The sequence below is a fragment of the Shimazuella sp. NTD248 genome (genome assembly GCF_059510395.1).
Window position 1 is genome coordinate 346,029 of sequence record NZ_JCAJZT010000003.1, and the last position, 57,671, is coordinate 403,699.

Below are 57,671 nucleotides of genomic sequence, written 5' to 3' on the forward strand. Positions count from 1 at the left end.
ATTAACGAGAGAGGAACTAATCCTCCGATTGGAGTCAAAGTATCATGCATGTTATTTACTGTACCTGTCGTAGCAGCAGTCGTTACAGCAGTAAACAAGCTAGTTTGAGCAATCCCAAACCGTACTTCTTTTCCTTCCATACTGCCTTCTGTATGAGAAAACCCCAATTTGTTAAGTGCAGGATTTCCTGCTTGTTCCGCTTGATAAGCTATTCCTAACATCACAATGAAAATAGCAAACATTGTCCCAAAAATAACTCTGCCTTGTTTTTTGTTTTTTACCATACGACCATACATCAGTGGGAGTGCTGCCGAAACAACCCACATCGATAAGATCTCAATTACATTAGTAAGTGCATTGGGATTTTCAAAAGGATGTGCAGAGTTTACTCCAAAAAAACCGCCACCATTGGTTCCAATATGTTTGATTGATTCCAGAGACGCAACGGGACCTAAAGCGATGTTTTGTACTTTTCCTGCTAATGTCGTAACTGTTGTGCTAGCATCTAATGTTTGTGGAACTCCAAGAGCCACTAAGAGCAAGGTTACAATTACCGATAGTGGTAAAAGCACCCGTACATTTGCCCGAACAAAGTCTTGATAAAAGTTTCCAATCAACTTCCCTTTGGTAGATAAGGCACGCATAATGGCAATCCCAACAGCCAAACCAGTTGCCGCTGAGGTAAACATCATCATCGTGACGAAAATCATCTGCGATAAAATAGAAAGTCCTGTCTCTCCGCTATAATCTTGTAAGTTAGTATTGGTCATAAAACTTATAACCGTATTAAAAGTAAGGGTTTGCTCCATATTGCCAATCTTGGCTGGATTCAGCGGTAAAAACTGCTGAAATCGCAAAATCAAATAGGAAATTCCGAGCAGAGCTATATTTGATACAATCAAAGTCAACACATATTTTTTCCAATTTGTTTCTTCTACATTTTTTATCCCAGCTATTCGATAAATAATTTTTTCAAATGGCAAAAAGAACTTATCCAGCTTTGTTTTTTCTTTTGCAAAAACTAGGTAAAGGTATTTGCTTAAAGGTATAGCGATGTTAATGAGTAAAAAGATTATAATGAGAAACTGTAGGAAAGCATTACCCATTTTTCAAAACCTCCATCATTCTTGTTTCCCTTAAAATTTTTCAGGATAAAGTAAAGCATAGATAAGATATACAAAAACAAGGAAAGTAACTGCACCAATAAACCAAATCATGAGGATTCCCCTCCATCTTCTATCTTGCTGCACCAGTGAGTAAATCCAATCAATAGAGCAAAACCTATGATCAATAATAAAATCATCGTGATATCTAGCATGTTCACCCTCCTAATCAAAAGCATTATTTCTCCCAGTGGAATGGAATCGAATAGATCACTCTAATAGGTTTTTCAAATGGACCAAAAATCAACCAAAAAATAAAGAAAGAGCTTTTTTTGAACGCAAAAAACCAACAGATGGTTATCCTGCTGGTTTTTAGGCACAACAAATAACCCTCCTCTCTGAACGCTTACGAGGTTAGCTGTCGGATTCGGATGCTGAGAGTCACCCTACTCTTTTAAAGTTTTATATACGATAAAAGAGATTCACCCCAATTAACACTTAGTGGTTCCCCCGTTCCCTAAGGATTCAGCGACTATAGGGAAAAGATTGTTTTTATGAAATTGAAGTAATCATACTCCTGAGGTATGGGAGTGTAAACATGCATTTAAGACATAAAACTGGCAAAAAGGAATGGTCTCACCTGATGTAAGCGCTTTAAACAGGGGATCTCTCTTCCGTGCTTTCGTTTTTGAATTTTTACTGTTTGTAATTAAATTATATTATATAGGAAGAAGCACAGGGAAATGGAACTGCATCGAGTTGGAAATTTTTTTATTTGGGATTTGCGCGATGTAATATTGAAATACAATATATGAAGAAAAAAAATCTAAGCCAAATAGAAAATGACTTAGGATCACAAGGACACCTAAGCCATTTGGTTTCATTTTTTAATCTTCCAGCTGATAAGGGACAATAGTAATGATAATTTTTTTTACTCGAAGCAAATTTGCCAAGATAAGAAATCCTGTTTGACCATGTAAGAAACTTTGCCACCACTTTTTCGCTATAAATTGAGGCATCATCACCGTTACTTGTGAATGAGATTTGTCTGCTTTCTTTTTCACCTTATCAATAAATCGAGTAAGCGGCAGTAAGACAGTTCGGTAAGGCGAATGAATCGTTACTAACTCTACATCTGTCTCCCATTCAACCCAATTCTTTTCCAGCGTATTGATGGACTCCTGACTTGAGCCTACATACACCGCTATTACATGATTAGAAATTGATTTAGCATAAACAAGCGATTGTTTCACTACTTTCGTTATATCCGCAACTGGAACAATAACCACGTTGTCAGCGCTGTTGATTTCTCTTAATTTAAGTGACAAATTAATTTGTAACTGGTCTGCTACTCGATCATAATGGCGGTGTATTCGATAGAAAATAAAAACGGACAAAGGGAGAAAAATAAGACTCATCCAAATTTGTTCAAACTTGGTGATAAAAAAGATGATTACAATCAAATAACAGATCAAGGCTCCTATAAGATTTATAGAAAACTTAATCACCCAATCTTTCGGCTTGGATCTTATCCACTTCACAACCATTCCCGTTTGAGACAACGAAAATGGAATAAACACTCCGATTGCATAGAGGGGAATTAGGTTTTCTGTGTTTCCTTTGAAAAGAATAATTAAGATAATAGATGCCAACCCAAGTGTCAAAATTCCATTGGAGTACCCTAGTCGATCCCCTCTTACCTTAAATGCTTTTGGCATATATTTATCTCTAGCGAGATTAAACGCAAGTAAAGGAAATGCCGCGAAGCCTGTATTTGCAGCTAACACCAAAATCAGGGCAGTTGTGGCCTGAATAAAATAATATAATATATCCCGTCCAAAGATAGATGAACTCAGTTTGGACAAAACAGTCTCTTTGTCCATCGGAGCAATCCCATACCAATAGGACAAGAAAACTATCCCTGAAAAAAGTATTCCTAAAATAATACCCATAATCCCTAACGTGAACGCTGCATTTTTGGAAGTAGGATCTTTGAAATTTGGTATCGCATTGGAAATCGCTTCTACTCCAGTAAGGGCTGAACAACCTGAGGAAAAAGCTTTTAATATAAGAAACAAACCAACTCCCATCACTGGTGTTCCGATTGAAGATTGGGCTTGTAAATTCACTTGGCCACTTACTATTTGATAGACACCAGCACCAATAAGCAAGATAAGCGCAATGACAAAGGCATAAACTGGATATGCGAGAATAGAAGCAGATTCGGTAAGACCTCTTAAGTTTAGCAAGGTTATTAAAGCTACGAGACATACAGCAATCGTTATTTGATATGGATGAAGAAAAGGAAAAGCAGAAGTAATGGCATCCGTACCCGCTGAGACACTCACAGCAACGGTTAAAATGTAATCAATTAATAATGATCCGCCAGCTATCAAACCAAAAGGTGTCCCTAGATTTTCTTTGGACACCATATAAGCTCCTCCGCCATTGGGATAAGCATGGATAATTTGCCGATAGGACAAAACCAAAGCCGTTAATAATACAAGTACACCTACTGCAATAGGCAAAGAATACCAAAATGCCAAGAACCCAACTGTAGCCAAGACGATAAGAATTTGTTCTGGACCATATGCAACCGAAGATAATGCATCCGAGGACAGAATGGCTAAGGCTTTTACATTGTTCAATCTTTCGTTTTGAGCTTCATTGGATTTCATCGGTCTTCCAATCAAAATTCGCTTCAATTTACGAAACATGAATGTAATTTCCCCTTTATCATAATGATGAAATTCAAATAACTTCCACAAGAAATTTCCAACCATGTTTCCTCAAACTCACCACATAAAAATATCACCTAGGAGATACATATAAAAAATTTATAAATGTATTTAATAACCCCTCTCCCTTATTAAAATTCTATCAATTTCAAAACTCCAATTGTATTAAGTTACTATTAAGATTCTATTTATTTAGACTAATTAAATAAAATTGGAGATTCATACTAATGAATAAAGGAAATAAACGCTCAAGGAAGAAGAACCTGCACAGCACCCTAGAAAATCCAAAACGCTGCAAACCATAAAATGTAATGGTTACAGCGCTTTTTTTAGTAGGAACATTAATTATTCCTCTTAATTATTTTCTTAAGGTTTTAATGCAAATTGTTTCTTTCTCCTGTTAGTCTTTTAAATTCTCTAAACTCTGTGCACCCATTCCAATTCTCTTTAATAAATCAATGAGCTGCTCTTTTTCATCATTTGAGATAAAGGATAAATTATAAGAAATGGTTGCAACGTGTTTGGGGAAAATCTCGTCAAATAGTGATCTTCCTTGTTTTGTCAGGACGACATTAGAAGTCCTTCTGTCATTGGGGTTTGGCCGTCTTTCTACAAACTCTTTTTTTTCTAACTTATCGACAACATATGTGATGCTCCCACTAGGAATTAAAAGTATCTCACTAATTTTTTGGACTGGCTGAGGTCCTTTACTATAAAGAAATTCAAGAATCATAAAATTTTCATCACTAATGTTATGACTTTCAATATCTTTCCGGATATTTTCAGCAACAGCTTTGGAAGCCTTCATCCAAACACGAAACAACCTCAAATCCAGATTACTTTGATCTTGCATTCACCCAGCCTCCATTCAATTTCCATTTTAATCCTTCCTTCATGCTCATAAACTTAAAGCAATGACCCAAAATTGATAAGGAATACAATTAACCCAAGAATCAATAAAACAATCGGCATCATCATTTTGCTAACAGGATCTTTCACTTTGAAATGTGTGAAAATTGCCCCAAGCATTGTCCCAACAATAAATAAACCACCCCATGCCGCTACTTTATCATTCCAAATACCCGAGATAACGAATACTGCTGCAATAACTTCGACCAGACCTGTAAATATTCTAAAGCCTTTTGGATATCCATAACGCTCAAATTCATCCGCCATTTGCTTGGAACTGAACTTCATAAATCCAAACATTAGGAATCCTAATCCTAATAAAATTTGCAGAATAATGGATAAAATGCCCATTAATAATCTCTCCCTTTTATCCTAATGATATTTATCTTAAAAAAAGATATCCTAATAATAGGATAAATATACCCTAACATTAGGATATGTGTTATGTCAACAAAAAAACAACCCAATTTAGGTTTTGGATTGTTGTGTATTATCTACTATCCTTCAGATGCTCTCTCCAATAATTACTTCCACCAATCCTAAAACTTTAGATGAGTAGAACGGATAAATGGAGCGATTCTCCACTTTTGAGAGCGAGTAAATCTTATGTAGTCAAATGTGGGATCAAACAAAATAGAAAGACAAAATTCCTTATATTAAGGAATTTTGTCTTTTGTTACTCTACTCTTTAAAAAGATATTGTAAGTATGCTCGAATTACATCCTTAGATTTCCCTTGAAAAGGAAGTACATGGTCTATCATATCTGGTAAAACATTGATCTCAAGAATTCCTTCATATATTTTATTTATTGGAACACTTATATCCTGACATCTAATATCAACTCCTGCAATATCAATTCGTAATGCTTTTGCTGCCTCTATTGCAATATTAGCGTTAGCAGTACAAATATCGTCAGTGCGATCTATACTTACACCTCCATTCAAAACATTACCACTTAGAGATAAATATACCTGTTCTCCTTTTTCTGGGATATCTTTAAGCGTTTTACCCTGTTTTTCTAAGTGAAAGAGCAAGTTATTTGACTCGATATTTATCTTTTTTAATGGTTTAAATTCTTCAGTGTTACTGCGTCGAAATGGATCTTCATTCAATTTAGCAATGAGCTGCTCTATCGTTGAATAACTATCGCCTTCAATAAATCCAGGTTGATGTTCTAACACACCTACTACTTTTCCATCTATCACTAATACTCGATAATCATAGCCTTCAATATATCTTTGAATAATTATTTTCTCACTATAAGAACTTGCTAACTTAATGGCATGATCGAGTTCATCTTCGTTTTCAATACCTAGTGTAATTCCAATACTACGATTAGTATCGAATGGTTTTACAACTACTTTTTTATATTTGTTTAAAAAATCAACTGCTTCTTCACTTATTTTAGATACCAATATATAATCTGGTATAGGCAATCCAGCTCTTTTCAAGATAAGATTAGAAGCATCTTTATTTTTAGATATAAACCCTGCCATAAATGGTAGCTTGTGCGACCTTGTCTTGTTTATTATAATTTTTTTATTTTTATAAGATAACTCTAAGAAGTCTTCACAATCTGGTATTAACTGCTCACATTTTATTCCCATTTCTCTTGCCTTATCCATTATTAGTTTATTATGTAAATTTTGAACGTTATTTCGGCTCATACAAATCTCTCACTCCTGATTAAAAATCCTACAATTGTCCAGAATTGCGATCAGAAATACCTCGTCATGGCTGAGCACGAGACACTTGATCTGAAGTCTGGTTTGATTCGTCTGGGGATCAGTCAGCGCAGTCTCCATTGAGAAAATGGCTATGTCTTTTCCTCTATCGTACAAAACACCTATAAAAATAGCAAAATCCTGATTAATTCAAATTATTCTCTCCAATGTCCGCTCTAAAACAATCACTTCCTATACTCTTGCTGTTAACTCTTCTGCTAACTCTTTTCCGATGATGGATTCTAAATCATGTACCATTACTGCAAAAGAAATGAGTAGCTCCAACCTACTCATGATACAAATAAACTATTATTTTTGGCTAAAGGCAATTTTTAATCCTATAAGTACGAACAGAAACCCTTGAATAAAGCTGATTTTTTTAGAAAATGTCGGATTTTCACGTAGAAAATAACCTACTTTTCCAGCAAAAAAACTTATTAAAGTGAAAATTACTAGAGCTTGGATTAGAAATAGAAAGCCATAGACGAGCATTTGAAAGGAGACATTACCATTCTCATAGTTAATAAACTGTGGGAAGAAGGCTAAGAAAAACAAAGAAACTTTTGGTTTTAATAAGTTCATTATGACCCCTTTTTTGTATAAAGATTTATAGTCTAAAGAGTCCTCGGTTTCTAGGTTTAAACTTGAACCTTTTTCTTTAAATGACTTATATGCTAAGAATAACAAGTATGCTGCTCCTGCATATTTTACTATGGTGAAAGCTAAAGCTGAATGATAAATTACTGCTGATATTCCGATAGTCGCAGCTGTAATATGTACTAATATTCCTGTACAAAGCCCAAACGTAGTATAGATACCTGCATTTTTTCCTTTTGTTATACTCTGTGCCAAAGTAAATAAGTTATCTGGTCCTGGCATAAGGGTAAGAACTATTGCTGCACCTAGAAAAGATATTACAGATAGAAAATCCACGTTTATCCCTCCAATTTATTTAACATAACCTCTTTGGACTAATTCTTCCGCTTTCTCTGGATTTCGAATGGTATACAAAAATATTCTTCTCGCGAAAAAGGGCTGGAATTCTCCGACTCTTTTTTTGTATATACCATCGCCTTTCATCTTTGTTACCACGCGATTTTACAAAATGTTGGTGGAATCCCATTCGATAATAACAGATTGTTCTCATCCTATCACGGATGATCAAAAGACAAAAAATATTAATCAATGAAAATGAACTTTTTCACATGCCGTTAGTCCTTCTTATATGTAACACATGAACGAAACTTTAAAACAGCAAGAAGGAAGATTTTAATTAGATTATCAACTTTTTCAGTAGATCAATCATTTTACAGGACAATATTTTTGGTAGGATCATTTTTTTGAAAGTTAAACTTCTTTTGGTCCTTATCTATATATTGTGGTTCTTCTTATTCTAGCATATCGCTCATCTAGCAGATTAGTGCTATAAATGGTTTTTTAACAGCGTCTTTAGCCATAGGAGTATAGATGAGTTTCTAAATAGTTATCTGCTTATATGGAGATGCTGATAAATAAAAGGTTTTTCTTTACTATTTTCATTTTCACTCAAAGAAGGGATAGAAATTATGATCATGCTCTTTCGTAAATCTTCTATACTTTTGCTCTTATCGGGGTTAATCGGAGGGTATATAGGATCATGTAGCGGGCTATCCATTGGTTGGCTTATCGGGGCTTTTTCTTGTACCATGGCATTATCTTTATGGAATCCAAAATGGTCTGATATTGAAAATAAAAAAACGATGTCTCCAGATTTTCGAAAAATGGGACAATTTTTATTAGGTGTGCAATTGGGACAGCAAGTTACTTTTGCTATATTAGATACAATTGAAGATAATTCCTATGTTATTGCCCCCATGTTTCTTTTCTCTATTTTTCTAGCTTTGTTATCTGGTTGGGTTTTAAAACGATACAGTAACGTTAATTTAATAACTAGTTTGTTTGCAACAACTCCAGGAGGTACAACTGCAATGTCGTCGATAGCAGATGAAGCTGGTGCTAACATCATGATTGTAAGTATCATCCAACTTATGCGTATGCTATGTGTCATTGTTGTTATCCCTGTTGTACTGCATTTTGTCCATCCAGCCAAATCCATCATTTCTCATCCTGAAACAAGCACTTTGTCCTATCTATCACTATCTTTCAGCATATTTCTATTTGGATGTGCTTGGTTTGGAGGGAAATTAGGAAAATACCTTCGTTTTCCTGCACCGTGGCTGTTTGGAAGCATGTTAATTGTCGCAATAATAGTTTCCTTGAGTTCACTTATTCATTTTCATGTACATATCTGGTTTCCTTTATGGTTTCCTATTCTTGCCCAAGTTTTAATTGGAATCAGTATAGGATCAAAAATAAGAAAAAATATGTTCCATGGAGTTCGAAAACCGGCAATGATAGGAACCATTTTATCTTTTTGCTTTGTTTGTATCATGTGTTTTTGTTCCATTATTCTGTCTAATCTCACTGGAATACCATTTACTACTACTCTTCTAGCTTTTGCACCAGGAGGTGTTGCTGAAATGGCTACTACATCTCTAGCAGTAAATGCTAATGTTGCATTTGTAGTTGCTGTTCAACTTATGCGTCTTATTATTTCTCTCTTGCTCTTACCACTAGTATTTAAAATATTAGTCAAGACATATATGAAAGGATGAACGCATCGAAGCCATTGACTCGATGCGTTCGTTTTATAATTTTTATATCATTCATCATCGACAGGTTCTAACCAATCTGTTTCTACTGTTGTAATGGCTAAATGTACAAACCAACTATCTTTTGTCGACAGACTGATAGATATTAAACTTCGTTCAAACATCTCAAAAACAGATTTTCCAAGTAAGCTAACGACTGTTGTGCATATTTAACAGGTGGATAAACAAGTGGATCCTGTTCTCCTTCAATCATCAACCAACCTGAATACTTATCTGCGATCAATTGTCGCATCAGTGGTTCAAAATCAAATGCTCCTGTTCCTGGTACCGTGAACACTCCACGACGAATACTTGTAAGGAAATCAGCTTCATCTTGTTGGGATTGCAACAATAATTCATGACGGATATCTTTCAAATGAATATAAGTGATCCTATCATGGTATTTTTGATATAAACCCATCGGATCTATTCCACCGTAAATAGCATGTCCGGTATCAAAGAGAAGCGTAACAAGCTCTGGATCGGTCAGCTCCATTAACTGATCTACTTCTGCTTCCTTCTCTATGACAGTACCACCATGATGATGATAAGCTAACTGTAATCCAAATTCTCGTGCAATCTCTCCAGCTTGATTTAATCCTGTTGCCAGTGCTTCCCATTTTTCTTCTGTAAGAGTTTCTACTTCCTTCTCTTGTTTACTGCGAGTTGGGTCCCAATGAAGAGATCCGCCTATTTCTGCTGTACTGATCACTTTGCTTCCCATTTGTTGCAGAAACTGAGCATGTTCCCGATAAGCTTGGAGCTCTTGTTTACGAACTTCTGGATCAGGATTGGAGAACCATACTGATTTCCATTGACTGACCAATTGTATATTACGCTTCTGCAATTCTTTACGGAGTAAAAGCGGATCTACTGGAAATTTGCGACTCATTTCCGTGCCTTTTAAGCCCAAAGCGTTCATCTCATCTAGTACTTGTTCATAGAGATAATGATCTCCATGTTCACGAACATCCTCGCCAATCCAATTGATAGGATGTATCCCAATCTGAAAAGGATATTCTTGTTGTCCCATGTTTTCACCTTCAGTTGTTAGACTCTATCTGCACACCCAAATTGACGCATTTTCTGCATCACATTATGCTGGATTGCTTCACGAGCTGGAATGAGATATTTTCTTGGGTCATAAACTTCTGTATTATTTTGTAACGTTTTTCGAATGGAGTTTGTCCACGCAATTTGATTATCAGCATTTACATTTATTTTTGCGGTTCCATAGGAAATGGCTCTTTGTATATCTGAATCTGGTATCCCCGTACCTCCATGCAAAACCAATGGGATTCCTGTTAATTGCTGGATTTTCTGCATCTGAGTAAATCCTAGTTTTGGCGCCCCTTTGTAAGGACCATGAACCGAACCTAATGCAGGGGCAAGGCAATCGATGTTCGTTGCCTGTACCAATTGTTCACAATGAGTGGGAATTGCATAGGATGCCTCTGCTTCTGAAAGGACGGTATCATCTTCTTGACCACCGATTCTTCCAAGTTCTGCCTCTACTGTCACTCCTACTGCATGAGCAGCTTTCACTACTTGAGACGTAATCGTTATATTTTCTTCTAGTGAATGCGAGGAAGCATCAATCATGACAGAAGTAAAACCAGCTTGAATCGCTTGTATACACGCATCATATGATGTCCCATGATCCAAGTGTAAAGCTACTGGGACGGTTATTTTCAGCTCCGTAACCAATGTAGAAATAAGGGATGAAATTACTCGATAACCGCCGAAATAAGGAATATAAGGCTCACTTACCCCTAGAATAACAGGAGCTCGTTCTTCCTCAGCAGCTCGAAGAATAGCCTGTGTAAATTCCAAATTAGTCAAATTAAAATGACCAACTGCATACTGATGGCTTTTTGCATCTTCCAGCATTTCTTTCATCGAAGTTAGTAATCCATTATGTTGTGATATATGAATTACCATCTGGCTGTCACCATCTTTTTCCTTGTATAAAACTCTACACCATCGGTTCCATTTGCATGGAGATCTCCATAAAACGAATCTTTCCAACCTGAGAACGGGAAGAATGCCATTGGTGCAGGGACACCTAAGTTTACTCCAAGCATTCCAGCATCGATGGTGTCTCGAAATTGGCGAACTGCTTGTCCGCTATCAGTGAAAATACAAGCACCATTTGCGAATGGCGACTTATTTGCTAAGGAAATCGCTTCCTCCAATGTATCTACTTCTATTACAGAAAGAACAGGCGCAAAGATTTCCTCTTTCCAGATTGTCATCTCTGGCGTCACATCGGTAAAAATCGTTGGACCTACAAAATAACCGTCTAAATCCGATGCAGCATCTTTTCTGCCATCGCGTAATAGAAAAGCACCTTCTTTTTCTCCTGATTCGATATAAGAAATGGTTCTTTCTTTGTGTGCATCACGAATTACAGGACCTAAGAAAACATGTTCATCTAAACCATTTCCAATCTCTATTTTCCCTGTTGCTTCTACTAGTTTTTCTTTGAAAGCAGAACCAATCCCGCCAACTGTAACGACAACAGCACATGCCATACAACGCTCTCCAGCAGAACCAAATGCAGCACCTATAATCTGTGAAACAGCTCGCTCCAAATCAGCATCTGGCATTACGATTGTATGATTTTTTGCCCCTGCGAGTGCTTGCACTCGTTTTCCATGCATGGTACCTGTTTGGTAAACATATTTGGCAACCGGTTGCGAACCAACAAAGGAAATCGCCGTTATATGTGGATGCTCGAGCAGCCCATTTACGACATCACGGGCACCATGCACCACATTCAAGACCCCTGCTGGCAGCCCTGCTTCGTGAAACAATTCAGCTAAGCGATTTGCCAGCAATGGAGTTCTCTCGGATGGTTTGAGTACAAATGTGTTCCCACAAGCAATCGCCAAAGGAAACATCCAACAAGGGACCATCATTGGAAAGTTAAACGGAGTGATTCCACCAACTACTCCAACGGGATATCGATACATCCCCGACTCTATACCTGTTGCAATATCGGGCAATTGTTTCCCCATCATCAACGAAGGAGCACCTGCTGCAAACTCGACACACTCCATACCACGTTGTACTTCTCCATAAGCTTCTTTGTAACTTTTTCCATTTTCTTGAGTAATCAATCGTGCTAATTCATCCCAATGATCAATCAACAACTGTTGATAGCGAAATAAAATCCGAGCTCGTCTTGGAACTGGTACCTGGCTCCAACTCACAAAAGCCTGTTTGGCAGCAGCTACAGCAACATCTAAGTCTTGGCGATTTGACAAAGGAACATAGGCGATTGTCTCTCCCGTAGCTGGATTGGGAACTACTTCCGATTGATCGGAGGTAGATGCTTGCCATTTTCCGTCAATCCAATTTTTTAATTTTTCCACCGTAGTCATTTGCTCATCTCCTCTGCTGCATACTTTTGGATATAATTTTCTACTTGTTTCTCGGTTGGCATTGCATCGGAAGAACTATGACTCGAAACGACGATCGCTGCTGCGGCACTCCCAAAATTCATACTAGCAGTCAACTCCCAGCCGGAAAGGAGTCCAAATAGAAGTCCAGCTGCATATGAATCACCAGCACCAAAGGTTTTGATCACCTTAGCAGGAAAGGATCTCCCTTGATGTTTGACACCATCAGATGTATAAGCTATAGATCCTGATTTTCCATGTTTGATGATCACTATTTTTGCCTGATGTTCAAACCAATGAGATGCTGTCTGTTCATCTGTTGGTAACGTTTGATTCACATGTGCCTCCATCTGATCAAACTCTTCTCGTGTTCCCAAAATCAAATCGCTTTTTTCCGCAACCAAACGATAATAAATTCCTGTTTCGATCGTTGATTTCCATGTATATGGACGATAATCCAGATCAAAAACGACCACTGTATGATGTTTTTTAGCATACTCTAATGCCAGAAACACTGCTTCTCGAGAAGGACTTGCAGCGAGTGCTGTTCCCGAAATAAGCAAGATTTTCGCTTGTTTGATATAGTTCTCATCTACTTCAGACGGTGTTAATTGCAAATCTGCCACGTTATCTCGATACATCAAAATGCTACAATCTTCTGGGCTTTTGATCTCGGTAAAAGCAAGTCCTGTAACAGCACCAGTATGATCCGTCACCACTCTAGAGTGATCAATGTGATTATGGTTTAAATACTCATGAATGAAACTTCCCATTTGATCATCAGCGATTTTTCCAATAAAACCTGTTTTCACTCCCAAGCGAGACAAACCGATCGTAATATTTGCAGGGGAGCCACCAACATATTTGGTAAACGTGATTGTTTTTTCCATTGGGCGATTGATTTCATTTGCATTTAAATCAATTGCCAATCTACCTAATCCAATAAAATCTAAAGCTGTATCTTCTTTAAATGTCAAATAGTTCACGAGTGATCCACCTCTTTCCCTCGCTCTAACAACCACTGATGATCGAGATCATTTTTAAACTTCCATGTTCGAACAGGCCCTGCCATTACATTCAAATAATAAAGATCATATCCTGGAGGAGCAGACACAGGATGATAGCCTCTTGGAACAAGTACAACATCTCGATCAGAAACAGTTAATGTCTCATTAAGTGATCGATCATCCGAATATACGCGTTGGATAGCAAACCCATTTTTGGATGAGATGCGATGATAATAGGTTTCTTCCAAATAAGACTCTTCTGGTAAATTATCCTCATCATGTTTATGAGGCGGATAGCTTGACCAGTTCCCTTCTGGTGTAAATACCTCAACTACTAATAAAGAATCTGCTTTTTCACCTTCAGGTAAAATATTATGAATCAATCGCTCTGTATTCCCAGATCCCCGCACTTCTATGCCAACTTCCTCTGGAAGAATTAATCGAGTAGCATAGGTTCCTTTTCCTGGCGCATAACAAACCGCAACTTCAAGCGGAGTAATCGCCTCTATTTCAATTTGATCATTGGTAGTTAAATAAATAGAAAAAGGAGGTATTCTTTCAAAAGGAGTAGCCCTCTTCCCTAGATTCTTCCAATGAAATGTACGAGTTGACACATTGGCTTGACCACTGAGAAGAACAAAGCAAAACTCTTGATTTCCTGATGTCTGTTGTACTTTTTCACCAGGTTGCAGCGTATACACTTCAAAACCTATATATTTCCAATTTGCTAAAGCTGGGGAAACGGCTACGGTTTTCCCACTCCCATCAGGAGACGTACTAGGAATAATCAAATTCGACATGTTTCTCCCTCACTTTTTCCTAACTGTCTCTGTTTTTATCTTACAGCTTTCTCGCTTGTTGAATTGCCGCTTCTGTTTCTACATATGATTGCTGCACTTTAACATTATTTGATACTTCCGCTACCCCTACTTGCCACCAAGCATCATACCCATCTGAATTTGTTCCAGGTAAAACCTTTACTTCTATCAGTGTAGAACGCTCTTCTTTTCGTGCTTCCTGCATTGCTTGATGTAATTCCTCCAGACTTTGAACCCGAAATGTTCGAGCTCCTAGTGCTGCTGCATATTGAGCAAAATTCACATCCAATATTTCTCCGGTCAGTTGTTTTGTCACTGTTGATCGTTTTCGAAACTCGTTGCCGAATCCTGCACTTCCGTGTTCCCTTTGTAAATTATGAATACATTGAAAGCCATGGTTATCCAAAAGGATGATATTTATCTTTTTATTTTCTTGGATACTTGTCAAAAGTTCGGAATGGAGCATCAAAAAACTGCCATCCCCTACTACAGCAAATACTTCTCGTGAAGGTTCTGCTAATTTCACACCAAAAGCACCGCTGACCTCATAACCCATGCAAGAAAAACCATATTCCAAATGATATGATTTTGGTTCATAGCTCCTCCAGAGACGATGAAAATCGCCAGGGAGACTCCCTGCTGCACAAACAACTACATCCTTAGGGGATAATGAGCGATTTAATTCACCTAAGACACGTGTCTGAGATAATCCCTCAGGTACCTCCATGGAATACAATCGATCTACTTCCTGATTCCATTGTCGTTGTAACTCTTGGATTTCTTGATCCTCATAGGCAGTTCGATAGCCTAATTCATCTAGTTTTTGATGCAAATAAATCAATGATTCTTTTATATCTGCCACAATTGGTTTCCCATTTAATTTCAAAGCATCTGCTCGGTTGATATTTATGTTGAGAAACTCCACATCTGGGTTAGCAAATGCAGTTTTGGAGGCAGTAGTAAAGTCGGAATAACGTGTTCCGATTCCGATAATGAGATCTGCTTTTTTAGCAAGTTGATTAGCTGCTGAAGAACCAGTTACCCCCATTGCACCCACATAAAAAGGATGATCAGCGGCTAATGCACTTTTCCCTGCCTGTGTCTCTGCTACCGGTATGCCAAAATGTGCTGCAAACTGGCTTAATTCACTAGTTGCCAGCGAATAGTGAACGCCGCCACCTGCAATAATCAGCGGGCGTTTTTTGTGGCGAAATAAATCCAATGCATTTTCCGTTGCAGTAGGTGTCATCGATCTTCGTTCCATCACATGAACTTGTTTTTGAAAAAAAGATAATGGGTAGTCATATGCTTCACCTTGGACATCTTGTGGCAAAGCCAAGGTCACTGCCCCTGTATTTTCCATATCTGTAAGAACCCTTATCGCTTGCTGAGCTGCACGAATTAATTGCTCCGGTCGTTCGATGCGATCCCAATATCGGCTAACAGGACGAAACGCATCCGTTGCTGCTATCGTATAATTCGTAGGATCTTCTACTTGCTGTAGCACAGGATCTGGTTGCCGTGAAGCAAAGTGATCACCTGGCAGCAACAATACAGGTATCCGATTCACTGTTGCAGTTGCTGCTCCTGTTACCATGTTTAAGGCACCTGGTCCAATCGAAGATGTACAAGCATAAATCCCTAAGCGATTCAATTGTTTCGCAAATGCAGTTGCAGCATGAACCATTCCTTGTTCATTTTTCCCTTGGATAAAAGGCAAGTTATGGGAGTCATTCTCCAATGCCTCGCCGATCCCTGTCACATTTCCATGCCCAAAAATCCCCATTACACCGTGTACAAATTTATACTCCACACCGTCTAATGAAACATATTGCTGATCTAAAAAACGAAGCAGTGCTTGTGCCATTGTTAAGCGTATTGTCTCTTGCATATCTTCCTCTCCGATCCAAAAAGCCTTATTTACTACCGATGGATACAGGTTTTCCTTCTCGTAACGATTGTTTCGCAGCATGAGCGATTACCTCTGCATGCCATGCATCAGAGCCATCAACTAATACGGATCGATTTTCTTGGATAGCTTTAATAAATTGGCGTAATTCTTCGATGTAAGCTTCACGATAGCGTTCTAAAAAGAAAAATTTTGGTTTATCTTGATAAACACCTGCTGTTGTGAAAAGCTGAGCGGTATTGGAATAATCATTTTCAATCCGAATACATCCGTCTGAACCAAAAATTTCTACTCGTTGATCATATCCGTATACTGCTTTGCGACTATTATCGATCACTCCAAGCGCACCATTGGCAAATTTGAGTGAAATGATAGCAGTATCTACGTCATCATACTTAGCAAAAACAGAATCTATCAGCGTTGCTCCTTGGACATAGACTTCTACTACTTCACTTCCAGCAAGAAAGCGAGCCATATCAAAGTCATGGATCGACATATCCATAAACATCCCGCCAGAATGTGCGATATAATCACTGGAAGGCGGCTCAGGATCACGAGATGTAATTTTGATGAGATGAGGTGCTCCAATTTCATTTGCCTCTACCATGGCACGAGCACGCTGAAAATTGTGATCAAAGCGTCGATTAAATCCAACTTGTAATTTAATTCCTAACTCAGAAGCTCTTTGCAGCGCTCTTTCTGATTCAATCAAGGAAAAGCTCACTGGTTTTTCACAAAAGATATGTTTGCCAGCTTCCGCTGCTTCCATCAATATTTGTGGATGGGTATTCGTCGGAGAGCAAATCAGCACAGCATCAATATGTGAGTCTGCTAGTATTTGATGATAGTCGTCAGTAACCATAGAAATCCCTACTCCATCTGCCCATTCCTGCACACTTGTAGCAAATAAGTCCGATACACTCTTCACTTCTACATCCGAAAAAGTCTTGAGATTCTCAGCATGCAAACGGCCGATACGACCTGCACCTATCACTCCAATCGTCACTTTTTTCACTTGGATGACCCCTTTCTTTCCACATGAACTTTAAGTGTAAGAAACTCCGAAGCATGTAAACGAGGTAGCAAAAATTGATCCTCTTGTTTTTCTAATACTTGGCCTGTCTCTTCTTCGCGAAGATTGACGACCGTTACCTTAGTTGCATCAACCGTCAAACGGCCAGGTTGGCTGGGTTGTCGTCCGCTGTTGTATATTCGAATAATGATATCCTCATCTTTGTCTGCCTTCTTTAAAGCACTCAACACGAGATTATCTCCATCTACTTTTATAAAAGACTGCGTGAATGGTAGTTTTCCACCTTCGGTTGGTTCCATCATTTGCTCGGAAATAGCTGGATTAATAAATTGATGCGCTTGTGCAACAACATGCCCCTCATCATAGTTTCCTTGATGAGGATAAATGGCATAGGAACAAGTAAAACTCCCTTTCATTTGCGCGGCAGGTGCTGACAATTCAATTCCACTTACCCTGCCGGGACGGATTGCTAAATCTGGTTTTCCCACATGTCCCACAGAGCGCAGCAAGGTGAGGGCGATGGTAGAATCATTGATAATTTCGTATTCTGGTAAACCATTATTAAAAATAGCTAATCCCGTTTGTCCATCATTTAGATCCACAAATGATTGTTGCGGGTAAATGGGAAGTGGTTTTTCATTATAGCCTTCTTCTTTCCATGTATTTGGAAAGTCTAATTGGTTGGAACGGGAGAGAACGCCAAAATGATCTTCCGCATGCGATTGGGATGCTACCACTCCCGTTGGAAAATGAACTCGCAGTCGGTGGTTTTCAGACTGATTTAGAATCGTAGTCTTAACGTCTACTTGTTTCATCCCCTCTTTCAGGGAAACAAAGGAACGAATCGTAAAGGGAAGTTTTTCTTCACTTCGAGTATTCCTATTCGTAAGATGTGCGGGCAAATCCAGTTGATGATCAATTTGATATACAATCTCTAATTTACCTTCGCGAATTAATTGGATAGATGCTTGATTATTTGCTGTTGTGATTACTTGGTCTTGATCAAGTGGAGAAAAATTATATTCATCCCCAGCATCCCCATGATCTTCAAACAACAATAGGCCAGAGACGGTTTTTTCTGTTTGCTTATCTATAATGACAAGAGTGCCATTATCTGCAATCGAAACAGCAAGAAATTCATTTTCCATTCCCTTTTCTAAACGTTTTAAATGACTGTTTATGGATAAATGAGATGCCTGACCTTCGACTGCTTGCAAAACTACATATCCACCAGCTGGTAGGATCTTAGCTGAAATTAGAATAACACTCTCTTTCACCCAAATACGCGAGCCTTTCATCGCCATATTGATACTTAAAGAGGCCAAATCAAAGTCCCGTACGCTCACTACTTCGAACGGTATCTCATTACCCGATGGATCGTATAACTGAAACTCTCCCTTTTCGGTGTAAACACGCAGCTCAACCGTATCCGTTCTCTTTGCAGGAAGTGTGTTGTATACGAGAATCGGTTTTCCTTTTAAGTGGGAAGCATCCAAATTGGCTTCCATGAATTTTGTTGTCGTCCGTAATAACGCTTTGCTAATTTGATCGATCTTGTCAAAACGAGATAGGATATCCTGATGAACACCATCTATACAACAAGAACAGATACTATCGTGCGAATGATTTTGTAATAGATATTTCCAAGCCTGCTGAATTTGTCCATTCGCATCCCGTCCACCAAACAAGTATTGATTTGGATATTGATTGGCCAATAAGTATTCAAATGTTTTAATTGGCTCTACTACTTTCTCTAGTTTTACTTCTGTCTGTTTATTTTTGGATTTAATATCCATACGTGATGAAGTAATACCTGCATGGATTCTCATATCTTTGGGATTTCGTAATTCACCCTTGAGCAAATCATATTTTTTTGGTTCTTGTTCAATTTCCTCAAACGCTTTTTCAGGATGACTAAACTCTACTCGAAACTCTTTCTTTTCTCTTTCCCATTTCGCATTTAACTCTTTTATCAGCTCTGTCATCATTGGATGAGGGGCTGCATGATCCGAACCACTCATCAGCATAATATGCTCACCTGGGAAACGTTCTGCTATTTTTTCTGTCGTTTCTAACAGATGTGTTTCCGCTTGATCCATATCGAAGGGAAGATATCGATTATAGCCATATCCCAGTGGTAGATGCAGAGTCAATATTTTTGTGCCATTTGGTGATTCCCACATAAATATCGTATCTGGTGTATCCTCCCATGAAACCCCACGCCAAATAATCACTTTCTCTAATCCCATTTGCGTCAAGATTTGTGGGATCTGAGCAGCTTGTCCAAAGGAATCTGGCAAATAGCCTAATTTCATCGAATACCCAAATCGTTCAGCCATTTCTGTTCCAATCTGCAAGTTACGGATAATGGATTCGCCACTGACTAAAAATTCATCTGGTTGTGTATACCAAGGACCAACAAAGATTCTTTTATCTGCAATTAATTTTTTCAATCTAGCTTCGTTTTCTGGACGAACTTGCAAATAATCTTCTAAAATGACCGTTTGTCCATCAAAAGTAAAAAATAAAAAGTCTTCGTTTGTTTCCAAGAGATCCAGTAATTGATCCATCACATATACAAGACGTACACGAAATTCTTCAAAGGTTTTGTGCCATTCCCGATCCCAATGGGTATGATTAATCAAGTGTAACCGTTTCAAGCTGATCGCCTCACTTCAAAAGAGAACAGTGCATAGAATCCCATGCACCGTTTATATTTTTAAGCTTTTGCATTAACTTCTTCATCCCATGCAGCATCTAGATCATCATCAAAATTTTCATCTGACTGTACTTGTTCTTTTCGCAGCAAGGCAGTTGTTACACCAATAAAGAAGGCTCCTACCGCAATGGAGAGAACATATAATGGCCAGTGATGTACTGTAAGCCATCCATAAAATCCACTAATAGGTGCTTCGTTTACCGTACCAATTCCTACTGCAAGTGCAGCAGCTAATGCAGAACCGATCACGTTGATTGGTATGACCTTCCCAGGTGATTCTACTGCAAAAGGGATTGCTCCTTCACTGATACCGACAAGACCCATAATGAGCGAAGAACGACCTGCTTCTCGTAACTCTCGATTGTACTTTCGTTTTGCAATAAGGGTGGCAATTCCCATTCCAAGCGGAGGAACGATAATCGCTACTTGAGCTGCTGTGTTTGGTTCAAATACTCCAGATGTCAGTAATGCCATTGCAGTGGTAACAGCAGCTTTGTTTACTGGTCCACCTAAGTCAAACCCAACCATAGCTCCAACAACCAATGCCATTAAGATTTTATTTCCTCCAGACATCCCTTTGAGCCAAGCTTCTAGCCAGTGATTTAGATCAGCAAGCGGGATACCTACAACATAATTAATCAATAATACCGAAATCAAAGTCCCAAAGACGGGGATAAGAAAAACCGGAACAATCGATGAAGCAACAGCTGGTAATTTCACATATTTTTTGATCAGGAGACAGGCATAACCAGCAATTAAACCTGCGACTAGTGCTCCTAGAAATCCTGATCCTAGATCTCTAGCAAGCAGTCCTGCAACTAAACCTGGAGCAATTCCAAGCTTGTCCGAAATTGAAAACGCGATGAACGCTGCAATTGTCGGAAGCATCATACTGAGTGCTGATCCACCAAAACCATCCAAACTGTGGAGAAGTTTGATGAAACCGTTTGCATTTTGTGCATATGAAGCATCCCATATATCTTTTATTCCGTAAAAACTAGCACCTACACGAGCAAAAGCCATGATCACTGCTCCGGCGATTACAAGTGGAATCATATAAGATACACCTGTTAGTAAATGACGCTTCAATTCAGAACCTAGTGTTTTGATAGACATGGTAAACCCTCCCATTTATCTAGGTGATTATGATATTAGATTCAAAGCATCTTCAATTACTTTTTTTGCATCTTTAATTGGAGCACTAACAGCAACGTGATGTACTGTTTTCCCTTCAAAACGTTGATCTTCTCTTACTTTTGTATCCACTGCCATGATGACCACATCTGCAATTTCTAAATCTTTGGAAGTAATCTTATTCTCAATCCCAAGTGCGCCTTGTGTTTCCACTTTTATCAGATGCCCTAATGCTTTAGCACCCTTTTTCAATGCGGTTGCAGCCATAAATGTATGAGCAACTCCAGTAGCACAAGCAGTCACTGCAACAATTTTTTTACGCATCTGAACTCTCCACCTTTTGTTGTTTGGTCAATAATGAGATTAATTCTTCCATTGATTCAGAACGAATTAATTCTTTCACAAAACGTTCTTCCATTAGTAGCTCTGCTAGTTGTGCTAACATTCGCAAGTGCACATCGTTTTGATCTTCTTCTTTTACTGCTAACAAGAAAATCAAATCAACCGGTCTCTCATCCAGCGATTCCCATTCGACAGATGTCTCACATTTTCCAACAACCAGACATGTTTCCTTTACAGCAGCGGATTTTCCATGTGGAATAGCTACACCGTTTCCCACTCCCGTTGTTCCATCTGTTTCACGCTCTAACACAGCTGATTGATAAGCTTGCTTGTTTAATAATTTTCCATTTTTGTCTAGCAAATCAACCAGTTGACTTATAGCTTCTTGTTTTGTTTGTGCTCTCAAATGCATTTTTATGAGGTTTTTTTTAAATAACCGTTCTATATTCATAGCTGCTCTCATCCATTCACCTGAGATTTGATCTAGTCAGACCTGAAAGAAATTGTTCTAAGTTGTCTTCGTCTTGTGTGAGATCATAAAAAGCATCAAAAATGGTAGGTAATTGCTCCATTATTTCGGAACCCATAGCTAACAAAAAAACTGTCTTTACCTCTTGTCCATCCCAATCTACTGTTTTCTTTAACTTTGCTACTGCAATGACAGAACGCTTCACATAAAGAGGATCACCGTGTGGTGTTGCAAAACTCCCTATTGCAGTAGAAGCTACTGCTTCTCTTTTTAAAGCGCTTTCTATATATTCAGCAGTGGTATATCCTTGATGAACCAAAAGATTCCCCATTTGATGAATCACTTCTTCTTTCGTTGAGGCATCTAATTCCTCCCAAATGGCCTTAGGATCTATCAAGGCAAGAAACTTTTGCATCGCTTGTTTTCTCTCTGAATTTACTTGAATACTTTTAGCCGTTTTCTCAATCTGTTGAAACTCATCTTCCGTAAGTAAAGGTGAAATCTGCACGATTGGAATAGAATCTAATTCAATTGGAATAGTTGAAATGACAAGATCTACTTGATGATGTTCTTGTAAAGCTTTTGGCAAATCTGACATAGATACAATGGCAATAATTTTTAGAGCGGGTTGGAAATGCCGCCGTAATTTTGCTGCTAAAAATTGCGAACTCCCCACACCAGAACTACAGACTACAATTACTTGTAAAACGGGGTCCTTCTCTTTTAAACGCTCTAATGAAGCACCAAAATGCATAGCGATATAAGCAATTTCATTGCGGTCTACTGTTAAATTCCATTTCTTTTCTAAGATGGAACAAGCTGCGACGGCTGCTTCAAAGGAAATACGATATTGCTCATAAATTTTTCTGGTATAAGGATTATGAATCGGCATTTGATGCCTCAAACGATTAATTGCAGAGCGCATGTGGATTAACAATCCATTCAACAAAGATGGATCATCTGAAAAATTAATCTGAATCCGCTCGGAAGCAGCTTCAATCATCTCCATTACAATCGAGTGATAAGGTGAAATGGATGAATTAATGAAAACATCAGCTTGAATTTTAGCTCCTAATAAATGTATGGTCACATAATCTACTTCGGCTTCTGGAAAATGAATCGCATAATCGCTGGACAACTTCTTGATTAATTGAATCGCTATTTCATATTCTCGCTCTTGTTTTAACTCGGCTGACTCGCTTTGTTCAATAACGACTTGATTTCCTTCACGAATACGACTGATTGCAATGGCAAGGTGAATGAGAAGAGCATGAAAAGCAAAATCTGAAAACCGATAGCCAAGTTCATTTTCACATTCTCGAATACGATTCTCTAAAATATCTAAATTAATATTTTGAAACAAATTTTTCATATTGGTATGACTATATGCCGTTTTCTCCCCTAACAATGAATCTTCTTCATCATGACCAGTTATAAGGGCAGAAAACAATTCTCGACGCATTTTTTCTGTACCTAAAAGATGCAAACCACGATTTGGCCGTTTCTCTAACTGTAGCCCATATAACTTGAGTTTTTTTTCTACTTCTGGGATGTCTCTCTCAATCGTTGCACGGCTTACAAAAAGTTCATCTGCAAACCAATTCATCGTTAGGTATTCGTTCGTTTCCAGCAGTCGCAGTATAATAAAATTTTGCCGTTCTTGTGCACTATTTGGAATCGAACTCCATGATACAGGAAGCTCTCGCTGAATATTTAATTTGGCTTTATCATCTCCCTCGATCCATATGCCAACTTTGGGCTTACGCTTTAAAGTTAGACCATAATCTTGAATATAATCAGCAATAATGTCCAACTCTTTGGAGATGGTTCTTTCAGAAACCTTCACCTGTTTGGTTAATTCTTTCACTGTAGTATGGGGTCTGGATTGTAACAAACAATAAATAATTTGTTTGCCTCTATCAGAAAGTGTGTTCATGTATAACACCATCTTTGATTATATTGTAACGAACATTCTCCATTGGAAATACCACATGATGTATGGGATTCATTCCTGCAAAACAAGGTCATACTCTATAAGTATTATCCATATAAAAAAGATTAGTAACACGCTGGAGGAGTTGCGGCAATAATATCTAATTTTCCTTCCAAAATGAATTCTCCAAAGTCATAGGGGAGAATAAAATGATCTCCTTTTTTAACTGGATACCGTTCTTGCCCTTGTCTGAGCATCCCTTCACCCTTCACCACACTTGCTAATATATACTGATTATGTGCGGAAAGTTTTAGAGAATGATGTACCCCCCACTTATAAACAGAAAAAAAATCACCTTGTAACAAAGTCTGTACTCGTCCACCTGATTCGAAATTTGTTGTAATTGATGATTTTACATCTGGATTTGGAACTGTAATAACATCTAGCGCTTTTTGGAGGTGCAGCTCTCTAGTATGACCGTTTTGATCCATACGATCATAGTCATACAGCCGGTATGTCACATCTGAACTCTGCTGTACTTCTAATACAATTGTTCCAGCACATAATGCATGTATCGTCCCACTGGGCACATAGAAAAAGTCTCCAGGTTGAATGGGAATTTCTCGAATTAAACCTTTCCATTCTTTATTATTTATCATCTGCAATAAGTCAAACTTCGTTTTCGCATGGTGTCCATAAACCAACTTAGCATCATCTTCACAATCAATTACATACCAACACTCTGTTTTTCCTAAATCATTTTCTATTTTTTGAGCATATTCATTATCAGGATGCACTTGAATCGAAAGATCCTCATGTGCATCTAATATTTTCACTAAAAGCGGAAAATCTTTTATTTTTGGTGAACCAAATATTTCTTGATGGTTATCCCAGAGTTCGCGTAATGTTATTCCGCTAAATATCCCATTTCTCACTACATTACTCCCATGCAGATGAGCTGAAATTCCCCAGCATTCTCCTACCTTTGATGACTTTAGGGGATAATCAAAAAGTTTTGCTAACCTATGACCACCCCAAATCCTCTCTTGAAAAATCGGCTCTAGAAATATTGGTCGTAGACTCAACAGACTCCCTTCTTCCTATTGGTGTGATAGTATCCTATATTTTGAAGTATAAAAGAGTTGATATAGGAGATTGTCAGCAAGAATAAAGGGATTAAAAACTGCAAATTGTTTTCTTTACATTTACCCCTCCTAATATTCGTTCTATAATCAAATGGGATTAAACAAAAACAGAAAGCCAAAACCCCTTGTATATCAAGGGAAATTGGCTTTTGTTTAGTGAGTGTCGATTCTACTTCCATAACTAATCCAGTATGATCATAGATTCAAGAAAAGGATAAAGGAGACTACTATTCCTGTAGCCTCCTTTATCCTTTTTACTAAATTACTTTCCTGATGATGGATGTTTATAGGTTACAAAGTTAGGTTCAGATCCATGGGGGATTCCCATATCCACTAACTTCTCATATAATTTACGTTTATCCGATGCCTGAATCACTACATAATCAGACTTTCCAACCGCAACTCCATTACTTGCACTTGTTCCTCCCAATACACCACCTTGAAACTGTTCTATATTTTTCTTAGGGATAGATTTATATAAGCTTGCTAGCGGTAAGAAGTTAGACGGCGGGATATCATAAGATAAATTATCCCCTATTGCGTTAGCAATTCCCGATACATCTGTAAGAGAACTGAAACTTCCTAATTTGGCTACAAGTTTTTCAATCACTTGTTGTTGACGAATATTTCGGCCATGGTCTCCATTTGGATCACTATGACGCTGACGTACATATGGAAGAGCACACTCCCCATTTAAGTGCATGGGACCTGTTTTAAACCTACAAACCCGATCAAAAGTACTTATATGAAAACTATAAGGAACATACACATCTACTCCACCAACTGCATTTACAAGATCAATAAATCCTTTAAAGTTGATATGAGCATAATAGTCAATAGCAACTCCTCCTAGAAAATTGGAAACGGTATCGAGCACATTTTGGGTGGGATCTACTTTTTTATTTGTAAGACCACCATAAGCATAGTTATAAGCAGCATTGATTTTCGTACGTACTCCGTTTGTATTTGCAATCGGTACAATCGTATCACGTGGAATATTTACGATAAGTGCTTTCTTCTTTTCTGGATTAACCACAAGCAGCATTAACACATCTGTACGTTCTCCAAATGCATCCGGGTTGTTCAGTTTCTTTTTATCTGAATCATAGTTATCTGTTCCCATAAGTAATAAAGTAAATGGCTTGTCCAACGTTACCGGAGCTGAACGATATTGTGATATAGGAGCATCTTTATATCCTTTTCCTAATGCATTCCAGAAAGTAAAAAAGATATAACAACCAATTCCCATTATAATAATCAAGAAGATAATCAGACTTCTAATGATCCATTTCTTTTTATTTTTCTTGTGCAATTTCTTCATACGGGAAGGTGTTCTTTTTTCAGTGGATGTACTTGCATACATGGGCTAGCCTTCTTTCGTTGTTTTCGAAATAAAGTGGATGTTAATCCTACTATTTTTATAATTTTTCTTTCAAAAATAGATACCTTTTGTATCTTGGTAAGAAATTGTAGAAATACGTTTGAACAAGATTCCTATTATTCATAATAAAGTTCCTTCAAAGAATCGTCTATCTATCACCATTTGAATATTTTGCGAATACTCTCCAGCACATCATCGCTGGTTTGGGAGCAAACGATTGTTCATGTGTTTAAATGAAAACACTAGACTATATTATAATAGAAAAAAAGAACGATTGATTAGCAAAATATTGGATTTGTTTTACAGAAAGGTAGATTAGTAATTAGTGACGATGTAAAAGTAGAAATTACATAGAAGCACTTTAGTAATTTCCTGCCATTAAAAAATGGCTGATGTATCGATATGATCATCAGCCATTTTCATTGTACCAAACACAAAAAACTTTCCAGTTGTTATTCATTCCTCTATTGATACTTCTGAAGACTTTCTGTTGTTTTTAAACCAAGTAATTTCGATATGCTGGGAAGATCCATACCATCATTTAAACATCGTTTGATAAATGTATTTCGTAAAGATTGGGCACTATGTTGAGCTTTTCCAAAGGCTTGAAAATACTTTTTCACAATGTAATGAAGTGCTTGACGAGTCAACTGCTTGCCCTCTAAACCAGAAGGAAAAAGAAAGGAAGAAGGATTAGAAAGAGATATCCAATCTGACAATAAGTTAGTAAGAAAAGGAGTGAGTGAAAGATCCCTTACATCCCCATTGTCATCTTGTACTTTTAAAATTTGCGGTTTGGCTAAAAAATCATTTCTTTTTAATTGAATGACTTCTGATACTCGTAATCCTAAACACAGCATCACATATACCATGCAGATATTTCTCATTCTTTTCCATTCATTTTTTTCTTTCTCCACTTCTACTATCAAACATCGTTCTTCTTCGTCAGATAAAGATAAGACTGATTTGGACGAAGATAAAGTACGTGGTAAACCAATGGCTTTCATCGGATTGGTTTTGGAGTATCCTTCCAGTTCAATAAAACTCCAATACGTTTTCAACGCTGCTAATTTTTTATGGATGGTAGTAGGAGCTAGATTAAAACTTCCTAAATACGCTAACCACTTAATAATATGCACCATGGTAATTTGGCTTGGGCATACTAAATCATCGTACTCTTCTTGTATCCATAGCAAAAAGGAATTGACAACATGAAGATATTCATAAATTGTCCGTGATTTCTTATTTCGAAATAGCAACCATTCCGTAAATTCATTCATTAATACTTGATAGTTAATCCCATATGATCATACCTTTCTCTCCATGCTCGAATTCGTACCTTACTAATTATTACATATTCCCATTGGAAATGGGATTACCAAGTATCTTACATACACCCTGATTTATCCATCATTTTTTGTTTATTTGTTTAATAGAGAAAAAAATGACTACAAGATGCTTACAAATAGATTGCTTTTCTGTTACGAAATATAATGTTTTGTATGAATACATAAAATCTATTGATATTTTTTACCGAACTCGTATACTGGTGATTAGTATGATCAAAAGTTAGACACATCTTATTTCATTGGAAAGGTGAACAAATTGAAACCAAAAACACGCTTTATCCCGATTGCTACCGTATTTCTTGCATCTCTTCTTCTAGCTGCTTGTGGAAACCAAGATACGGCAGATAACAACAAAGTAGAGATTCCTACGTCTGATGTTTCCATTGTAGATGGAGATACCATCAAAGTGAAAATGAAGAAGAAAACGGAAACGGTTCGTCTATTATTAGTGGATGCACCAGAAATGAATGATCCAAAAGATGGAAAACAACCTTTCGCTGATGAAGCAACCACCTTTCTCACCCATTTGATTCAGTCATCCAAAACATTGACATTAGAAAAGGACACCTCTTCTCGAGATCCATATAAACGATTTTTAGCTTATGCTTATGTTGATGGAAAAAGCGTAGAGCAAACTCTATTAGAAAATGGATTGGTTCGTGTTTATCAAGATCCAAAAAACCACAAATACTTAGACACCTATAAACAAACAGAAACAAAGGCAAAGCAAAAGAAAATCGGAATCTGGTCATTGGATAACTATGTACAGTCCGATGGATTTCATCCAGAGTCTGTAAAATCCGACAAAATAAAAATTACAACTAACAAAAATGGATTTGTAGCAAGCTCAAACAGTGATGTTTATCATCCTGCTAGTTGTAAACAAGTAGTAGATACCATCAAGGAAGAAAATCGAATCTATTTTAAAACAGAAGAGGATGCTAAAACCAGTGGTCGTCACCGCAGTCAAGTACAAGATTGTTGGAACTAGAAATTCTTATTTTTTCTAGCAGCGGTGTCTCTACCATTAGGACAGATCAAAAATCGGGAGGAAATCGAATTGTTTAAAAAATTTATGGCTAGTCTCGGACAAGGTGGGGCGAAGGTAGATCTTGTACTTTATGAAGACCATTTTGCCCCCGGTGAAGAAGTAAAAGGAGAACTACACATCTATGGAGGAACAGTGGAGCAATCCATTGATAAAATTGACGTAAAGTTGGAGCTAGAAATACATGACCACGAGCATCATTTTCATCAAACGATAAGTAGAGTTCCATTTCATACGACTTTTGTGATTCACCCTAACGAACAAAAAACTTTTCCATTTGATTTCCGTCTTCCAAGCAATTTACCGATATCTGGGCATACTGTTTCTTACTTTTTTCAAACAGAATTAGATATCATAGGTGGGAAAGATCATACGGATCGTGATTTTATTTCTATCGTCCCTCCTCATGAATTGCAAAATGTGCTTACTGCACTACAAAATCTCGGTTTTCATGAGAAACATGAATCGCGCTCCTTTAATGGACAAGTTCAAGAATTCGAGCTTTATCCAACCAGTTATTTTCGAGGAGAAATCGAAGAAGTGGAATTTACGGTTGCCATTTTACCAGATGGATTAGATTTACGGCTAGAAGTTGACCTATTATCCTATGGACATGAAAAAGAGGTCAAACATCGCGTATTTTTAGATCATCATTTACTCCACGACGCCTACCGATTGGAATCGTATTTTAAAGATTTGTTAGAAGAATTGGTTCATGCCTATGGATCTGGTTCTCATTCCAGTCATCATGAGCACTATGAACATCACGAACATCATTATTACGATGATCATGAACATGGTCATAACCATCATGGAAGCGGAGTTGGAGCCGCTGTAGGTGGATTTGCTGCTGGAGCCATCGGTGGATATGTTCTATCTGAAATGTTAGACAATGACGATGACGACGATAATGATATTGAAGATTTCTTCGAAGATGAAGAAGACTAAAAAAACGCCTACTAGGCGTTTTTGTCTTTTTCATTTGTTTTATAAATCTGTGTCCATTTTTGCTGACACTTCATACATAAGCGATTTCCTTTTAATCATCATCAGATTGAAAGAAAAGAAATACAAACTGTAACAATTCAGTCACAGCGTATAATGCGGCCGCAACATAAGTAAGTGCTGCTGCACTTAGTACTTTATTCATTCCATGCTCTTCTTCTCTATGAATGAAACCATTACGGACAAGGATTTGTTTTGCTCGACTACTCGCATTAAATTCAACTGGTAATGTAATCAATTGAAAGGCAACAGCCACGGAGAAGAAAAGAATCCCTACAAGAAGTAAGCCAGACATTTTAAGGAAAATGCCTGCCAAAAGCAGGATAGGTGCAATTCCGGAAGTTATGTTCACTAATGGAAACATTCGATGTCTTATGGCTAGAGCTCCATAAGACTCTTTATGTTGAATCGCATGACCGCATTCATGTGCTGCTATTGAAATGGATGCGATGGAAGAACCTGCATATACACTTTCCGATAAGCGAACAGTACGAGCCGTTGGATCATAGTGATCTGTTAGCTGGCCATGAACCATCTCAACAGGAACTCCATGTAAACCGTTTTGATCTAGAATCCTTCTTGCAACCTCAGCTCCTGTTATTCCTGAATGCGTTAGATAGTTAGACCACTTGTTGAAATTCCCTTTCACCTTGAATTGTGCCCATATTGTAAGACCAAATGCTAGGATAGAAACGATATATAGAAGAATTGACATGTCAAACCTCCTGAAAGAAAAGCATCGATTTTGATCTTTTTAGGCAAAAAACCTTTTATTGTAAATCCATTATACGATACAGCATTGTTTTATTTATTGATAAAATGTTACTGAATTGTGAATGAACAAATCTATAAACTCACACAGCCAACAAGTATACCCATTACAGGAAGTGAAGGAGTTACTTTGAGTTATTTAAAATTAGATTGGATATTTCTGTTAATAAAAGAGTTATAATTATTATTTAATTTATTATTATAATCGTTTATAATTATCTACACAGTTTTTCATTCAGTTCACTACAACAAGATAGGTGATAGCGAATGAACATTCATCGCAATATTGAGGAAAATAAGACTGAATATACTCTAAATCAAGATCAACTCCACTATCCAAAAGAGATTGAAAACGACCTATTGAATTGCGGCCTCACAGAGAAAGAGCGGGTCGAAGTTCTCGCTACTGCTTGGGAATATGTCCGTTGCGGTGTCCCTGAGTTTACTAACTGGGAAAAGTACATCGCATTCGTCCGCTTAACAGCGCTGACAACTGTGGCAGAGTACCGGGGAGAGCTGGTAGACGTTGATCGGCTTCTTACTCCTGGTGAATATGTACTAGGCTATCCAGTTCGCGAGTTGCTAGACACTCTATTCGCCGGAACTTCCGTATATGACGCCATGTTACAAGAGTATGCCTCGTGTCTACTTTTCATGGCAGAAAAGACGTTGGATCAGCAATCTGATCTTTGCAAAAAGTATATAGAAGCCATTGCCTCCTCTCCCTCCAGATACTTCAGGCTTCGAGACTGTGATGCCCAGGTAAGATTATTTATCGCTGCAGCCGTGGCCTGCAATGATTTAGACCCGGACTTCGAAGAAGTTGAATATCAGGCTATGGCAGAGATCGGCATTACGATGTACGATGCCGTCGCCTTCTATAAACATAGAGCTGAAGCAGAAGTATCCAATCTATATGCTTATTGTGGACAAGACCTAGAATTTCGGCAGGAGGTCTACAAAAGTGCACGCTCCACTCTATGGGCACTAGAGACAATGTGGTGCAAAACCGTCCAGGGAAGATGTGCGATTAATCTCCTCAAAAATCTCCCACTCATTCACATGTCTATGCGTCGCTATCGATTTGTGGAGGATGGACTTACAATTGGCAAACCAGAAACAAGTGCTGTTGTTCGAGCTGCCCGAGAACATGTCAAGCTTTGGTACCGCAACGATGCAGACTTAACCTCTCAGGAATTAACGGAACGCCGTATGGAGTCGGTAGATTACATGCTGTATCCCGAGTTGAAGGAAGCTCTTCAGATTCCGAGTCAAGAGATGTGTCAGAAATGTATTCGACGCGAGGTCTACGGAGGGATGTCAGAAGGTCAATTTGGAGGAGTCATCCTCTGTAATGACTGCCAGGAAGAATGGAGATTATATGTCCGTTCATCTGGACCTCGTCATATGGGTTGGCTAGGATTTTTGAACTAATAGATTGAATCGACTTTTTACTAGTCACTAGAAAGAATGGAATAATGAGCACCACCATTACCATGTTCTGCACAAAGAAATAAAAAGACACCCCATGTAACAAAATTTAATTAACGCTCGTCCTCCAATAAATAGAACGAAAGAGCCTTTTAAGAGGAAATCTATTAGAAAAACACTTCATAGTATACGAACCTTGTCCACAATTAATGAATTAGTCTGCTTAAATGACGATCTGGGATTCTTTCCTTAGCATTAAAATCTAAATAAACACCTATAATATAATTTCTATGAAAATTATATTATGTTAAAATAAAATATCATTCTAACTAGGAATAGTAGGGGGAATATGATGAAACGGTCTTATCTTAATCCATACCCTTTTTACAAAAAAATGCGTGACGATCGCCCTGTTTTCTATGATCCTGACTTTATGAGTGTGGTAGATATCAAAGGAGCTTGGCAAATTTTTCGCTATGAAGATGTAAAAGAAGTAGCAAGAGATTATCGTAAGTTTTCCGTAGAATACATGCCCAAACAGGAAGATAATCCGATGAGTTATGGGATCAACTTTTCAGATCCTCCCTACCATAGCAAACTTCGTGCGCTGGTATCGGATGCTTTTCATCCCAAAGCGATTGAGCAAATGCGGCCATGGATCGAAAAGCTGGTCGATTCCTTTTTGGATGAAGTCGCAGAACGAGGAGAAATGGAAACGCTAGAAGATTTGGCGATATCCGTTCCCATTCAAGTAATTGCAGAAATTTTAGGAGTTCCTTATGAAGACAAAGAAAAATTTAAAGTTTGGTCCATCACTATCACCCAGAATCCCAATGAAGTAGAGGGAGGATTGGAGAAGTTTGTAGCGATCCAGCAAGAAATGAGCGCCTACTTTTTAAATTTGATCGAACAACGAAAACAAGAGCCAAAGGAAGATTTGATCAGTACCATCTTGTTTGCTGAAGTGAATGGAGAGAGATTGTCTATTCCAGAAGTGCTGGGTTTCTGTTTCTTCCTTTTGATCGCTGGCAACGAATCTACAACCAACTTGATTGCCAATACGTTATATGCTTTGACCCAGTTTCCAGATGTCCAAGCACACTTGGACACACATCCAGAAGATATTTCCAAGGCGATCGAGGAGTCGCTTCGCTATCGTTCTCCACTCCAATCCACGTATCGGATGGCCGCAGTGGATGTTGAATTTCGGGGGCAACAGATGAAAAAGGGCGACTTGGTCAACTTTTGGGTAGGGTCTGCCAACCATGATGAGACCGTTTTCCCCAATCCAGAAGTATTTGATATCCATCGTCCGAATTTAAATCATATCAGCTTTGGATATGGGATTCACCATTGTATTGGCGCACCTTTAGCACGGATGGAAGCAAAGGTCGTATTTGAAAAATTGCTAGGCAGGTTCAAAAATTTTCGTATCCAACCAGGAATCGAGTTACAAGCACAACCTAGTGATATGATGTATGCCTTCCAAACATTGCCTGTGTTGTTTGATAAGAAATAGAAAACGATGTGAAAATACGTTTGTCCAAGAAGTCGTTCGTTTAATAATGGGCGACTTTTTTTTGGATTGACAAATTAACCCTCTAACTGAATATGTAAAATGTCAAAAGAGTATTACTGGATTTATTCTCCTTAAATTCATGACTAACCAAATCAAACAAACTCCTCATCCACTTAAATGTGAGATATATTCAAATGCTGTTGTTCCATAAACGCTTTTGAAGTGCTTATTTAAATGGGTTAAATCAACAAAACCACATTCTGTTACTGCTGAATATATATCTCTATTTTTTTCTATTAACTGCTTTGCATATTCTATCTTGCAGTTAAGAAAGTATTGGTAGGGGGAAATTCCAGTATGAGCCTTGAATAAACGGATAAATTGGAATTTCGATAAATCAAGCTCTTTACATATCTCGTCAAGCTTAAGTACATTTTCTAAGTTGGTATGAAGCATATCCTTAGCTTTTCTAATTAGAACGTTATCTTTCTTATAATCTGTAGAAAAATTCGTTTGAATAAGGCTATCTGTAAGAGATAAAAGTAATTCACTGCACAAAGCCTCATCTTTTCCGCTTAATATTGCATTAGCAAGACTTAAAATTGTTTGTGCAAGTCTATCATTATACACAACAGGGGTTGAAAAACGCACGATATCTTTTTTCTCCATAACCTCTAAAAGCAATTCCGGTGCAATATATAACATAACATAATCTAGTCCAGACTCATCATGTGCCATTCCGTCGTGTGCCTGTTCTGGATTAAAAAACATAACTCCATTTCGATAGGATAATTGTAAACAGCCATCCAAGTTATAGTGTTGAATACCACGTAATGTTACACCTATTGCATATTCCTTATGAGAATGCTTTTTATACGTAAAACTAGTAATATTTGCTGATAAAGCAGTAATACCCGCTGATTTTTTATAGATAAATTTGTCCACATCATTCACCTCTTCATCAGCTTACTTACATCCATATCATAATTGCAGCATAAACTAAAAATAATGCCATTACAATATTAACCGTTTTTTTATGTTTCTGTAAAAAATTCTTGAAGATGGTACCGAAAAGCACCCAAGTTAGAAAGGCGGAAAATCCAATAAGAGTGATAGCTATTACACTTATTGTCACCGCAGGCATTGCGGAATAGTGGGGCATAATGAAGCTAGGAATGACAGTCATTGTAAACAGTACCACCTTTGGATTTAAAAACTGCATAAGAAAGCCTGACAGAAAGGTAGCCGTTTGATTTACGGCTGGTTTTGATGTATCCATTTTGTAAACCTGATAAGCGAGATAGAACATATATAAGCTTCCGATTATCTGCATAACCACTAAAATTTTAGGTATGATTGTTATAAGCATCGTATTTAATAAAACAGAAATAACAAGTAATAAACCAAAAGCGATAGTGGCTCCATACGTATATTTCATCGCTTTTTTTGTCCCAGAGCTATGAACGGTTGCTAATATGACAATATTAGTAGGCCCTGGTGTAAATGTAACAATAAAACAATATATGAAAAGAGATGTAATATCCATGACGAAAACTCCTTTTAAAGGTAATCTCATGGAAGTATACATCTTAAAATGAAATGGCATATAGTATATTATTGCAAGCTTATGCTTTGAGGTTAACTCTACAATTTTTGGATATTGATTGGTCATAACCCTGATTTCCTTACGCTAAGCGGGAAACCAAAGTTTTTTTCCATACTAATGGACCTTGTTTCACCTTCATGATGAGGTCTTAAAGCTCTTGATCGACCCCCTTCTCACACACCTACTTTCACTTCGATATTTGGTATATATAGAAGATCAGCAATCGAAATAAAAAAGTTCAAAGGATTTAATGAAATGCAAAGATCCTTGAAATGAACCTCAAGGATCTTTGTCATTACAACGATTGGGAAACATTCTGTTCTTTTTGTCCAAAAGGAATTTTTGTAAGTATTTTGTTTCCTAGTTGTAATCTATATACAAGGAACGCAGAAACTGTCCCCACTAAAATGCCTCCTACTACATCGGTCGGATAATGATGCCCTACATAAATACGAGAAAAACCAATTAGTAAAGCAAGCATCACAAGTGGAGTACCTAATTTGCGGTTATAGTTCCAAAGTGCTAGAGCAATTGCTACTGCTCCAGTAGTGTGATCACTTGGAAATGATGAATCCGCTACATGTGATAGTAATAAATGCACATGATGAGTTACAAAAGGACGCGGGTGAAAGTAGACCAAACCAATCAAAAAATTAATCCCCATCGCCAACGAAGCTGTTATAAATCCATCCACAGCCGCTAATCTGCTAGATGAGCGAAATGCCAGTATTAGCAGAATCATCATATATAAATAAGGACCATAGGAAGTTAATGCTTCAAAAAAATGATCCCACCAAGCATGTTGTCCCGCAAAACCGTTAATCCATTGAAAAAGTTGATAATCCAAGGTGTTTCCTCCTTCTTTTCATTACTACATGAATAAAAGACTGTTTCTAGAAACGAAAGTTCATTTTTTATCCTGTTAAATTACGGATCATCAAAAAAAGACTATCAGCATATTTTGGATCATGTTGGTAGTCAGTAGAAACACCTATTATCGCTTAGGTCATTACAATATTTGCTATTGATCGAGCAAGAAAGGGTATTAGAAACTGTTGACCTAATAGTTGGAGCTGATTGTGTTCTTTGACAACCCTTCTTATTTTTATTGTGTGCAATAATCTAACTTTGTTTTATGCTTGTTCAGCGATAATAACTGCATCCAAGATCTAACACTTATACGGCTATATCTGTTTCTATGATAGGTTTAGTGATTTGCATATAAAAAGAACCAAAGTCCTGAAACAACCCATGCATGTGTTCATCATATCCTGTTGTGACCGTCGAAAAACAAAAATGGACTTCTGTTGGAATGTAACAGAAATCCATCTTAATTACCCGATTAAAATACAATTGTTTCAGGAGAAACAACCTTGGCTTTTGATACATATTTAAAAATTGATATTAAAAAGTTTGTGCCAGATCTTTTGCTCGTTTCACAGCATTATCTTTAATTTCTTCAGCTTTGTATGGAGCTGCCATATGTCCTTCTATAAATAAGCCTTCTACTGACGAAATTCCAAAGAAATTCATCATGAGATTAAGATAACGATGCCCCATTTCTAAGTCAGCTGCTGGTCCTTCTGCATAGACACCACCGCGAGCTTGGATATGAAGAACTTTTTTATCTGTTAAAAGTCCAATAGGTCCCTGTTCTGTGTACTTAAATGTCTTACCTGCAACAGCGAGAGCATCTACATAGGCTTTCAATACTGGAGGAAATGATAAGTTCCATAAAGGGGTAACAAACACATATTTATCAGCTTTTAAAAATTGGTCATTCAATTCGGCAAGACGACTTACTTTTGCTTCCTCTTCAACTGAAAGCTCTTCAAAGTTGGTTCTGGATCGAAGTTTTTCCCAGCCATTGAGTACATCTGCATCGATTTGCGGTATATTTTCTTTAAATAGATCGACATGAACAACTTCATCATGAGGATTTACTTCTCTATATGAATCAATAAATGTTTTTCCAACTGCCATACTATAAGACTGTATTTCGTCATAAGGATGTGCAGTAATATATAATATTTTTGTCATTATTAATTAACTCCTTTTATAAAACGAATGATATTAGATCCATCCAAAAACATTTGCCATCTAAACAACGCGCGTTGTTTATTTATGATAAGATAGAGAAGAACTACTAGCAACCATCAAAATAGCTAATTTGTGGTTTACACAACACTTCTATTGTGTTGTCGTTTTTATTATGTATCCTGAAAAGGAGAAAAAAGATTATGACAAAAATAGATCCGCGAATACTTCGAACAAGACAATTGATTGTAGACGCTTTTGTTTTGTTAGCTGGTGAAAAAGATTTCAACCAGATAACCGTACGTGATATCACGGAAAAAGCTACAATTAATCGAGCCACATTTTATGCACATTTTACGGATAAATTTGATCTGCTGGATTCTACCATTACCAATCCATTCATTGACAAATTGAAATTAAGACTACATCCTCACCATGTTTTCAATGAGGATGTGATTAGAAATATCTTTCTATCCATGTGTGAATATCACACAGAGTTAAGCTATCTGTGTCCAAGAGGTTATCAATCACTGGGGGTTTTGATAGAAAGGAAAATAAAAGAGGAGTTACAAAAACTGATATTTGATCTTTCGCTTAAAGGATCTAGTTTGGTTGATGATAGGGAAATATTAAAAACGATATCAATCATGATAAGTTGGAGTATATATGGAGCTGCGTACACTTGGAATAACGATGGACGGATTATTTCAGCGGAAGAGTTAGTTACCAAGACGATTCCTGTACTTACAAATGGAATAAGAAAATACTTTGATAACATACTCAGCTAAATTCTCCGCATTACCGCTATTTGTGACACGGTTCACCATATCATCTCTGAGGCGCAATTTTTAGGGATTAACATTTTTCAAACCCTTCCTATTTAGAATTACTATTTTAAAATAGATTCATATCGGTTATAATGCCGTCCTACTTCTTTTACAGCATGTGCATCGGAACCAAAAACAAAAGGAATCCCTAGCTTTTGAGCTCTCTTTACAATCCATTCGGATGGATAAGGTTCCAAGCAATATTTCTTATCTAATCCAGCTGTATTGAAATCCAGTGCTATATCTTTCTGTTTTAGTAATAATAAAATTCCTTGTATCTCTTTCTCTGTTTCTTCTGTAACTGAAGTTCGACCTTGGATATAGTGTTGGAATTTTTGACACAGGGAGAGGTGACCTATTCGGGAAGGTTGGATCTGAAGGATAGCCTCTTTGATCGTTTCATAGTAAACCTGCTGTACGGATTGAAAATCCCCATGGTGTAAAACAACATTTTTTTCCAATTCCTCAGGAGTATAATCTACACAGCGCCATCCACCTACTCCTTTGAGAAAATGTACAGATAGAACAGTCTCTTCTATATAACCTTGATATTCTTGGAGTAGATTTCGCGTCCAATCGATATATTCAGGTAAATAATCGAGTTCAAACCCTACTCGTATTTCAATTTGGTCTTTATATTTTCGTTTTAACTGATGCATTTCTTTTATATAGTCATCAAGCTCTGTTTCTTGCATGGCAAAATATTGAACCAATTCTTTCTCATATGGCAAAACTTCACAGAAAGGACGAGGCAGTGGAGCGTGTTCCGTTAAAACGTATCGATCAAATCCTAATTCAATTGCTTTTTCAATAAATTTTGCTGTCTCTTCTCCAGAACCATGTGGACAAAAGTGAGTATGGGTATGCCCGTCTACTTTCATCTTCATCCCTCCCATTTATTTTCTCTTTTCTTAGCAATCATGAAATCACTTATCTCGGACGACCCCTTCTAGCAATAACTGCGTTTCTTCTTACCATGCTGACTATCATCATGACAGCTGAATGAATTACTTAATATTAACATGATAAAATATCCTGATTATGGAAATTTCTATTATATACAAAATGTCATTGTATTTTACGCTTGATTTATATATTATGGTCACGTTAATCCTGATAAAAGGACAAGGTGATATTATGAAAAAACTTGGAATTATATTCACATCTCTCGCACTTATTTTCCTGATCATCACTGGGTGTTCCCCCACAAAATCAAACAATGATACCCATAAGAAATCAGTGAAAATCGAAAAAGAAACGCCTCTTACAGTATTGAAAAAAAACCAAAAAGTATTGAAAACCATTAAAGGATTTAAGTATAGCAGTACAACACAAGAAAAAACCATGGATAGCTCTTATAACAATACAGAAATTGGAGAAGAACAATTCAATCCTGAAACCTCTCATTTTACAAACTCTGCAAAAGATGAATATTATTATGACAAACAAACTATCTATACGAAGAAAGCTGATCAATGGTCCAAAAAGCAAAACACGGATGGAAGAGTACTAGTAAGTAATATCTTTCCAACTCAAGTCGATTTCCTTGTCAAATATTTAGGAACCAAAGATCAAGCACCTGGTATTACTCTTAGCAAAACAGGCAACGAGTATGTTGTTACACTGGATATGATGACTGTTAAGAATCTTGATATGACTGATGCAGAATTCACCGAATTTAAGAAGAGAAACCTCTCTGGTAAAACAGAATTAACGATTGATGCAGATACATTTAAACCAAAAAAATATGTATACCAATTGAATACGAGAAATGGGGAAAAACGGAATGTAGAAATGACGCTTACTCCTTATAACACACCTGTTACGATTCCTGCAAATATCGTAAAAAGTGCTCATTCTGTTCAATAATAAAGAGTTTGATACGATCCCCAAATCGTAGACAGTAAAAATTTGTATAATCAGATTAAGGAAATAACGTTTATCCAGCGTTTTTCTTTTTATATTCACATCAATAGATGACCTAGTCTTTTAATGGGACAACAGATAATACTCGGATAAAGCTATCACAAGAAAAACAATTTACAGCTCAGAAGCCTCAAGCAAAAGATTAAGTCTAGAAAATAACGATAATATAGGAATTGGCAATAGAATTTTTTAATGATAGTACAAGTCTATGATTTACGAATGGTTGCCATCCCCAGTGTGGAACTGTATGGTTTCCTCACTCCGTTTAAATAAACAACAACATAGAAACCACATGACCTCTATGCACTTAGAGATCATGTGGTTTTTTACTAGAGGAGTAAAAAGTTATTTGGAGTAATATGATATTTTCTACTGTTAATAAAAGTAATACAATGAGCCAATCGCTCTACCCCTAGTTTAATTTGACTTTCGTTTACTTGAGAAATGCTTAATCGAAGGAGATTTTCCTTTTTATATTCTGGTAAAAACATTCTAGAGGCATCATCAATATATACATGCTGCTCGTTCAGCATATGAACTACCTGTTTTGCTGTCATATTCTCGGGCAGACTGATGGATAGAAAAAATCCTGAAGTCGGTTTAGAAATATGAGTGTTAGCCGGTAGTAATAATTCACATGCTTCTTGAATGATTTGCATTTTAGTGCGATATACCTCTTTTATTTTTTTAAGATGACTATTAAACATACCACTTTTTAAATAGATTTCTAGTGCGCCTTGTGAGAGTGCTGAACTATTAAAGTCCGAACTAAATTTATATCGTAAAAAATTGTTAATCATGATTGCAGGAAGAACGAGTGTAGCAATCCTTAATCCTGGTAGAAAAATTTTCGAAAAGCTTTTAATATAAATCACTCTCCCAGAAGGGGCAAATGAAAATAAAGGATCTGATTTTGAATTTGGATCAAGGTCTCCTAAAAAATCATCTTCCACTATATATACATCGTATTTTTCAGCTAACTCAACGATTTTTTTCTTTTCACTATTTGTATAGGAATGACCAAGTGGATTGTGAAATCTCGGGATAATATAGAAAAATTTTATATCATTATTTCGAAAAATGTATTCCAGACGATCAAGATCAATGCCTTCCATCGATAACTCAATTCCAAAAGTATTAACTTGTTGTAATTTGATGGATTCAAGAAATCCAAAATAAGTGGGCTGCTCCATTAGAATATTGTTTTTTCCATTTGGAAAGGGCATAGAAACTAATAAATGGAGGGCTTGTTGAGAGCCTGAAACAATAACTACTCTTTCAAGTTGAGTGAATACCTGTAAATTTTGCAAATATTTCACTAGTTGTACTCGTAATGAGTACAGTCCTTGTTGATCAGAGTATGTAAAAAGCTCTTCTTTATATTGTTCAATTGCTTGATTTATACAATGTTGAAATTCAACATAAGGCATAACATTTTTATCTGGACCAGCAGACAAGAAATCAATCACGTCATTTTCATTTGTCGGATTTTGAAATTCATTCACTACAAAGTAACCACTTTTAGGAACAGAATAAATGAAATGCTCTTTTTCTAATTCTTCGTATGCTTTAATGACTGTATTTTTGCTACATGAAAAATGCTCAGATAGCTGACGAACAGAAGGAAGTTTACTTCCTGCAATAAGTGTCCTATCTTCTAGCCGATGCTTAATCTCTTTCATTATCTCTATATATTTGGTGCTCATACATTTATCCCCCTTTAACTGTCATGGTACAGACAACTAAAAGAATGGTTTATTTTTTTATATGTACCTTTTAATATTTTAATTATAACAGAACTGTACTTTAATAAAAATCAAAAATGGTACAGATGTGATACAAAAAGAAAAGATAGGGGCAGGATGGGATGAAGAGAGAAACCAGAGAGAAATACGGATTATTGTTGGGATTACTTGGTGTTATGTGTTTTAGCTTAACACTCCCAGCTACAAGTATTGCAATAGAGTATTTTGGGACTACGGTCGTCGGTTTAGGAAGAACAGTTGTTGCTGCTATTTTCGTGGCAGTGGTATTGATTGTTCGAAAAGAAAAGCTGCCTTCTCCCCGCCATTTTAAAAGTTTGTTTCTTGTTGCAGTTGGTGCAGTTTTAGGATTTCCTCTTCTTACTTCTTGGGCAATGGAATCCTTGCCTGTTTCTCATGGAGCTGTGGAAGTGGCGCTGTTGCCATTAGCAACAGCCGGATTTGCTATGTTTAGAGCAAAAGAAATTCCTTCTCTCAAATTTTGGATCTCAAGTTTAATTGGCTCTGTAGCTGTTATTATTTATGCCCTTCACCTTGGATTCGGTCAACTGCAATTTGCTGATATAGCTATACTAGCAGCAGTGATTATACTTGGACTGAGTTATGCAGAAGGCGGGAGACTATCGAAAGAAATAGGCAGCTGGCAAGTGATTGCTTGGGCCATTTTAATCGGTGCGCCATTTTTCATTATTCCAGTTGGGCTAAACCTTACAACTGAAATGTTCCATGCCCCAATACATGCTTGGGTTAGTTTTATTTATCTCGCAGTGATTAGTCAATTTTTAGCATATGTTGCTTGGTACAGTGGAATGTCTATGGGGGGAATAGCAAGAGTTAGTCAGATTCAATACTTACAACCATTTTTAATGATTCTATTTGCAACAGTATTTCTAAATGAATCCATCACATTGTTCACTCTTGTAATTGCAGTGATTGTAGTCTTTTCTGTTATATTAGGCAAAAATGCTCCCATATCAAAAAAAGGATCTGTGTCAGAGAAAAACTAACTGTATGTTCAAAGGATTGTGAAGGAACCTAGCGACTGTTCACTTTAATAAGGTCTCTAAGACAATCTTCCAGAACAGTTCAAGGGCATTCTATTTCCTCTGAAAACTTCTGAGTAAATTACTGTCCCAAAAGCAATTCATAACATCTACGGAAACGAGTGTGCTTGAAGTCGTGATGTTCATGTTTCTCCTCGTTTAGACAATCCCATTATCGTTATCAAGTGGTTCCTCTACTCTGAATTCACACGAAAAACGGCTTCCATCGAATTGAGGGCAGCCGTTTTTTCAAATGATTAAGATCCTAGCTGACATTACACTGCTGTTAAAATGAGCGGCTTATCTTTGGTAATGACAATCGTATGCTCAAACTGTGCGGAGTAGTGATTGTCCGGCAGCAGCAGCCCCCAACCGTCAGCGCTCTCTTCTACAAATTCAGCTCCATCCGATACAAAGGTTTCCACAGCGAGCACCAGTCCGTTCGTGAGCAGCCTGTTGTCTCGCGGATCATAGTAATTCAGAATGCTGTCCGGCATCTCATGCAGTTCGTGGCCAATTCCATGTCCGGACAAATTGCGGATCACGGTGAATCCGTCCTTGTGAGCTTCGTTTTGAATCGCCCGTCCGATACCGCTGATCTTTGCACCCGCCCTGGCCTTCTGAAGCCCCCGATGCAGCGCGCGGAGCGAGCTCTGACACAGCTTTTCCTTATGCCGCGAACAGGTTCCTACCACTATCGTTGCCCCGGTGTCAGCATAATATCCCCCCAGTTCCGCCGACACATCAATATTAACGACGTCCCCTTCCTCTAGTACCCGAGGACCTGGAATGCCATGCGCAGCCACCTCATTTACGGAGATGCAGGTTGTTCCCGGAAAACCGTAGGTGATAGCAGGCGCGGAGATTGCTCCATGCTCATCCAGCACCCTTTTTCCGATATGGTCGAGCTCTGCCGTTGTGACTCCCGCCCGGACAAAGGACAGCATCTCTTCGCGAGCCATTGCAACAATACGGCCGATCCTCTGCAGAGCGATAAGATCATGTTCTGATTCGATGGTCAAGTTTTAAACCTCCAGTATTTGCAATACAACACACTTTTAATTCCAGTATACTCGAAAAAGAAATGCGTGACCAAAGATGTGACCAAACATTAATAGTCTAGGTTACAATCATATATATTCTTATTAACTCTTATTTTCTTTCTTCCCTATCTCACCTTGTACCATAACAATTAAGATTTCATCACCCATAATGATATAGGTATACATATGATACTTGTCCTATAGCTTTTTCATTGAAATATAAATTGTGTACAAATAACAATCTAATGTTCAATTGAAGAATCAACTTTGTACACAATTTTCCTTACCAAATTTAGGAATAACTCTTTTTCTTGTTCTGTAAGTCCATCAGTAGTAATTGTTTCAATTTTGCTCCAGGTATTTAAAACATCCTCTTTCAGATTATGGCCAGCTTGTGTAAGAGAAATGATCGTGACACGTTTATCTATCTGTGATCGGCGCTTGGTGATAAGACCCGAATCCTCTAATCGTCGAACGGATTTAGCAACAGTGGAATGGTCAAGACATAATGTTCTCCCTAAGGAATTCTGAGACTGGTTGTCTTGCTGCCATAACTGCATTAACAAAAGTTCTTGTCCAGGAAACAGTCCTATCTCTCGAAGCAAATTAGCTGCTAAGGTGCGATGAAACCGTACAAGAGCAAGGATAGAAAAGCTGACAGGAAATTCAGGAGAATTAAAGATTCCCTGAATTTCCTGTGTATCTTTCATATCTTTGTTTTTTTTCATTCATTCACTCAACTTTCACACTTCATTATTGATCTCAATATTACAATCGGTCTCCTCGAACCTTCACATTAGTACATCCGATTAAATACGACACAAATATCTACTCAGCCCAAGTTATGGAAAATTTCTTCACTTATTTTTGTTTCATTTTAAACTAGAGTTCTGATGAAAAGTTAGGAAACAAAATCTATTTATCATCAAAAATAAGGTGAGTATCATGATATGACACCAATGTTGTCGCTATCTTGCAAAAAGAATAGATATTGTAATCTAAAATTTAATTAGTTAGGAACATTTATACTCTATTATTTTTAGTTCTCATTTTTTAAGTTTACACGTTTCTTACTATGATGCAAATGCAACCAGACTGAGAGTGCAGCAAAACATCTGAGTGGAAATTTAGTCGAATTATTATTAATTACAGATGAACCTACACATCTTGAATCACCATTATTCCCCGTTTCCGCATAGAGAAACGACTCTATACTCTAATGAGGTGTTGGATTTTTCGTATCCACTTCCACTAACACTTTGAGAAAAATGCACGTAAGATCTTTCTATGCATATAGAACTTATTTGGGATAATATTTCAACTCTTCGGTTGAATGTTTGTGCTTTCGCTTCTACTAAACTGGAAGATGAACATTAATACACTCATGGATGAAAGCGTAACTGTGAACATTACAATCCGCATCAATGTTTCCCCTGTTTGTTCTGTCACTTTCATTTTCATTAGAATCTTATACCTCCTTGCTATTTTTAGTATGAAGACGGTTTCATCCCATGATATCCATGACTCTTGCTGCCATAACTGCATCAAGATTATTTCTTGTCTAGGAAACAATTTCTCGAAGCAGATTAGACGCTAAAGTGTAATGAGCACTTTAAATTGGCTTGGAAGTTTAGCTTTTACAACTGATTTCATTCTATCAATATATTCTTGACGAACTCTCCCAGGAGACATAAAAAACTCCATTTGCCTGCCAGTCTTATCCGTTAATAAACTCTTCAATTCTTCCTGCTTTACATTCACATACCAGACCCAATTGAAAGAAAAAGATACCAATAACTTGTGGTTCCCAAATTTTCAAATTCCCTTTTACATGATCATTCATATCTTCAAACCGCAATATACATACTATTAGTCAAGATAATGTTTTAGTATTTCTAACCCCATTTTCAACTCATCCACTGAGCTTGTGGAAGATAGCGCTATTCGTAAATATTTATCTGGCGTTGTCTGCCCACTAAGAAAGCGATCAGAATGAAAAACTCGAATTCCTTGTCTCTTTAAATCGGTTTCCAACTGTAAGATATCATGATCTTTTTGAATAGCATGCCAACGATAAAAACTAAGAGGATGCCCCATCGACTCTTGGAGAGGAAAATATTCGGTATAAATATCATTTGCAGACTGTGCTAGCTGTTTTTTTTGAACAACAATTTCATACGCCTTGCCCGATAAAATAAGCTCCGTAATAACCTCTGCATCGAAAGAAGACGTTTTTACATTGATGTTGAAAATACTCTGCAAAATATTCTTCCGAAAAGTATCCCCATAAACCATATAAGCGACTCTTAACCCAGAACAAATCGACTTAGCAGTGCCGCAAATATATACGCTCTGTTCTGGAAGCATCTGAAACATAGGCTGCCTATAGTCAGAGATAATACCTGCCGTCAGAAATGCATGGATATCATCCTCAATCAAAATTAAATGATGCTTGCGGATGACCGACGCTAATTCATGTTTTCGAAAATCTGAAATCATGACAGTAGTAGGATTACAGCAAGATGGCATTAGAAAAATGCCGTGAATCTTTGTTTGACAACACTGCTTTTCTAGTTCGCCAGGTAGCATTCCAAACTGATCTCCAAGAATGGGCACTAACTGAATATGGAGTATTTTTGCCAACTCGATAAAATTGGAATACGTGTATAAATCAGTTGCAATGCGATTACCGGGTTCAAATAATGCAGTCAATGCAATTGCCAATGCATTTTGAGCACCAGAAACAATCGCGACATGTTCTTGATCTGCATGAACACCAAAAGATTCCATCCAGTTTAACCCTGCTGTTTTCTGATGGGGGATACCAGTTGGATCACTGTAATTCAGTAGCTGTTCCAAATAACTTTTATTCACAACCTTTTGCATAGCCTCTGCTACCATATCATTAGTTTGCTCAAAAGAAGCAACAAAACCAAGATCAATACAGTTTGTGATTTGATCTGTGGAAATGGTGATCGAACGAGTAGCATTCGGAGCGACAAAGGTCCCACTTCCCGTGACAGCATAAATCAGTCCTTTGAACTCACATAGTTTGTAAGCACGAGTAATCGTAGTAAAGTTTAAGTCCAGAAAGTCAGCTAATTCTCGTTGCGGGGGTAATTTTGTTCCTGGTGCTAAAAAACCATTTATAATATCCTGTTCAAGAAGTGACGCAATGGAGTAATAAAATGGACGTTTTAGTACTTTCTTATCAGGTTTCCAAGACATGGGATAATGTTCAAATGAATTTACTGGCATACTACACCTCTACTTTTTTATTGCATCCATTACATACAGAATGAAATTTACGTAAACGTAAAAAGAATACGTTCCCATAAAGATATAACACTTCTGATTTCTATTTTGATGACAAGATAGAGGAGTCAATCTAGATAATTGTAATCCATACAATTCTTCTATCCGTTGTATGGATTTTATGTGTTACATTTGTATGGAATAAAGTTTAGTACTCAAGGAAGGTAAGCATATGAACAAAAGTGATCAAATAAGAACCGCCTTTCGTACTGCTTTTCCATACACCGTCCCCATTTTTGCAGGCTTTTTATTTTTGGGAATCGCTTATGGAATCTTTATGAATTCATTAGGGTTCCATGCCATCTACCCTATTTTAATGAGTCTCACCATATTTGCAGGATCAATGGAGTTTGTAGCAGCGAATTTAATGCTTAGTGCATTCCATCCACTTAGCACCCTTTTCCTCACTTTCATGGTAAATGCACGACATTTATTTTATGGCATTTCGATGCTGGATAAATATAAGGGAATCGGAATGAAAAAGTTTTATCTGATTTATGGACTATGTGATGAATCTTTTTCTATTAATTATACAGCCAACATCCCAAAAAATGTAGAAAAAGGATGGTTTATGTTCTTCGTGACCCTGCTCAATCATTCTTATTGGGTCATAGGAGCAGCAATTGGTGGCATTTTTGGATCTCTTTTGAAGTTCAACACCGAAGGACTCAACTTTGTTTTGACAGCTCTCTTTGTCGTGATCTTCATGGAGCAGTGGATGAAAGAGAAAAAGCACCATTATTCTCTCATAGGGCTTGGTCTTTCAACCATTAGCCTTATTATTTTTGGTGGAAACCATTTTATTATCCCTGCTATGCTTCTGATTCTGGGTTTGCTCACGATTCTTAGAAAACCCTTAAAGAAAGTGGAGGTAAGCACAGGACAATGAGTTTAACGCAACAGATTATTACAATTGCTATGGTTGTTTTAGGAACCATGCTTACAAGGTTTATTCCATTTCTCGTTTTTCCGGCGGGTAAGCCTACACCGGAGTATGTTCAATACCTTGGCAGAGTGCTTCCCTCGGCAGTTTTAGGACTTTTGATAATTTATTGTTTTAAGGATGTGAGTTTTCTATCTGGTAATCATGGCATCCCTGAACTAATTGGGGTTACAGTGGTTGTAATACTTCACTCTTGGAAGAAAAAGATGCTCCTCTCGATAGCAGGAGGAACAATTGTTTACATGATATTGGTACAATTGGTTTTCTGATTACATGAATTAGTTTTGCCATCTTCTTATCTCAAGTTGAACAAATATCATGAGTCTCGGCTCATGTTAACTATGAAAAGAATCAGTTTCACTCATTATATATCTACCAGTATTCTTGACCAAGAACATTACAATTAGTTGGAGGTGTTTCTTCTTGAAACCAAAAGACATCGGTATATTACTTCTACTAGCAGCCTTATGGGGAGCATCCTTTCTTTTCATCCGAGTGTCAGCTCCTGTCTTTGGACCGATTGTACTCATGGATCTCAGAGTTTTGATGGCTGGTTTCGCTCTTATCCTATATTCCGTAGTTTTACGACAACGTCCTCGTTTGCGCCATAAGTGGAAGGAGTATCTACTTCTTGGTGCTTCGAATGCAGCGATCCCATTTTGCCTAATAGCAGCAGCAGAACTTAACCTTGATGCTTCACTGGCTGCAATTTTAAACGCAATGACTCCATTATTCTCCGTTATCATCTTATATTTATGGATAAAAGATCCTTTTACGAAGAAAAAACTGGTTGGTCTTATGTTAGGGATCGTTGGTGTTATTGTACTTGTTGGATGGAATCCTCATCACATGAGTGGACATATGATTATCTCGGTAATTCTCTCCCTTGCAGCAGCGTTTTTCTATGGAATCGGTGGTGTATTTTCGTCAAGAGGATTCAAGGATGAGAAGCCGCTCAACCTGGCGATTGGCCAACAACTGTCCGCAGGCATTATTTTGGCTCCTGTGGCCGTGTTTTTTCTACCAGATCGAATGCCTAGTAGTCCTTCGGTTATATTTTCAGTCCTTGGACTGGCTTTGCTCTCCACATCATTGGCGTATCTCCTTTACTTCTATTTGATAAAGAACATCGGACCAGTCAAGACCCTTAGTGTTAACTTTCTGGTGCCAGTGTTCGGAGTTTTATGGGGTTGGCTATTTCTACATGAATCCCTATCTGTAGGAACTTATCTTGGCTTACTATTGATTCTTATGAGCATCGGGCTGATTTCTAATATCCCACTCAGATTTCGTCGTAAACAAACTCCCACTCAGTGCTAAAAAGCAATCGCCGCCTTACGGATTATGAATTAGTACCAACATTGCCCTACACCATTAATAAAAAAATAGTGTCGGACATATTCAAAAAACCAAAGGGAGAGTTAGTAGTGAAGAAGAAAATGGATGAGATAAAAATTCATGAAAAATACTATGAACAGATTTATAAACAAGTAAAAAACGATCCGTACGCTCAGTCGTTAGGAATTCAGTTAACAAAATTTGAGGTTGGTTTTGCAGAAGCAATGCTAAAAGTACAAAGTCATATGGTTAATGCTTATGGAACCGTTCACGGAGCAATTATTTATGCGTTAGCCGATCACGCTTTTTCAGTAGCCTGTAATGCATATGGAAAAACTTCACTTGGACTCACCACAACCATTCAGTTTATGGAATCAGCTAAAAGCGGAGATAAGATGGTTGCCCGCGCAACAGAGATAAAACGAAACTATCGTACAGGATTCTATCGAATAGATGTCTTATATGAGCAAAATCTGATAGCAACCATGGATGCAGTTTCTTATCGCAAGGATCATTATTTTATCGAGCTTGATGAACAAATTTAAGAATTTCATCCCATTTGAACTAGCAAAGATTGTAGCACAAAGGACAGATCCCATGAGTATACTTGTCTGTTCTGTTTATCCATACCTATTGATATAAAATCCAATAAAATCATGCCGGTTACAATCACCATGCGGGTAAATCCTGCTGTGATGAAATGCATCAAGAGTTTAGTCACCATATCCAAAATTTATTAGATTTGACGGCAAAAAGCCCCCATCCAGCCATCGATGGGGGCAACCTAATTAAAATATACATATGGATCTTTTGGAGCAATAATCATTTGTATCTTACTTTGGAGATATGAACGTTACATTCAACAATATAAAGATTTTGTCTGATTTCTCTAATTCTTTTATATGTCAGTCGACTTTCAAAATAGCTTCTATTATTATTACCGTTTTTGGAAAACTACTGGCAACTCCTTGATCGAGAACATGAGAGCAGTTTGATTCATCATTATTGGACCATTAAACTTTAACTGGAATTGTTTGAACCGTTCAAACAAAATTCTTAGTACAATGTTTGCTTCTAGACGAGCCAAAGGGGCTCCTATACAAAAATGAACTCCATGTCCAAAAGTGGTATGTTTCAAATTGGTTCGATGAAGATCAAACTGATCGGCATTTTCAAACACAGAATCATCCCGATTGGCAGAGCCCATCCAAGTATTGACGAGATCACCTTTTTTAATAAGTTGTCCTCTTAGTTGAACATCTTTAGTAGCGATTCGGGTGGTATATAGAATAGGTGGACGATATCGCAATACTTCCTCAATTGCTTTTCCAATATCTTTTGGATGTTGGTATAGATGTTCTTGCACTTTGGGATTTTCGGTAAAGGTAAGCAGGGAATTACTAATCAGGTTGGTAGTGGTTTCATTTCCAGCTATTAATAAAGTAATACAAAAAGCTAATAACTCTTTGGTCGACAACTTTTCACCATCTATTTCTGCTTGTACGAGTTGAGAGATCAGATCATTCGTGGGATTCTCCTGACGTGTTGTAATCATTTCTATAAAATATTGACCCATCTCTTGCTGAGCTAGGAAATAACCTTCGATTCCACCTTCTACTTCCGACGGTTGTTTGATGAGGATAGTAGACCAATATTTAAATTTTTCTCGATCTTTATAGGGAACGCCTAACATTTTCGCAATAACTTGGATGGGTACCGGGGTTGCTAAATCCTTTGCGATATCCATTTCACCTTGGTCGGCGACTTGATCTAGTAGTTCATTGGTGATCTCTTCAATCCAAGGTTTCATATCTTCAATTGCTTTTGGTGTAAAAGCTCTGGACACTAATGAACGAAGTTTTGTATGGTAAGGCGGATCATTAGCTTGCAATGCTTCCGTTAACGGACTTTCTTCCACTTTAGGAAGATATTCCGCGGAAAAGTTTTCATAATCGCCTAATACGCTTTGTACATCATCATAGCGAAAAACATGCCATGCACCTTTTGAACCAAAAAAGTGTACAAAATCCGCATCGTAGATGACTGGGCTTTCAGCAGTCATTTTTTTAAACCATGGAAAGGGATTAGCAATGGAATGTTTCAAATTAGCTCCTCCAAATTTTCAAAATTTTCATCTCTATATTTTAGTATAAATTAATTTTCTAAAAAAATAAATAAAAAATACTATATCAGAAATAAAAGTAATAGAAAACAACAATTTCATTATTACTAAATTTGTTAATAAAATAATCTTACTATTTGAGCGTAAATTTGATAAACTAAACCATACAGCAGATGAAGCATACTCTTAAACTATTTTTCAAGAAAGAATTTTATAATAAGTGTTATTTTCTAAAAAATATATTAATTTAATTATTGATTCATCTGTATTTATGTGGATATTGTATACAAATCTTACAATTTTGAGGTGTATAAGGGGAGAACTGAACGTATGATTAAATTAATTACAATCTACAAAAATATTGGAGATTTGAATGCTCTACTAAAATTTTATACCGAAGAAGTTTATCCTATCATTCATAACATGCCTGGGATTATTTGTACAGATGTAACTAATATCTCTCATATTAGTCCTGATATTTCAAAAGAACTAAATGGTTTTGAACTTATTATGGAAACATATTTTGAATCCGAAGAAGTTATGCAAGGGCTTGTTTTTTCCGATCTAGGTGGTGAGCTTATGGTAAAGGTAAGAGAAGTTACCCCCTGTGATGTGTCGATATTTACTGGAAAAGTAAAAAGGTTTTCTGGTGAATTGACAGATAACTTACGCCAGACTATAGCGCGGATTGGCTATGAAGGGAATGATTTAACGGAATAGGTTATCCAAAAAAATACATATCCTCATAAAAAGAGCAGACTCTTCCGACCATTGAATCTGCTCTTATTATTTATGAATTTTTAATTCAGTTACTTTTCATTTTTGAAGCTACAACCTTGCTATTACTTGGTGAGAATCCGAAAGTCGTTTCTGAACGATTGAGACATGTCAATGTAGGGATTACATTAGATACATATAGCCATGTACTCCCTCATAAGCAAAAAGATCTTGCTAAAAAATTTAACTAGATATGAAAAAATTAGATTCTAAAAGAGAGAGTTTTAAAAGCGTCTAAATCTTATGTCGTCAAATGAGGTTTTAAAAGCCAAAAGTCCTATAACTCAAGGAAAATCGGCTCTCGTTTAGTGAGTGTCGATTTTCCTTCCATATTAAATATGGGTATATCCTTGGGTTTCCTCTATGTTACGTAGGTGCATGAAGTCCGGTATATCAAGGGTTTGTATTCACTTATGTGTATGTAGGGAAGCCCAAGGATTTTTAGTGTGTGGGCAAAATGTGGTCAGGTGGTTTGGTTGTGTTTTTGGAATATGATTCAACCGTTATCGATTTTAATAAAACTTTAAATTATGGATATCTATTCGCTTGTATGTGTTTGGTTAAACTCTTGAACTCTTCTGTGTCAAATAAAGCCGGATGGGTAATTAAATGAAATAAGAGTGAATGGAGCTAGCGTTATCAAGGTGTTTTGAAATGTGATGCAATAGGAAGAAACGAGAGAAAATATGGTTCATTTGCAATTATGTTTGCTGTTGGTTTACAACTCCTTCTCCTTAATTCTAGAAAAGACATGTAACTATTCAACTGTATACACTTTAAGATGTAATTTGAGTTTTTCGTTCCTTAAAACCATTTATAATACAAACTCTCTAGAATAAAATAAGCTATATATGGAGAGGGGAAATACATTTTGAAATCAGTATTAAAAAGAAAATTAAAAATCTCATTTATCATGTGTTTTTGCATCCCTATATATGTCGTTCTTACATCTTTACTATACTCAGGCTATTCTCAGGATGTACCGCCTTTAGGTCTGCTTTATGCTACATTTCTAATCTCTACACCTATTGTTTTTGTATATTTATTTCCAGTATCCCTATTAGCAGAATACATTTCTAGTCGATATAAATACCAACCAATTCTGTCGCTATTAATTTACATTTTTTTACTGTTCTCTTTCTTAATATAGTACCTCTACTAATAGATGGTATAGGTAAAGGGATACTTTTTCTCAATCCCGGTTATTTGAGATTCACTAGTAGATGTTTTAAATCTAACCCTATCGATAATCTCATTATTTTCATCATAGGCTATTAATTTTAAATCAACTAAATCATTTGACTTTAGGTTCTTTATTTCGTGTTTTAAATCTTTCCCTGACCGAACTTTTTTCCCATCCAAAGTATAAATATCATAGTGGTCTCCTATGGACTTCCAACTAATTGTTATAGAATTCTCTGTAACAAATCAATTTTCTGTTTTGCAAAAACTTTCAAACTAAAAAATCCTTCGATGAATCTGTCCAATTAGGTTTCCAAAATAAAGTATCCATATAGATTGCCTCTATGTCTAAAAATTTACCTAATTGCTTGGCAAGAGTGGATTTTTCAGAACCAGGTGAACTAATGATACAGATTCGTTGCATAAGTTGCTGGATTAATTTTTTTGTTGGTATCACTTGTATGTTCATTTCATTAGCTCCTATTTAGGGCATAAAAAATAGTAAGTATGGTGATTGCCGTTAAACAGCGGCGGACCACCGATCACCTGTTGCTTGATGTGATCAGTGGTCCGTTTTCGACCCACGTCAATGTGCATTTGGGATCAATATTGCCTCAGCTGATGACCTGCTTGACCACCTGCTGAAGCTTTTCCCATGCATCTCCTTCCGGGAAGCCATGGGTTGCTTCTTCGATTCTGACCACCTCTCCTCCAATCAGCCCGTGGAGGACTTCCACACTGGCTGGATCGACGACCTTATCAGGGAATGCCTGAACCAGCACCAGCTTCCTGACTACTTCCGCAAGAGGTGCTGGAGCCAATGATAGCAAGTCTAGCAAGCGCCAGACCAGCCTCATCATCTCTACAACTACCGACAGCGGGAGAAGTTTTGAAACCAATGCCTGCTTCAGGTATTGGCGGTTGGGCTCCCATGGGCGGGGTACGTTGGGGAGGGCAATCCACTCCAGAACCCTGCGTGGCCACCTACTGATCTTTTCCATCAGGGAGGTTGACACCCCGTTTATGGAGACAGGGGTGTTCACTACCAAGACGTTCACTCGCCTCAGTTGGGCTTCTGTGAATACCCCCTCAGCAAGCAACTCAATGAAGGCCCGCAGGATAACTGCACCACCCAACGAGAAGCCGATGAGATAGATTTCCTCGACTTCCTCATCGAGGAGGAGCTCTTTCATCTCCTCCTTAATGAACCGGTTCCACTCATCGCCTGCGACCTTACTAAGGTCACGGTAAGAAGAGCAGTGACCCGGAAGCGTGGGGATTCTCGTCTCAATCCCCTTCCCCTTAAGAAGATCGGCCATCCCGATCGGACCAGTAGGAGAAATCCCCCACATGATCGGTCCTGATCCGATGGCGTGGATCATCAGGGCAACCTTCTTACCCACAGCTTTCCCTTCGTTGACTGTTGAGGATGTGATGCTATCCTCTAGTTTACACGAAAAACAGAACAAGAGAGAATAAATACATTTCCTTATTAAAATCATAAAAAATAGCGAATTCATGCCCGCTATTCGAATTCTCTATATACTTCTCCAACTACTATTGTAAACGATAAAACAGAACATATGGGTTCATATAGGTCTCTATTTTGTATCGCAAAAGTATCAAAGATGTTACTGATCTTAACAAGGACCTCAAGTATGTTATATCCAAAACCAATCTTCCAGAATTAAAGTTTCATGGACTTAGACACACTCATGCTACCCTACTTCTTCAATTAGGAGAAAATCCAAAGGTAGTATCAGAAAGACTGGGTCATGCAGAAATAGGAATTACTTTGAACACATATAGTCATGTATTACCTGACATGCAAAAAAGTATAGCTGATAAATTTGAAAATGCTTTTCAGCAAGCAGACATATCAAAGAAATTCAAAGGAAAAACACTTTAGTTCGGTAAAGGTTACCAAAATGTTACCACAGCCGCTGACCTCGGAAATAGAAAAGCTATAATCCCTTATAAAATAAGGGATTATAGCTCTCAAAAAGTGAGTGCGATTTATACTTCCATTCCTTCTCAGTTGAAACTACTGAATTCAGCTTTAAAGCATACATTTGTCAGCAATTATTCCTATTTTAGAAGGTATCCACCATCTACTGGATAGGTAACACCAGTTATATACTTCGCTCGATTGGAAGATAAGAAGATAACCAGTTCTGCAACATCTTCAGGAGAGCCATAACAACCAAGCGGAATAGATTGTAAAATTCCCTCTTTTGCTAGATTAGGGTCTTCCGGCAATAATTGATATTCGAGTGATCTCATCATTTTTGATTCAATTGGCGATGAACATACACAATTTATACGTATGCCAAAACTAGCATTCTCTAGTGCAGCAGATCTGATTATGCCAACAATTGCATGATTTGACATTACAAAAGGAGACAGAAGTGGTACTCCTCTTAGAGCCAACTGGCTACCTACACTAACAATCGATCCGGATTGTTGTTTTTGCATTATAGGAAGGACATGTTTTAAGCAGTGAAAAAATCCGAGAATATTTAAACGATAAACCTCATCTATACTTTCTTCTCCAAGTTGAGTAATGGGACCTACTGTTCCTACTATCCCTGCACTATTAATAAAGACATCTATTTTCTCAAAATGGTCTACTGCTTTTTGTATAAAGTCTGCTACTTGTTGTCTATCTCTAATATCTGCTATTATTAACAATGCATTTGTGTCGTTTAAGTTTAAGTGCTCTGCTAATTTATCCAATCCTTCTTTGTTTATATCAACTAAAACTAATTTTGCCCCTTCTTTATGATATTTTTCTGTGAGAACGCTTCCAATATCTCCAGCAGCACCTGTAATAACGACAACTTTTTCTTTGAACTCCATAATAAATCCCATCATACAACTCCCTTTTGAAATTAAGTTTATTAGCCAGTGTACTTAAATTATAAATAAAATTCCTATTTTAGTAAGAATCCACCATCTATTGGATAGGTAACACCAGTTATATACTTTGCTTGATTGGAGGATAAAAAGATAACTAGATCTGCAACATCTCCAGGGGAACCATAATAACCAAACGGGATTAATTGTAATAAACCTTCTCTTGTTAGTTTGGGATCTTCGGGTAATATTTGATTTTCGATAGAACTCATCATTCTTGACTCGATTGGCGCAGCAAGCACACAATTTATACGTATGCCATAGCTAGCACTCTCTAGTGCCGCAGATTTCGCTAAGCCAACAATTGCGTGATTTGTCATTACATAAGGAGTAAAAAATGGATGTCCTCTTTCAGCCAACAAAGCACATACATTAATGATCACTCCAAATTTTTGCCTTTGCATAAGAGAAAGAACATGTTTTAAACAGTGAAAAAATCCAAGAATATTTAACTGATAAACTTCATCCATGTTTTCTTCTTCAAGATGTGTAAGGAGACCTAATGTCCCTTCTGTTCCTGCATTATTTATAAAAACATCAATTTTCCCAAAGTAGTCTTCTGTTTTTTGTATAAAGGCTGCTACTTGTTGACCATCTCTAACATCTGCATTTATTAACAAAGCATTTATATCGTCTACATCTAAATGCTTTGCTAGTTTATCCAACCCATCTTTGTCTATATCAACTAAAACTAACATTGCTCCTTCTTGGTGAAATTTTTCAGCAAGAACACTTCCAATATCCCCAGCAGCACCAGTAATAACGACAACTTTCTCTTTGAATTCCATATGAAAACCCATAGTAATAACTCCTTTTCAAGATAGATGAATAAATTACTTATTAAACGTACATTGATTAGTTTTTAAATAAATAATTCAATTTTTAATTTTATAAATAATCAATACTATTTTATTTGATATAAGTTTAGCACACATTGATTAAATAGTCATAAAATTTATTCTATTTAACTCTTACTATAAAGCATATACATTAATCAAAACTCACCAATTTTAAACTTTGAATATTTTTATTACAATCAAAATTCTTTGTATATCTAAAGATGAAAAGGGGAATCTGGTGAAATTTCAACACGGTTCCGCCACTGTAAGAGGGTTGTCAACCATAAATATCACCACTGATCATCTTGATTTGGAAGGTATGTAGCTGATGATGATCCTCAAGTCAGGAGACCTGCCTATTTCGACAACACTGCTACGGGAGATAGGGAGGGTGTTAATGAAGAGGGGAAAA

The 57,671-nt window shown here is 37.2% G+C and carries 53 protein-coding genes, 1 pseudogene and 2 riboswitches (1 of these 56 only partly in view); of the genes and pseudogenes, 14 read left to right on the plus strand and 40 right to left on the minus strand.

Annotation, left to right across the window (positions count from 1 at the left end):
- The 7 genes from kdpA to AC5WOE_RS08965 all read right to left on the minus strand — a co-directional run.
- Positions 1–1,106, minus strand: partial view of a potassium-transporting ATPase subunit KdpA gene (kdpA, locus tag AC5WOE_RS08935; protein WP_496050656.1) — the 5' portion only. Its footprint begins 580 nt before the window's first position; the window shows 1,106 of its 1,686 coding nt (coding positions 1–1,106); its start codon is at positions 1,104–1,106; its stop codon lies beyond the left edge, outside the window.
- A gap of 30 nt (positions 1,107–1,136) precedes the next feature.
- Positions 1,137–1,217, minus strand: a complete 81-nt coding sequence (gene kdpF, locus AC5WOE_RS08940) for a K(+)-transporting ATPase subunit F (protein WP_496050741.1) — start codon at positions 1,215–1,217, stop codon at positions 1,137–1,139.
- A 275-nt stretch (positions 1,218–1,492) separates the two neighbouring features.
- Positions 1,493–1,644: riboswitch (cyclic di-AMP (ydaO/yuaA leader) on the minus strand.
- A gap of 346 nt (positions 1,645–1,990) precedes the next feature.
- Positions 1,991–3,820, minus strand: coding sequence for an APC family permease (locus AC5WOE_RS08945; RefSeq protein ID WP_496052399.1), 1,830 nt, complete (start codon positions 3,818–3,820; stop codon positions 1,991–1,993).
- Positions 3,821–4,241: 421 nt separating this feature from the next.
- Positions 4,242–4,694, minus strand: coding sequence for a MarR family winged helix-turn-helix transcriptional regulator (locus AC5WOE_RS08950; protein WP_496052400.1), 453 nt, complete (start codon positions 4,692–4,694; stop codon positions 4,242–4,244).
- 53 nt (positions 4,695–4,747) lie between these two features.
- Positions 4,748–5,101 (minus strand): DoxX family protein, encoded by a 354-nt coding sequence (locus AC5WOE_RS08955; protein ID WP_496052401.1) that lies wholly within the window; start codon positions 5,099–5,101, stop codon positions 4,748–4,750.
- A gap of 330 nt (positions 5,102–5,431) precedes the next feature.
- On the minus strand, positions 5,432–6,418 hold the full coding sequence (locus AC5WOE_RS08960) for an ATP-grasp domain-containing protein (protein ID WP_496052402.1): 987 nt from the start codon (positions 6,416–6,418) through the stop codon (positions 5,432–5,434).
- 366 nt (positions 6,419–6,784) lie between these two features.
- A complete protein-coding gene (locus AC5WOE_RS08965) occupies positions 6,785–7,408 on the minus strand; it encodes a LysE family translocator (RefSeq protein ID WP_496052403.1) in 624 nt (207 codons plus the stop codon).
- A 632-nt stretch (positions 7,409–8,040) separates the two neighbouring features.
- Between AC5WOE_RS08965 and AC5WOE_RS08970 the strand changes: the two genes are divergently transcribed.
- Complete coding sequence (locus AC5WOE_RS08970; RefSeq protein WP_496052404.1) at positions 8,041–9,129, plus strand: AbrB family transcriptional regulator; 1,089 nt, start codon at positions 8,041–8,043, stop codon at positions 9,127–9,129.
- 47 nt (positions 9,130–9,176) lie between these two features.
- On the opposite strand, the pseudogene AC5WOE_RS08975 reads toward AC5WOE_RS08970, so the two are convergent.
- From AC5WOE_RS08975 to AC5WOE_RS09050, 16 genes and pseudogenes are all read right to left on the minus strand, one after another.
- Positions 9,177–9,257: pseudogene (locus tag AC5WOE_RS08975) on the minus strand (gamma-carboxymuconolactone decarboxylase); the annotation flags it as partial.
- 14 nt (positions 9,258–9,271) lie between these two features.
- The gene (gene iolE / locus AC5WOE_RS08980; protein ID WP_496052405.1) at positions 9,272–10,198 is read right to left on the minus strand and encodes a myo-inosose-2 dehydratase; all 927 of its coding nucleotides are present in this window, start codon (positions 10,196–10,198) and stop codon (positions 9,272–9,274) included.
- A gap of 17 nt (positions 10,199–10,215) precedes the next feature.
- A complete protein-coding gene (gene fba, locus AC5WOE_RS08985; protein ID WP_496050664.1) occupies positions 10,216–11,106 on the minus strand; it encodes a class II fructose-1,6-bisphosphate aldolase in 891 nt (296 codons plus the stop codon).
- On the minus strand, positions 11,100–12,551 hold the full coding sequence (locus tag AC5WOE_RS08990) for a CoA-acylating methylmalonate-semialdehyde dehydrogenase (protein WP_496052406.1): 1,452 nt from the start codon (positions 12,549–12,551) through the stop codon (positions 11,100–11,102). Before AC5WOE_RS08990 ends, fba begins: the two co-directional genes overlap by 7 nt.
- Complete coding sequence (iolC, locus tag AC5WOE_RS08995) at positions 12,548–13,555, minus strand: 5-dehydro-2-deoxygluconokinase (RefSeq protein ID WP_496050666.1); 1,008 nt, start codon at positions 13,553–13,555, stop codon at positions 12,548–12,550. Before iolC ends, AC5WOE_RS08990 begins: the two co-directional genes overlap by 4 nt.
- Positions 13,552–14,376, minus strand: coding sequence for a 5-deoxy-glucuronate isomerase (iolB, locus tag AC5WOE_RS09000; RefSeq protein WP_496050667.1), 825 nt, complete (start codon positions 14,374–14,376; stop codon positions 13,552–13,554). The genes iolC and iolB overlap by 4 nt, the downstream gene beginning before the upstream one ends.
- Positions 14,377–14,416: 40 nt before the next feature.
- Positions 14,417–16,285 (minus strand): 3D-(3,5/4)-trihydroxycyclohexane-1,2-dione acylhydrolase (decyclizing), encoded by a 1,869-nt coding sequence (iolD, locus tag AC5WOE_RS09005; RefSeq protein ID WP_496050742.1) that lies wholly within the window; start codon positions 16,283–16,285, stop codon positions 14,417–14,419.
- Between the two features lie 25 nt (positions 16,286–16,310).
- Positions 16,311–17,318 (minus strand): inositol 2-dehydrogenase, encoded by a 1,008-nt coding sequence (gene iolG, locus AC5WOE_RS09010; RefSeq protein WP_496052407.1) that lies wholly within the window; start codon positions 17,316–17,318, stop codon positions 16,311–16,313.
- Positions 17,315–19,996 carry a glycoside hydrolase family 38 N-terminal domain-containing protein gene (locus AC5WOE_RS09015; RefSeq protein ID WP_496050669.1) on the minus strand — a complete coding sequence of 894 codons (2,682 nt, stop codon included), beginning with the start codon at positions 19,994–19,996 and terminating at the stop codon, positions 17,315–17,317. The genes iolG and AC5WOE_RS09015 overlap by 4 nt, the downstream gene beginning before the upstream one ends.
- Before the next feature lie 59 nt (positions 19,997–20,055).
- Positions 20,056–21,171 carry a PTS fructose transporter subunit IIC gene (locus AC5WOE_RS09020; protein ID WP_496050670.1) on the minus strand — a complete coding sequence of 372 codons (1,116 nt, stop codon included), beginning with the start codon at positions 21,169–21,171 and terminating at the stop codon, positions 20,056–20,058.
- 27 nt (positions 21,172–21,198) lie between these two features.
- Entirely contained in the window at positions 21,199–21,513 is a 315-nt protein-coding gene (locus AC5WOE_RS09025) for a PTS fructose transporter subunit IIB (protein WP_496050671.1), read from the minus strand.
- The gene (locus AC5WOE_RS09030) at positions 21,506–21,994 is read right to left on the minus strand and encodes a PTS sugar transporter subunit IIA (RefSeq protein ID WP_496050672.1); all 489 of its coding nucleotides are present in this window, start codon (positions 21,992–21,994) and stop codon (positions 21,506–21,508) included. Before AC5WOE_RS09030 ends, AC5WOE_RS09025 begins: the two co-directional genes overlap by 8 nt.
- 4 nt (positions 21,995–21,998) lie before the next feature.
- Positions 21,999–23,936 carry a BglG family transcription antiterminator gene (locus tag AC5WOE_RS09035; RefSeq protein ID WP_496052408.1) on the minus strand — a complete coding sequence of 646 codons (1,938 nt, stop codon included), beginning with the start codon at positions 23,934–23,936 and terminating at the stop codon, positions 21,999–22,001.
- 122 nt (positions 23,937–24,058) lie between these two features.
- Positions 24,059–25,018, minus strand: coding sequence for a mannose-6-phosphate isomerase, class I (manA, locus tag AC5WOE_RS09040; RefSeq protein ID WP_496052409.1), 960 nt, complete (start codon positions 25,016–25,018; stop codon positions 24,059–24,061).
- A gap of 322 nt (positions 25,019–25,340) precedes the next feature.
- Positions 25,341–26,441: an LCP family protein gene (locus tag AC5WOE_RS09045; RefSeq protein ID WP_496052410.1), complete on the minus strand. Its 1,101-nt coding sequence runs from the start codon at positions 26,439–26,441 to the stop codon at positions 25,341–25,343.
- 482 nt (positions 26,442–26,923) lie between these two features.
- Positions 26,924–27,739: a tyrosine-type recombinase/integrase gene (locus AC5WOE_RS09050; RefSeq protein WP_496052411.1), complete on the minus strand. Its 816-nt coding sequence runs from the start codon at positions 27,737–27,739 to the stop codon at positions 26,924–26,926.
- A 325-nt stretch (positions 27,740–28,064) separates the two neighbouring features.
- On the opposite strand from AC5WOE_RS09050, the gene AC5WOE_RS09055 reads away from it, so the two are divergent.
- Positions 28,065–28,799, plus strand: a complete 735-nt coding sequence (locus tag AC5WOE_RS09055) for a thermonuclease family protein (RefSeq protein ID WP_496050677.1) — start codon at positions 28,065–28,067, stop codon at positions 28,797–28,799.
- A 69-nt stretch (positions 28,800–28,868) separates the two neighbouring features.
- Positions 28,869–29,804: a sporulation protein gene (locus AC5WOE_RS09060; protein WP_496052412.1), complete on the plus strand. Its 936-nt coding sequence runs from the start codon at positions 28,869–28,871 to the stop codon at positions 29,802–29,804.
- Positions 29,805–29,895: 91 nt separating this feature from the next.
- On the opposite strand, the gene AC5WOE_RS09065 is transcribed toward AC5WOE_RS09060, so the two are convergent.
- Entirely contained in the window at positions 29,896–30,576 is a 681-nt protein-coding gene (locus tag AC5WOE_RS09065) for a zinc metallopeptidase (protein ID WP_496052413.1), read from the minus strand.
- A gap of 323 nt (positions 30,577–30,899) precedes the next feature.
- Between AC5WOE_RS09065 and AC5WOE_RS09070 the strand changes: the two genes are divergently transcribed.
- The gene (locus AC5WOE_RS09070; protein ID WP_496052414.1) at positions 30,900–32,066 is read left to right on the plus strand and encodes a hypothetical protein; all 1,167 of its coding nucleotides are present in this window, start codon (positions 30,900–30,902) and stop codon (positions 32,064–32,066) included.
- Positions 32,067–32,415: 349 nt separating this feature from the next.
- Entirely contained in the window at positions 32,416–33,582 is a 1,167-nt protein-coding gene (locus AC5WOE_RS09075) for a cytochrome P450 (protein WP_496052415.1), read from the plus strand.
- Between the two features lie 165 nt (positions 33,583–33,747).
- On the opposite strand, the gene AC5WOE_RS09080 is transcribed toward AC5WOE_RS09075, so the two are convergent.
- From AC5WOE_RS09080 to AC5WOE_RS09095, 4 genes are all read right to left on the minus strand, one after another.
- Positions 33,748–34,527: a helix-turn-helix domain-containing protein gene (locus AC5WOE_RS09080; RefSeq protein ID WP_496052416.1), complete on the minus strand. Its 780-nt coding sequence runs from the start codon at positions 34,525–34,527 to the stop codon at positions 33,748–33,750.
- A gap of 25 nt (positions 34,528–34,552) precedes the next feature.
- On the minus strand, positions 34,553–35,128 hold the full coding sequence (locus tag AC5WOE_RS09085; RefSeq protein WP_496050685.1) for a LysE family translocator: 576 nt from the start codon (positions 35,126–35,128) through the stop codon (positions 34,553–34,555).
- A gap of 355 nt (positions 35,129–35,483) precedes the next feature.
- The gene (locus tag AC5WOE_RS09090; protein ID WP_496050686.1) at positions 35,484–36,035 is read right to left on the minus strand and encodes an undecaprenyl-diphosphatase; all 552 of its coding nucleotides are present in this window, start codon (positions 36,033–36,035) and stop codon (positions 35,484–35,486) included.
- A 557-nt stretch (positions 36,036–36,592) separates the two neighbouring features.
- Positions 36,593–37,228: an FMN-dependent NADH-azoreductase gene (locus tag AC5WOE_RS09095; RefSeq protein WP_496050687.1), complete on the minus strand. Its 636-nt coding sequence runs from the start codon at positions 37,226–37,228 to the stop codon at positions 36,593–36,595.
- A gap of 200 nt (positions 37,229–37,428) precedes the next feature.
- Between AC5WOE_RS09095 and AC5WOE_RS09100 the strand changes: the two genes are divergently transcribed.
- The gene (locus AC5WOE_RS09100) at positions 37,429–38,013 is read left to right on the plus strand and encodes a TetR/AcrR family transcriptional regulator (protein ID WP_496052417.1); all 585 of its coding nucleotides are present in this window, start codon (positions 37,429–37,431) and stop codon (positions 38,011–38,013) included.
- Positions 38,014–38,114: 101 nt separating this feature from the next.
- Here AC5WOE_RS09100 and hisJ read toward each other — a convergent pair whose 3' ends face one another.
- A complete protein-coding gene (hisJ, locus tag AC5WOE_RS09105) occupies positions 38,115–38,933 on the minus strand; it encodes a histidinol-phosphatase HisJ (protein WP_496052418.1) in 819 nt (272 codons plus the stop codon).
- Positions 38,934–39,189: 256 nt separating this feature from the next.
- On the opposite strand from hisJ, the gene AC5WOE_RS09110 reads away from it, so the two are divergent.
- Complete coding sequence (locus tag AC5WOE_RS09110) at positions 39,190–39,921, plus strand: hypothetical protein (RefSeq protein ID WP_496050690.1); 732 nt, start codon at positions 39,190–39,192, stop codon at positions 39,919–39,921.
- Positions 39,922–40,307: 386 nt separating this feature from the next.
- Here AC5WOE_RS09110 and AC5WOE_RS09115 read toward each other — a convergent pair whose 3' ends face one another.
- Complete coding sequence (locus tag AC5WOE_RS09115; protein ID WP_496052419.1) at positions 40,308–41,684, minus strand: aminotransferase-like domain-containing protein; 1,377 nt, start codon at positions 41,682–41,684, stop codon at positions 40,308–40,310.
- 161 nt (positions 41,685–41,845) lie between these two features.
- On the opposite strand from AC5WOE_RS09115, the gene AC5WOE_RS09120 reads away from it, so the two are divergent.
- Complete coding sequence (locus AC5WOE_RS09120; RefSeq protein ID WP_496050692.1) at positions 41,846–42,748, plus strand: DMT family transporter; 903 nt, start codon at positions 41,846–41,848, stop codon at positions 42,746–42,748.
- Between the two features lie 311 nt (positions 42,749–43,059).
- Here AC5WOE_RS09120 and map read toward each other — a convergent pair whose 3' ends face one another.
- From map to AC5WOE_RS09145, 5 genes are all read right to left on the minus strand, one after another.
- Positions 43,060–43,806 carry a type I methionyl aminopeptidase gene (gene map, locus AC5WOE_RS09125; protein ID WP_496052420.1) on the minus strand — a complete coding sequence of 249 codons (747 nt, stop codon included), beginning with the start codon at positions 43,804–43,806 and terminating at the stop codon, positions 43,060–43,062.
- Positions 43,807–44,069: 263 nt separating this feature from the next.
- Positions 44,070–44,555, minus strand: coding sequence for a MarR family winged helix-turn-helix transcriptional regulator (locus AC5WOE_RS09130; protein ID WP_496052421.1), 486 nt, complete (start codon positions 44,553–44,555; stop codon positions 44,070–44,072).
- 589 nt (positions 44,556–45,144) lie between these two features.
- Entirely contained in the window at positions 45,145–45,288 is a 144-nt protein-coding gene (locus AC5WOE_RS09135; protein WP_496052422.1) for a hypothetical protein, read from the minus strand.
- A 132-nt stretch (positions 45,289–45,420) separates the two neighbouring features.
- Positions 45,421–45,621 (minus strand): FAD binding domain-containing protein, encoded by a 201-nt coding sequence (locus AC5WOE_RS09140; protein WP_496050696.1) that lies wholly within the window; start codon positions 45,619–45,621, stop codon positions 45,421–45,423.
- 75 nt (positions 45,622–45,696) lie between these two features.
- Positions 45,697–47,085, minus strand: a complete 1,389-nt coding sequence (locus AC5WOE_RS09145) for an aminotransferase-like domain-containing protein (RefSeq protein WP_496052423.1) — start codon at positions 47,083–47,085, stop codon at positions 45,697–45,699.
- Between the two features lie 229 nt (positions 47,086–47,314).
- Here AC5WOE_RS09145 and azlC point away from each other — a divergent pair, with 229 nt between their 5' ends.
- The 4 genes from azlC to AC5WOE_RS09165 all read left to right on the plus strand — a co-directional run bounded on the left by azlC (position 47,315) and on the right by AC5WOE_RS09165 (position 49,968).
- On the plus strand, positions 47,315–48,031 hold the full coding sequence (gene azlC, locus AC5WOE_RS09150) for an azaleucine resistance protein AzlC (RefSeq protein ID WP_496052424.1): 717 nt from the start codon (positions 47,315–47,317) through the stop codon (positions 48,029–48,031).
- The gene (locus AC5WOE_RS09155) at positions 48,028–48,354 is read left to right on the plus strand and encodes a branched-chain amino acid transporter permease (protein WP_496050699.1); all 327 of its coding nucleotides are present in this window, start codon (positions 48,028–48,030) and stop codon (positions 48,352–48,354) included. The genes azlC and AC5WOE_RS09155 overlap by 4 nt, the downstream gene beginning before the upstream one ends.
- A gap of 154 nt (positions 48,355–48,508) precedes the next feature.
- Positions 48,509–49,405 (plus strand): DMT family transporter, encoded by an 897-nt coding sequence (locus tag AC5WOE_RS09160; protein ID WP_496052425.1) that lies wholly within the window; start codon positions 48,509–48,511, stop codon positions 49,403–49,405.
- Between the two features lie 107 nt (positions 49,406–49,512).
- Entirely contained in the window at positions 49,513–49,968 is a 456-nt protein-coding gene (locus tag AC5WOE_RS09165; protein ID WP_496052426.1) for a PaaI family thioesterase, read from the plus strand.
- A gap of 392 nt (positions 49,969–50,360) precedes the next feature.
- On the opposite strand, the gene AC5WOE_RS09170 is transcribed toward AC5WOE_RS09165, so the two are convergent.
- Positions 50,361–51,527: a cytochrome P450 gene (locus AC5WOE_RS09170; protein WP_496050702.1), complete on the minus strand. Its 1,167-nt coding sequence runs from the start codon at positions 51,525–51,527 to the stop codon at positions 50,361–50,363.
- Between the two features lie 348 nt (positions 51,528–51,875).
- On the opposite strand from AC5WOE_RS09170, the gene AC5WOE_RS09175 reads away from it, so the two are divergent.
- On the plus strand, positions 51,876–52,265 hold the full coding sequence (locus tag AC5WOE_RS09175; protein ID WP_496050703.1) for a hypothetical protein: 390 nt from the start codon (positions 51,876–51,878) through the stop codon (positions 52,263–52,265).
- A gap of 1,510 nt (positions 52,266–53,775) precedes the next feature.
- On the opposite strand, the gene AC5WOE_RS09180 is transcribed toward AC5WOE_RS09175, so the two are convergent.
- Positions 53,776–53,973 (minus strand): topology modulation protein, encoded by a 198-nt coding sequence (locus tag AC5WOE_RS09180; protein ID WP_496052427.1) that lies wholly within the window; start codon positions 53,971–53,973, stop codon positions 53,776–53,778.
- A 145-nt stretch (positions 53,974–54,118) separates the two neighbouring features.
- Positions 54,119–54,886 (minus strand): alpha/beta hydrolase, encoded by a 768-nt coding sequence (locus tag AC5WOE_RS09185; protein ID WP_496052428.1) that lies wholly within the window; start codon positions 54,884–54,886, stop codon positions 54,119–54,121.
- Positions 54,887–55,110: 224 nt separating this feature from the next.
- Between AC5WOE_RS09185 and AC5WOE_RS09190 the strand changes: the two genes are divergently transcribed.
- Positions 55,111–55,413, plus strand: a complete 303-nt coding sequence (locus tag AC5WOE_RS09190) for a tyrosine-type recombinase/integrase (RefSeq protein WP_496050707.1) — start codon at positions 55,111–55,113, stop codon at positions 55,411–55,413.
- A gap of 179 nt (positions 55,414–55,592) precedes the next feature.
- On the opposite strand, the gene AC5WOE_RS09195 is transcribed toward AC5WOE_RS09190, so the two are convergent.
- Together AC5WOE_RS09195 and AC5WOE_RS09200 are read right to left on the minus strand one after the other, a co-directional pair.
- On the minus strand, positions 55,593–56,375 hold the full coding sequence (locus AC5WOE_RS09195) for an SDR family NAD(P)-dependent oxidoreductase (RefSeq protein WP_496050708.1): 783 nt from the start codon (positions 56,373–56,375) through the stop codon (positions 55,593–55,595).
- A gap of 62 nt (positions 56,376–56,437) precedes the next feature.
- Positions 56,438–57,220 carry an SDR family NAD(P)-dependent oxidoreductase gene (locus tag AC5WOE_RS09200; protein WP_496052429.1) on the minus strand — a complete coding sequence of 261 codons (783 nt, stop codon included), beginning with the start codon at positions 57,218–57,220 and terminating at the stop codon, positions 56,438–56,440.
- Between the two features lie 222 nt (positions 57,221–57,442).
- Positions 57,443–57,633, plus strand: a riboswitch (cobalamin riboswitch).
- The last annotated feature ends 38 nt before the right edge of the window (positions 57,634–57,671 follow it).

Excerpts from the sequence above, each read along its gene's own strand:
- kdpF (WP_496050741.1), bottom strand. The coding sequence starts at position 1,217 with ATGATTTGGTTTATTGGTGCAGTTACTTTCCTTGTTTTTGTATATCTT.
- AC5WOE_RS08945 (WP_496052399.1), bottom strand. The coding sequence starts at position 3,820 with ATGTTTCGTAAATTGAAGCGAATTTTGATTGGAAGACCGATGAAATCC.
- AC5WOE_RS08950 (WP_496052400.1), bottom strand. The coding sequence starts at position 4,694 with ATGCAAGATCAAAGTAATCTGGATTTGAGGTTGTTTCGTGTTTGGATG.
- AC5WOE_RS08955 (WP_496052401.1), bottom strand. The coding sequence starts at position 5,101 with ATGGGCATTTTATCCATTATTCTGCAAATTTTATTAGGATTAGGATTC.
- AC5WOE_RS08960 (WP_496052402.1), bottom strand. The coding sequence starts at position 6,418 with ATGAGCCGAAATAACGTTCAAAATTTACATAATAAACTAATAATGGAT.
- AC5WOE_RS08970 (WP_496052404.1), top strand. The coding sequence starts at position 8,041 with ATGATCATGCTCTTTCGTAAATCTTCTATACTTTTGCTCTTATCGGGG.
- iolE (WP_496052405.1), bottom strand. The coding sequence starts at position 10,198 with ATGGGACAACAAGAATATCCTTTTCAGATTGGGATACATCCTATCAAT.
- fba (WP_496050664.1), bottom strand. The coding sequence starts at position 11,106 with ATGGTAATTCATATATCACAACATAATGGATTACTAACTTCGATGAAA.
- AC5WOE_RS08990 (WP_496052406.1), bottom strand. The coding sequence starts at position 12,551 with ATGACTACGGTGGAAAAATTAAAAAATTGGATTGACGGAAAATGGCAA.
- iolB (WP_496050667.1), bottom strand. The coding sequence starts at position 14,376 with ATGTCGAATTTGATTATTCCTAGTACGTCTCCTGATGGGAGTGGGAAA.
- iolD (WP_496050742.1), bottom strand. The coding sequence starts at position 16,285 with ATGCAAGAGACAATACGCTTAACAATGGCACAAGCACTGCTTCGTTTT.
- AC5WOE_RS09020 (WP_496050670.1), bottom strand. The coding sequence starts at position 21,171 with ATGTCTATCAAAACACTAGGTTCTGAATTGAAGCGTCATTTACTAACA.
- AC5WOE_RS09025 (WP_496050671.1), bottom strand. The coding sequence starts at position 21,513 with ATGCGTAAAAAAATTGTTGCAGTGACTGCTTGTGCTACTGGAGTTGCT.
- AC5WOE_RS09030 (WP_496050672.1), bottom strand. The coding sequence starts at position 21,994 with ATGAGAGCAGCTATGAATATAGAACGGTTATTTAAAAAAAACCTCATA.
- AC5WOE_RS09035 (WP_496052408.1), bottom strand. The coding sequence starts at position 23,936 with ATGAACACACTTTCTGATAGAGGCAAACAAATTATTTATTGTTTGTTA.
- AC5WOE_RS09045 (WP_496052410.1), bottom strand. The coding sequence starts at position 26,441 with ATGTATGCAAGTACATCCACTGAAAAAAGAACACCTTCCCGTATGAAG.
- AC5WOE_RS09050 (WP_496052411.1), bottom strand. The coding sequence starts at position 27,739 with ATGAATGAATTTACGGAATGGTTGCTATTTCGAAATAAGAAATCACGG.
- AC5WOE_RS09065 (WP_496052413.1), bottom strand. The coding sequence starts at position 30,576 with ATGTCAATTCTTCTATATATCGTTTCTATCCTAGCATTTGGTCTTACA.
- AC5WOE_RS09070 (WP_496052414.1), top strand. The coding sequence starts at position 30,900 with ATGAACATTCATCGCAATATTGAGGAAAATAAGACTGAATATACTCTA.
- AC5WOE_RS09075 (WP_496052415.1), top strand. The coding sequence starts at position 32,416 with ATGAAACGGTCTTATCTTAATCCATACCCTTTTTACAAAAAAATGCGT.
- AC5WOE_RS09085 (WP_496050685.1), bottom strand. The coding sequence starts at position 35,128 with ATGGATATTACATCTCTTTTCATATATTGTTTTATTGTTACATTTACA.
- AC5WOE_RS09095 (WP_496050687.1), bottom strand. The coding sequence starts at position 37,228 with ATGACAAAAATATTATATATTACTGCACATCCTTATGACGAAATACAG.
- AC5WOE_RS09100 (WP_496052417.1), top strand. The coding sequence starts at position 37,429 with ATGACAAAAATAGATCCGCGAATACTTCGAACAAGACAATTGATTGTA.
- hisJ (WP_496052418.1), bottom strand. The coding sequence starts at position 38,933 with ATGAAAGTAGACGGGCATACCCATACTCACTTTTGTCCACATGGTTCT.
- AC5WOE_RS09110 (WP_496050690.1), top strand. The coding sequence starts at position 39,190 with ATGAAAAAACTTGGAATTATATTCACATCTCTCGCACTTATTTTCCTG.
- AC5WOE_RS09115 (WP_496052419.1), bottom strand. The coding sequence starts at position 41,684 with ATGAGCACCAAATATATAGAGATAATGAAAGAGATTAAGCATCGGCTA.
- AC5WOE_RS09120 (WP_496050692.1), top strand. The coding sequence starts at position 41,846 with ATGAAGAGAGAAACCAGAGAGAAATACGGATTATTGTTGGGATTACTT.
- AC5WOE_RS09130 (WP_496052421.1), bottom strand. The coding sequence starts at position 44,555 with ATGAAAAAAAACAAAGATATGAAAGATACACAGGAAATTCAGGGAATC.
- AC5WOE_RS09135 (WP_496052422.1), bottom strand. The coding sequence starts at position 45,288 with ATGAAAATGAAAGTGACAGAACAAACAGGGGAAACATTGATGCGGATT.
- AC5WOE_RS09145 (WP_496052423.1), bottom strand. The coding sequence starts at position 47,085 with ATGCCAGTAAATTCATTTGAACATTATCCCATGTCTTGGAAACCTGAT.
- azlC (WP_496052424.1), top strand. The coding sequence starts at position 47,315 with ATGAACAAAAGTGATCAAATAAGAACCGCCTTTCGTACTGCTTTTCCA.
- AC5WOE_RS09155 (WP_496050699.1), top strand. The coding sequence starts at position 48,028 with ATGAGTTTAACGCAACAGATTATTACAATTGCTATGGTTGTTTTAGGA.
- AC5WOE_RS09175 (WP_496050703.1), top strand. The coding sequence starts at position 51,876 with ATGATTAAATTAATTACAATCTACAAAAATATTGGAGATTTGAATGCT.
- AC5WOE_RS09180 (WP_496052427.1), bottom strand. The coding sequence starts at position 53,973 with ATGAACATACAAGTGATACCAACAAAAAAATTAATCCAGCAACTTATG.
- AC5WOE_RS09185 (WP_496052428.1), bottom strand. The coding sequence starts at position 54,886 with ATGATCCACGCCATCGGATCAGGACCGATCATGTGGGGGATTTCTCCT.
- AC5WOE_RS09195 (WP_496050708.1), bottom strand. The coding sequence starts at position 56,375 with ATGGGATTTATTATGGAGTTCAAAGAAAAAGTTGTCGTTATTACAGGT.
- AC5WOE_RS09200 (WP_496052429.1), bottom strand. The coding sequence starts at position 57,220 with ATGGGTTTTCATATGGAATTCAAAGAGAAAGTTGTCGTTATTACTGGT.